Annotated in this window: 39 protein-coding genes (1 of these 39 cut by a window edge); 22 read left to right on the top strand and 17 right to left on the bottom strand. The window is 64.0% G+C overall.

From position 1 onward, the window contains the following. From ACXYMN_RS13700 to ACXYMN_RS13685, 4 genes are all read left to right on the top strand, one after another. A partial coding sequence (locus ACXYMN_RS13700; RefSeq protein WP_459014276.1) for an Ig-like domain-containing protein occupies positions 1 to 2,206 on the top strand: 2,206 nt, incomplete at its 5' end. A 61-nt stretch (positions 2,207 to 2,267) separates the two neighbouring features. Further along, positions 2,268 to 3,605, top strand: coding sequence for a TolC family protein (locus tag ACXYMN_RS13695; RefSeq protein WP_459014275.1), 1,338 nt, complete (start codon positions 2,268 to 2,270; stop codon positions 3,603 to 3,605). Further along, positions 3,602 to 5,812, top strand: a complete 2,211-nt coding sequence (locus ACXYMN_RS13690; protein WP_459014274.1) for an ATP-binding cassette domain-containing protein — start codon at positions 3,602 to 3,604, stop codon at positions 5,810 to 5,812. The genes ACXYMN_RS13695 and ACXYMN_RS13690 overlap by 4 nt, the downstream gene beginning before the upstream one ends. Then, a complete protein-coding gene (locus ACXYMN_RS13685; RefSeq protein ID WP_459014273.1) occupies positions 5,805 to 6,995 on the top strand; it encodes an HlyD family efflux transporter periplasmic adaptor subunit in 1,191 nt (396 codons plus the stop codon). The genes ACXYMN_RS13690 and ACXYMN_RS13685 overlap by 8 nt, the downstream gene beginning before the upstream one ends. Before the next feature lie 311 nt (positions 6,996 to 7,306). Here the strand turns inward: ACXYMN_RS13685 and ACXYMN_RS13680 are convergent, their stop codons facing one another. After that, positions 7,307 to 8,365: an ABC transporter ATP-binding protein gene (locus ACXYMN_RS13680; RefSeq protein WP_459014272.1), complete on the bottom strand. Its 1,059-nt coding sequence runs from the start codon at positions 8,363 to 8,365 to the stop codon at positions 7,307 to 7,309. 25 nt (positions 8,366 to 8,390) lie between these two features. Beyond that, positions 8,391 to 9,170 carry an IclR family transcriptional regulator gene (locus ACXYMN_RS13675; RefSeq protein WP_459014271.1) on the bottom strand — a complete coding sequence of 260 codons (780 nt, stop codon included), beginning with the start codon at positions 9,168 to 9,170 and terminating at the stop codon, positions 8,391 to 8,393. Positions 9,171 to 9,299: 129 nt separating this feature from the next. Here ACXYMN_RS13675 and ACXYMN_RS13670 point away from each other — a divergent pair, with 129 nt between their 5' ends. The 9 genes from ACXYMN_RS13670 to ACXYMN_RS13630 all read left to right on the top strand — a co-directional run bounded on the left by ACXYMN_RS13670 (position 9,300) and on the right by ACXYMN_RS13630 (position 20,674). Then, positions 9,300 to 10,559, top strand: coding sequence for an ABC transporter substrate-binding protein (locus ACXYMN_RS13670; protein ID WP_459014270.1), 1,260 nt, complete (start codon positions 9,300 to 9,302; stop codon positions 10,557 to 10,559). A 193-nt stretch (positions 10,560 to 10,752) separates the two neighbouring features. Further along, entirely contained in the window at positions 10,753 to 11,682 is a 930-nt protein-coding gene (locus ACXYMN_RS13665; protein ID WP_459014269.1) for a carbohydrate ABC transporter permease, read from the top strand. A gap of 1 nt (position 11,683) precedes the next feature. Further along, entirely contained in the window at positions 11,684 to 12,532 is an 849-nt protein-coding gene (locus ACXYMN_RS13660; RefSeq protein WP_459014268.1) for a carbohydrate ABC transporter permease, read from the top strand. Further along, positions 12,529 to 14,613: an alpha-galactosidase gene (locus ACXYMN_RS13655; RefSeq protein WP_459014267.1), complete on the top strand. Its 2,085-nt coding sequence runs from the start codon at positions 12,529 to 12,531 to the stop codon at positions 14,611 to 14,613. The genes ACXYMN_RS13660 and ACXYMN_RS13655 overlap by 4 nt, the downstream gene beginning before the upstream one ends. Continuing rightward, entirely contained in the window at positions 14,610 to 16,319 is a 1,710-nt protein-coding gene (locus ACXYMN_RS13650) for an IlvD/Edd family dehydratase (RefSeq protein ID WP_459014266.1), read from the top strand. Before ACXYMN_RS13655 ends, ACXYMN_RS13650 begins: the two co-directional genes overlap by 4 nt. After that, on the top strand, positions 16,319 to 17,089 hold the full coding sequence (locus tag ACXYMN_RS13645) for an SDR family NAD(P)-dependent oxidoreductase (RefSeq protein ID WP_459014265.1): 771 nt from the start codon (positions 16,319 to 16,321) through the stop codon (positions 17,087 to 17,089). The genes ACXYMN_RS13650 and ACXYMN_RS13645 overlap by 1 nt, the downstream gene beginning before the upstream one ends. A gap of 6 nt (positions 17,090 to 17,095) precedes the next feature. Then, on the top strand, positions 17,096 to 18,007 hold the full coding sequence (locus tag ACXYMN_RS13640; protein ID WP_459014264.1) for a 2-dehydro-3-deoxygalactonokinase: 912 nt from the start codon (positions 17,096 to 17,098) through the stop codon (positions 18,005 to 18,007). Further along, positions 18,004 to 18,612 carry a 2-dehydro-3-deoxy-6-phosphogalactonate aldolase gene (locus tag ACXYMN_RS13635; protein WP_459014263.1) on the top strand — a complete coding sequence of 203 codons (609 nt, stop codon included), beginning with the start codon at positions 18,004 to 18,006 and terminating at the stop codon, positions 18,610 to 18,612. The genes ACXYMN_RS13640 and ACXYMN_RS13635 overlap by 4 nt, the downstream gene beginning before the upstream one ends. A gap of 82 nt (positions 18,613 to 18,694) precedes the next feature. Beyond that, positions 18,695 to 20,674 carry a beta-galactosidase gene (locus ACXYMN_RS13630; RefSeq protein WP_459014262.1) on the top strand — a complete coding sequence of 660 codons (1,980 nt, stop codon included), beginning with the start codon at positions 18,695 to 18,697 and terminating at the stop codon, positions 20,672 to 20,674. 33 nt (positions 20,675 to 20,707) lie between these two features. On the opposite strand, the gene ACXYMN_RS13625 is transcribed toward ACXYMN_RS13630, so the two are convergent. The 7 genes from ACXYMN_RS13625 to ACXYMN_RS13595 form a co-directional block, all read right to left on the bottom strand. Continuing rightward, positions 20,708 to 21,988 carry a glycerate kinase type-2 family protein gene (locus ACXYMN_RS13625; protein WP_459014261.1) on the bottom strand — a complete coding sequence of 427 codons (1,281 nt, stop codon included), beginning with the start codon at positions 21,986 to 21,988 and terminating at the stop codon, positions 20,708 to 20,710. A gap of 3 nt (positions 21,989 to 21,991) precedes the next feature. Continuing rightward, a complete protein-coding gene (locus tag ACXYMN_RS13620) occupies positions 21,992 to 22,678 on the bottom strand; it encodes a D-lyxose/D-mannose family sugar isomerase (RefSeq protein ID WP_459014260.1) in 687 nt (228 codons plus the stop codon). Further along, a complete protein-coding gene (locus ACXYMN_RS13615) occupies positions 22,675 to 23,952 on the bottom strand; it encodes an amylo-alpha-1,6-glucosidase (protein WP_459014259.1) in 1,278 nt (425 codons plus the stop codon). Before ACXYMN_RS13615 ends, ACXYMN_RS13620 begins: the two co-directional genes overlap by 4 nt. Before the next feature lie 9 nt (positions 23,953 to 23,961). After that, positions 23,962 to 25,005, bottom strand: coding sequence for an ABC transporter ATP-binding protein (locus ACXYMN_RS13610; RefSeq protein ID WP_459014258.1), 1,044 nt, complete (start codon positions 25,003 to 25,005; stop codon positions 23,962 to 23,964). Between the two features lie 34 nt (positions 25,006 to 25,039). Beyond that, positions 25,040 to 25,915, bottom strand: coding sequence for a carbohydrate ABC transporter permease (locus ACXYMN_RS13605; RefSeq protein ID WP_459014257.1), 876 nt, complete (start codon positions 25,913 to 25,915; stop codon positions 25,040 to 25,042). Further along, positions 25,912 to 26,757 (bottom strand): carbohydrate ABC transporter permease, encoded by an 846-nt coding sequence (locus ACXYMN_RS13600; protein ID WP_459014256.1) that lies wholly within the window; start codon positions 26,755 to 26,757, stop codon positions 25,912 to 25,914. The genes ACXYMN_RS13605 and ACXYMN_RS13600 overlap by 4 nt, the downstream gene beginning before the upstream one ends. Before the next feature lie 120 nt (positions 26,758 to 26,877). Continuing rightward, a complete protein-coding gene (locus tag ACXYMN_RS13595; RefSeq protein WP_459014255.1) occupies positions 26,878 to 28,146 on the bottom strand; it encodes an ABC transporter substrate-binding protein in 1,269 nt (422 codons plus the stop codon). 309 nt (positions 28,147 to 28,455) lie between these two features. On the opposite strand from ACXYMN_RS13595, the gene ACXYMN_RS13590 reads away from it, so the two are divergent. Then, positions 28,456 to 29,469, top strand: coding sequence for a LacI family DNA-binding transcriptional regulator (locus ACXYMN_RS13590; protein WP_459014458.1), 1,014 nt, complete (start codon positions 28,456 to 28,458; stop codon positions 29,467 to 29,469). Between the two features lie 39 nt (positions 29,470 to 29,508). Here ACXYMN_RS13590 and ACXYMN_RS13585 read toward each other — a convergent pair whose 3' ends face one another. Continuing rightward, complete coding sequence (locus ACXYMN_RS13585) at positions 29,509 to 30,414, bottom strand: LysR family transcriptional regulator (protein WP_459014254.1); 906 nt, start codon at positions 30,412 to 30,414, stop codon at positions 29,509 to 29,511. A 106-nt stretch (positions 30,415 to 30,520) separates the two neighbouring features. On the opposite strand from ACXYMN_RS13585, the gene ACXYMN_RS13580 reads away from it, so the two are divergent. The 4 genes from ACXYMN_RS13580 to ACXYMN_RS13565 all read left to right on the top strand — a co-directional run bounded on the left by ACXYMN_RS13580 (position 30,521) and on the right by ACXYMN_RS13565 (position 33,966). Continuing rightward, positions 30,521 to 31,528 carry a zinc-binding alcohol dehydrogenase family protein gene (locus ACXYMN_RS13580; RefSeq protein WP_459014253.1) on the top strand — a complete coding sequence of 336 codons (1,008 nt, stop codon included), beginning with the start codon at positions 30,521 to 30,523 and terminating at the stop codon, positions 31,526 to 31,528. 261 nt (positions 31,529 to 31,789) lie between these two features. Further along, positions 31,790 to 32,755, top strand: coding sequence for an LLM class oxidoreductase (locus ACXYMN_RS13575; protein ID WP_459014252.1), 966 nt, complete (start codon positions 31,790 to 31,792; stop codon positions 32,753 to 32,755). 10 nt (positions 32,756 to 32,765) lie between these two features. Beyond that, complete coding sequence (locus ACXYMN_RS13570; protein ID WP_459014251.1) at positions 32,766 to 33,590, top strand: SDR family NAD(P)-dependent oxidoreductase; 825 nt, start codon at positions 32,766 to 32,768, stop codon at positions 33,588 to 33,590. Further along, entirely contained in the window at positions 33,583 to 33,966 is a 384-nt protein-coding gene (locus tag ACXYMN_RS13565; RefSeq protein WP_459014250.1) for a nuclear transport factor 2 family protein, read from the top strand. Before ACXYMN_RS13570 ends, ACXYMN_RS13565 begins: the two co-directional genes overlap by 8 nt. A gap of 45 nt (positions 33,967 to 34,011) precedes the next feature. On the opposite strand, the gene ACXYMN_RS13560 is transcribed toward ACXYMN_RS13565, so the two are convergent. Then, positions 34,012 to 34,905, bottom strand: a complete 894-nt coding sequence (locus ACXYMN_RS13560; RefSeq protein WP_459014249.1) for a LysR family transcriptional regulator — start codon at positions 34,903 to 34,905, stop codon at positions 34,012 to 34,014. 95 nt (positions 34,906 to 35,000) lie between these two features. On the opposite strand from ACXYMN_RS13560, the gene ACXYMN_RS13555 reads away from it, so the two are divergent. The 4 genes from ACXYMN_RS13555 (at position 35,001) to ACXYMN_RS13540 (ending at position 37,309) form a co-directional block, all read left to right on the top strand. Next, complete coding sequence (locus ACXYMN_RS13555) at positions 35,001 to 35,225, top strand: hypothetical protein (protein ID WP_459014248.1); 225 nt, start codon at positions 35,001 to 35,003, stop codon at positions 35,223 to 35,225. Positions 35,226 to 35,258: 33 nt separating this feature from the next. Beyond that, complete coding sequence (locus ACXYMN_RS13550) at positions 35,259 to 35,729, top strand: ester cyclase (RefSeq protein ID WP_459014247.1); 471 nt, start codon at positions 35,259 to 35,261, stop codon at positions 35,727 to 35,729. A gap of 69 nt (positions 35,730 to 35,798) precedes the next feature. Continuing rightward, positions 35,799 to 36,644, top strand: coding sequence for an SDR family oxidoreductase (locus tag ACXYMN_RS13545; protein ID WP_459014246.1), 846 nt, complete (start codon positions 35,799 to 35,801; stop codon positions 36,642 to 36,644). Positions 36,645 to 36,772: 128 nt separating this feature from the next. Then, positions 36,773 to 37,309, top strand: a complete 537-nt coding sequence (locus ACXYMN_RS13540; RefSeq protein WP_459014245.1) for a protein-methionine-sulfoxide reductase heme-binding subunit MsrQ — start codon at positions 36,773 to 36,775, stop codon at positions 37,307 to 37,309. Positions 37,310 to 37,639: 330 nt separating this feature from the next. Here ACXYMN_RS13540 and dtd read toward each other — a convergent pair whose 3' ends face one another. The 6 genes from dtd to ACXYMN_RS13510 all read right to left on the bottom strand — a co-directional run. Next, a complete protein-coding gene (gene dtd, locus ACXYMN_RS13535) occupies positions 37,640 to 38,083 on the bottom strand; it encodes a D-aminoacyl-tRNA deacylase (protein WP_459014244.1) in 444 nt (147 codons plus the stop codon). Then, entirely contained in the window at positions 38,080 to 38,982 is a 903-nt protein-coding gene (locus ACXYMN_RS13530) for a carbohydrate kinase family protein (protein ID WP_459014243.1), read from the bottom strand. The genes dtd and ACXYMN_RS13530 overlap by 4 nt, the downstream gene beginning before the upstream one ends. A 72-nt stretch (positions 38,983 to 39,054) precedes the next feature. Next, positions 39,055 to 40,095 carry a TFIIB-type zinc ribbon-containing protein gene (locus ACXYMN_RS13525; protein ID WP_459014242.1) on the bottom strand — a complete coding sequence of 347 codons (1,041 nt, stop codon included), beginning with the start codon at positions 40,093 to 40,095 and terminating at the stop codon, positions 39,055 to 39,057. A gap of 127 nt (positions 40,096 to 40,222) precedes the next feature. Next, a complete protein-coding gene (locus tag ACXYMN_RS13520; protein WP_459014241.1) occupies positions 40,223 to 40,810 on the bottom strand; it encodes a cytochrome b/b6 domain-containing protein in 588 nt (195 codons plus the stop codon). Between the two features lie 32 nt (positions 40,811 to 40,842). Beyond that, positions 40,843 to 41,973, bottom strand: coding sequence for an SPFH domain-containing protein (locus ACXYMN_RS13515; protein WP_459014240.1), 1,131 nt, complete (start codon positions 41,971 to 41,973; stop codon positions 40,843 to 40,845). A gap of 28 nt (positions 41,974 to 42,001) precedes the next feature. Continuing rightward, positions 42,002 to 42,220: the 3' portion of a DUF2927 domain-containing protein gene (locus tag ACXYMN_RS13510; protein WP_459014239.1), read on the bottom strand. 771 nt of this gene lie beyond the right edge of the window; only the last 219 of its 990 coding nucleotides appear in the window; its start codon lies off the right edge, out of view; its stop codon occupies positions 42,002 to 42,004.

Below are 42,220 nucleotides of genomic sequence, written 5' to 3'. Positions count from 1 at the left end.
CGTGACGCAATCGGCGACCGTCGCCGCGGATGGCAGCTGGACGGTGTCCTACGCCGCCGCCGACCTGCCGCAGGGCGAGACCACGCTGGACGTCACCGCAACCGCGACCGATGCGGCGGGCAATACCGAAACGCTGAGCGATACGGTGGCCTTCGATACCCTGGTGACGAACTTCTCCGATACCTCGCAGATCGGCGGAACAGACGGTGTCATCAACGGCGCGGAGGCCGCGAACGGGGTCACCCTGACCGGCACGTCCGAGCCGGGCTCGGCTGTCGAGGTGGCCATGGGCGGCAACACCCAGACCACAACCGCCGGACCCGATGGCGCATGGAGCGTGACCTACCCCGCGTCGGCCTTGCCGCAGGGCGAGTCCACGCTGCCGGTGACGGTCACCGCGACCGATGCGGCGGGCAACGTGGCGACGTCCACGGGCACGGTCGAGGTCGATACGCTTGTCACCGACTTCGCCATCACCACAAGGCCCGGCGGGGCCGACGGTGTCATCAACGCCGAGGAAGCCACCCAGGGTCTGGCCCTGACCGGGACAACCGAACCGGGTTCGACCGTTCTGGTCAGCTTTGCCGGGGCCACCGTGCCTGCGGTGGTCGCCCCGGACGGCGCCTGGACGGCAACCTTCCCGGCCTCTGCCATCCCGCAGGGCGAGGGCACCTACGAGATCTCGGCGACCGCGACAGACGCGGCCGGCAACACCGAAACCCTGACCCAACCGGTCGTGGTCGACACCGTTGCAGGACGGCTGACGATCAGCGCCGCACCGGTCGAGGGCGACGACGTGGTCAACGCCGCCGAGGCGTCCGACGGCGTCACACTGACCGGCACCTCCGACCCCAACCAGATGGTCACCGTGACCCTGGGCGGCGCCAGCCACAATGTGATGACCAATTCCAACGGGATCTGGAACGCGACCTTCGCCCCCGGTGAAATCCCGGCGGGCACCTACGAGGCCGACATCACCGCGACGATCACCGACGCGGCGGGCAACTCGCTGGTGCGCACCGACTCGGTGATGATCGACACCGAGGTCGACAACTTCGGCATCTCCACCCAGCCGATCGCGGGCGACGGCATCGTCAACGGCATGGAAGCCGCGAATGGCTTTGCGCTGACCGGCACAACGGAACCCGGCAGCAGCGTGACCGTGGTCGTCGAGGGCGTGACCCGACAGGCCTCGGTCGACCCGGACGGCAACTGGACGGTGGCCTTTGGGTCGAACGAACTGCCCGCCGGAACCTACAACGCCAGTGCCACGGTCTCGACCGTGGATCCCGCCGGCAACCAGATCCAGTCGACCACCAGCTTCCTCGTCGATACCGAGGTCGACCGCCTCAACTTCGGCACCAATCCGATCGCGGGCGACGGGGTGGTCAATGCCGCCGAAGCGGCTGCGGGCCTGACGCTCACCGGCGAGGTCGAGCCCGGCTCGACCCTGATCGTGACGCTGAACGGTGTGTCCCATACCGCGACCGTGGATCCTGCGGGCAACTGGTCGGTGACCATCGCCGAGGCCGACCTGCCATCCGGCGAACTGGACGCGACGATCACCCTTAACGCGACCGACGTGGCGGGCAACACCCGTACCGAATCCCAGGTGGTGCGGTTCGACACCGTGGCCTCGGATTCGCCGGAAGTGACCGACTACACCCGCAACCACACCGGTCTCACGGGCGTCTCGCTCGAGGCCACGGAGGACGCGGTCTATATCGGCCATCTCGACGGGCAGGGCGGGGTCGAAGACGTCACCTACTCGGCGTTCGATGTGCCGAACCGGGGCGAGACCACGTATTTCTTCGACGAGACGGTGCCCGACGGGTCGCACCTGGTGGTCACCGGTACGGATGCCGCGGGCAACACCGCCGGTACCTTCCACGTGGTCGACGACCCGAAGACCAACCAGGTCGGAATGACGGACAACCTCGCCCAGACCCTGTCGGTCTTCGAGATCGAAACCATCGATCTGCAATTTGCCGAGGACAGCCAACTGACCCTGACCGAGGCGCAGATCACCACGCTCTCGGCGGCTTCAGACACCGTCACCATCACCGGCGGCATCGACGATACGGTCACGATTACCGGCGCGCAGGCGGTGGGCCAGACGACGCAGGACGGGCAGGTCTTCAACGTCTTTGTCCTGGGCGACGCGACCGTGCAGATCGAGGACGACATCACCAACGTGGTGATCTGACCCCAAAGCTTCGGGCGGCGCGATGGTCGTGCCGCCCCGGGCCAACGAAAAGGGGCAGGGAATGAAACGGGCAGGGTTCACGACGATGGCACTAGGCGCGGGTCTTCTTGGCCTCGCGGGATGTTCAGGCACGCCGTTTCCGGACATGCCGGGCATGGACGATCTTTCGGGCATGACAGCGCGGTTTGCCACCTCGCCCGACGCGGCCGTCGCCGCGCAGGACGCGCAGGACGCACCCGATAGCTCGGATGCCACATCGGCGATCATCACCGAACTCGCCGCGCGTCGGTCGGTGCTGGTGCCGGGTTCGCCCTATGCGCAGGTGGCGCACAGCGTCATGGCGTCGGGCGCGCGGGTCGAGGCGGCAGAGCTGGAGGTGGCGCAGCTGCGCGCCAAGGCGGCCAGCCGCAACTGGCTGCCCACGATCGGGCCGACGGTGTCGCTGACGTCGCTGGGCGACACGGTGGCGGACATCGTGCTCAATCAGGTGCTGTTCGACAATGGCCGCAATCGCGCCGAGCGGGACCTGGCCCGCGCCGAGGTCGAACTGGCCGCGGTGCGCCTGTCCGACAGCACCAACGCCCGCGTCGCCGAGGCGCTGGCCCTGCATATCCGCACCATCGAGGGGCGCGAGACAGCCGCTCATTTCGGCGATGCCCACAAGGACATGGCCCGCTTTGAATGGATCATGAACGAACGCGTCAAGGGCGGCGTCTCGAACCGCTCGGACCTGGTCGTGCTGCGCCAGAAACTCGCCGATATCGCCGCTGACCGCGACCGCGCCGCAGAGGACGCAAGCCGTGCCGCTGCGGAACTTGCCCAGATGGCGGGCGGCGAGGTTGCCGCGACCGGCATCGGCACCCTGTCGGGCAGCATCGCAGAGGCCACGCCAATCGCCGTGTTGATGGCCAGGGCCGACCGCGACCGCGTCGTTGCCGAAGCCGCCATCGCCAAATCGGGATTTCTGCCGGGGCTCGGGCTCGAGGCCAGTGCGCGCACTGGGCAGGGCGGGCTGACCGCCGCCATTCCCAACGGTCTGGGCCTGGGCACGGGGGCCGCCATGAAGGCCGCGGACGCCACCAGGATCACCGCCGAGGAACGCATCCTCGCGGCCCGGGAAGACGTCGCCCGCGAAGAGGCCGGTCTGTTGCGCGAGATCGCGGCGCTCGAGCGACAAGTGGCGGAAGCGCGGGGGCTGGCCCGGCAGGCCAAGTCCAACCTCGATATCTTCCAGCGCCAATATGAAGGCGGTCAACGCCGCGTCATGGAAGTGGTCGGTGTCTACGAAACCTTCGCCGACGCCACCGCCCGCGCGCTGCGGCTGAAATACGACCACGCCCGCGCCGAGGTGGCCCTGGCCCGCCTGCGCGGCGTTCTGGCCGACGGAACCCGGATATGAGCGCGGCACCGGTCATCGCCTTTGCCGGTCGCGCCCGCGACGCCATCATGGCCGCCGTGCCCGAAGCGGCGGCGAACCTGCCGGTCCGGGTGGGCAACGCGTCGCCCAAGGCCAGCGCCCGCGCCGACCTGATCCGGCTCTATGCCCGCCAACGCGGCGTCGAGGCCGCGCGCGCCGATATCCTTGATGCGCTGATGCGCAGCGCAGGCCAGTCCGACCGGTTCGATGCCGACACGATGAAGTCAGGGCTGGAGGCCGCGGGCCTTCTGACCGAGACGCGCACGGGCCGCATCGACCCCGACGTCGTGCCAGCCATCGCGCTGATGACATCGGGGCAGGCGGTCATGGTTCTGGCGCTGTCGGACCAGGCGGTCACGCTCTACGAGGCCACCGCCCCGGATCGCCGCATCGACGTGCCGGTCGCGGACTTCGTGCCCTATTACGCGGGCCAATACCTGATCGGCGAGGCCCCGGTGGCAACCCTGTCGGGGCTGCACGCCACATCCGCGCGCCCGGGCCATTGGTTCTGGGGTGAGTTTGCCCGGTTCAAGCGCCCCTTCGCCGAGGTGGCGCTTGGTTCTCTGGTGGCGAACATGCTGGCGGTCGCGGTCGCGCTTTTTTCGCTTCAGGTCTATGACCGGGTGATCCCGCATCAATCCGTGGCCACGCTCTGGGTGCTGGCAGCGGGGGCCGGACTGGCGCTGATGCTGGAGGGGGCGCTGAAATCCGCCCGCGCGCAGCTTCTCGACGGGGCCGGACGGCAGATCGAGCTGGGCGTGCAGCAGACCCTGATGCAGCGGCTTCTTGGCATGCGGTCGGAAGTGGCGGTGCAGAGCCCGGCGCAGATGTTCTCGGCGATGCGCGAGTTCGGCTCGGTGCGCGAGTTCTTCACCGCATCGACCGTGGGCGCGCTGGCCGATATTCCGTTCCTGTTCCTGTTTCTGTTTCTCGTCGCCTCGATCGCGGGCAACGTTGTCTGGGTGCTGGTCGCGGGTGCGATCCTGATGGTGCTGCCGGGCGTGTTTCTGCAACGCCGGATGATGCGCCTGACCGAAGAAATGCAGGGCGCGGGCGTCAAGCAATCGCGGATGCTGCAGGAAGTGGTCAGCGAACTGGACACCATCAAGGGCGCCCGCGCCGAGCCCCGCTTTGCCCGCCTCTGGGAAGAGCTGGTGGCGGTGCAATCGCTGAAATCCTCGGAACAGCGGCGACTCTCGGCCAACCTGACCTTCTGGGCACAGGCGGTGCAGCAGGCGACCTATGTGCTGGCGGTGATCGCGGGCACCTATCTGGTCTTCGCGGGCGAGTTCACCGTCGGGGCGATCATCGCCACCGGCATCCTGACCTCGCGCACGCTGGCCCCCTTGACCCAGCTTTCGGGCATTCTGGCGCGCTGGTCCAACGTCAAGACCGCGCTCGGCATGCTCGACACTGTGGCCGACGCCCCGCAGGACCGCAGCGTTGGCCGCAAGTACCTGCGCCGCGAGGCATTGCAGGGCCGGTACGACCTGAAAGGCGTCGCCTACCGCTACGGCGAAGCCGCCCCCGCCCTGGACATCGCCGCGCTGACCCTGAACCCCGGGCAGACCGTGGCCGTGCTGGGTGCGAACGGATCGGGCAAGTCCACCTTCCTGCGCCTTCTGTCGAGCCTTTACGCGCCGCAGGAAGGCCGCATCATGCTGGACGGCGTCGAGATGGCGCAGATCGACCCCACCGACCTCAGGCGCGGCATCGGCTATCTCGGGCAGGACGTGCGCCTGTTCCAGGGCAGCCTGCGCGACAACCTGAACCTGACGCGGCTCGAGGCGGACGACGACCGGCTTTACCAGGCGCTCGATTTCGCCGGGCTGGGGCAATTCGTGAAGGCCCACCCCGAGGGGCTGGATCTGCGCATCGGCGACGGTGGCTCTGGCCTGTCGGTCGGGCAGCGGCAGTCGGTCGGCTGGGCGCGGCTGTGGTTGCAGGATCCCGATATCTGCCTGCTGGACGAACCGACGGCGGCGCTGGACCAGACGCTTGAATCGACGCTGATCTCGCGGCTGTCGGGCTGGCTCGAGGGGCGGACCGCCGTTATCGCCACCCACCGCGTGCCGATCCTGCAACTGGCCCCGCGGGTGATGATCCTGGCGCATGGGCGCGTCGCCGTCGACGGCCCGCGCGACGATGTGCTGGCGCATCTGACCCGCGCCGCGAAAGGGGATGGCTGACATGGCGATGACCAGCAGCGAAATCGGCCGCCAGTTGCAGACCCGCCAGCGCGGCCCGTCGATGATCATCTGGCTCTGCGCCACGACGGTCTGGGCGTTCATCCTCTGGGCGTCCTTCGCCTGGATCGACGAGATCGTGCGCGCCGACGGCGAGCTTGTATCCTCCTCACGTCCGCAGATCATCCAGAACCTCGAAGGCGGCATCCTTGCGGAACTGCTGGTGAAAGAGGGCGATCCGGTAAAGCGCGGCGACACGCTGGCGCGGCTGCATGGCACCGAATACCGCGCGTCGGTGGCGGATCTGGCCGATCAGACCACCGCGCTCGAGATCAAGCGCCTGCGCCTCGAGGCCGAGCTGTCCGGCGCGACCGAACTGGACCTGCCCGACCGCCTGGTGGCGGCAAATCCGGCGATGGCCACTTCCGAACGGCAGCTTCTGGCGGCACGCCAGGCGGATTATTCCAGCCGCAGGTCCGGGGCCAAGCGGGTGCTCGATCAGGCATCGGCGGAAAAGAAGCTGATGGAGGATCTCTATGCCAAGGACGTGGTGTCCCTGATCGAGGTGACGCGCGCCCGCAAGGCCCATGCCGATGCCCAGATCCAGCACGACGAGATCGTCACCCAGACCGCCCTGACCCGCGCCGAGGAACACTCGAAAACCCTGCGCGAACTGGCGACCCTGCGGCAGGGCATGAACGCCGCGCGCGACCAGCTGGACCGTACCGTGCTGCTCAGCCCGATGGACGGGGTGGTCAACAAGCTGTCGGTCACCACCATCGGCGGTGTGGTACGCCCGGGCGAGGAAATCCTGCAGATCATCCCGCGCGAAGGCGCGCTGTTCGTCGAGGCCCGCGTGGCCCCGGAAAACATCGCCAACATTCGCCCCGGCCAAACCGCGACGATCAAGCTGTCGGCCTACGACTACACGATCTGGGGGTCGCTTCAGGGCACGGTCGACGTGGTGTCAGCCGATACCTTCAAGGACGAACGCAAACCCGACGGCGACGCGCATTACAAGGTGACGGTGCGCATGGACCCAGCCGCGATGACCGAACGGCAGGCCAGAATCGCGCTGCGACCGGGCATGCAGGCGCAGGTCGAGTTGATGACCGGCGAAAAGACCGTGCTGCAATACCTGCTGAAACCGCTTTACAAGGCCAAAGAGGCGATGCGCGAGCCCTGAGGCCCGGGACCCGGCGACGTCGGTCGCGCGTCCTTTGCCACCGTCGGAAAGCAGCGCGGTGACATGTCTGGCCTTTTCGGGTTGATCGGCGCGCCGATGGTGAGGCTGAGGCCCCTCTTTCCCAACTTCCACGGCACACCCCGCGGTGATGAGCGGCAAGGTCCGAGTGGCAATGTCGTCACCAAACGCCACAGGTTGAGGTGGCGGGATACACAAGGCGGCCACGGCGCCCCCAAGACGCTTGACAAGCGTTGGACGCGCCGGAGCGACACGGGAATCTTCGCCCGGACGATCGACGGACTTTGGGTATCTTATCGAATGCGCGCTTCGGTCTTGCGATCGAACAGCATCGCGCGTTCGACCGGGAACTTGATGCCGACGCGAATGCCTTCCTCCGACCTCTCGTCGCCATGCTCTTCGACAATGATCTTTTCGCCGGTCGTCGAGACCAGATAGGCGTAGGACGTGCCGCCAAGCGCTTCGGTCAGGTCGACATCGTGGGTGTCGCCGGCGGGGTCGACCTCGATATGTTCGGGGCGAATGCCAAGCGTCACTTCCGTACCCTCTGCCGGAAGCGCAACCGGCACGGCGAAGCTGTCTTTCAGACCCGGGACATGAACGCGACCGTCCTTGATCACCCCGTCGAGGAAATTCATCGCGGGCGAACCGATGAAGCCTGCCACGAATTTGTTGTCCGGGTTGCGGTACAGGTCCAGCGGCGCGCCAACCTGTTCGATATGGCCTTTGCGCAGCACGACGATCTTGTCGGCCAGCGTCATGGCTTCGACCTGATCGTGGGTCACATAGATCATGGTGGCGCCGATTTCCTTGTGCAGCCGGGCAATTTCAACCCGCATTTCGACCCGCAGTTCGGCGTCAAGGTTCGACAACGGTTCGTCGAACAGGAACACCTCGGGGCCGCGAACAATGGCGCGGCCGATGGACACCCGCTGGCGCTGGCCACCCGACAGGGCGGCGGGCTTGCGCTTGAGGTATTCCTCGAGTTTCAGGATGCGGGTTGCCTCGGCAACCTTGGCCTCGATTTCAGCCTTGGGATGGCCGTTCATCTTCAGGCCAAAGCCCATGTTTTCCTTGACCGTCATGTGCGGGTAGAGCGCGTAGGTCTGGAAGACCATGGCAACGCCACGTTCTGCGGGGTCCATTCGGGTCACGTCTCGGGTACCGATCGTCATGGACCCTTCGGTTGTTTCCTCAAGACCGGCAACCATGCGCAACAAGGTGGATTTGCCGCAGCCCGATGGACCGACGAAAACACAGAATTCACCGTCCTCGATTTTCAGATCCACGCCGTGGATGACCTGAATATCACCATACCGTTTTACGACGTTCTGAAGCGTTACACCGGACATGCGTGGTTTCCTTTGCTTAAGGGGATTAGGACGGAAATTGCCAGGACGTGGCCTCGGCTCCGATTTTCGCGGTGGTTTTCAACAGCGGCTCGCGAAACGCATCGAGCGATTCCAGGCTGTGATGGGTGATGGATGTCGCGATGGATACCGCCCCGAGCACGCTGCCACTGTCCGACAGGATTGGCGCGGCGATGGAAATCATGCCCTGCTCGTGTTCTTCGCGGTCATACGCAATGCCCGCATCCCTGATCTGTTGCAGTTCCAAGACCAGTGTATCGGGCGATGCGTGGGTCGACGGGGTGTATTTGAAATAGGCCTGCTGCAGCAGCGCAAGTTCCAGCCGCTTGGGTCCAATGAACGCCAACATCGCCTTGCCGACACCCGTGCAATAGGCCGGCACCACCTTACCCGCCTTGGCGAGCGTCTCGGCGCGTCCGAAGGCCCTGATCTTGTCGATGAACAGGACCTGCCCATTGTCGATCTGGGCGAGGTGAACGGTCTCGCCGACCTCTGCCGACAGCGATTCGATGAAGGGTCTGGCGATCGGCGCCAGTGACGCGTTCTTCCAGGCGGAATGCGCCAGTCGAATCAGCCGGACTCCCAAGCTGTATGTCTGGTCATCCGGGCAGAAAGTCAGCATCTGTTCGTCCACCAGAGTTTTCATCAAACGATACAGCGTACCCTTGGGAAACTCCGATGATTCAAGAACTTCCGGGAACCGAACCGGCCTGCCGAACGACGCGACGAGTTCAAGCACGACCAGCGCTTTCTTGACCGTTCCGCTTCCCGCAGGCGCTGCAGTCATGATGACCTGACTCCCCCTGTGCCCGGTTCGTTCGGGCAATGTTATTGTTGACAAGACTAGGCCAATCATGGTCATGTTGCAATATGCAAACTTGCATTTCGCTATTTGAAACGTGTCAGGGAGGACACCATGCAGTCAAAATTCAAGGTATCGCTTGCGACGATATCCGCCGCCGCGCTGTTGGCCGGGGGCGCATCCGCGCAATCGCTGACAGGCGACCTGAACATCTTTCTGGACACGTCAAACCCGGCGCCGCGCGCCACGATGGAAGCGACGATCGCCGACTTCCAGGAATTGCACCCGGATCTGAACATCGAGACGACGATCATCGATCGCGACGCCTACAAGACCCAGATCCGCAACTTCCTGACGGCAAATTCGCCCGACGTTGCCACATGGTATGCCGCCAACCGGATGAAACCCTATGTCGAGGCGGGCCTGTTCGAGGACGTCAGCGACCTGTGGGCGGAACCCGAGATTGCCGAGAATCTGGCCAGCACAAAGGGTGCGATGACCATCGACGGCAAGCAATGGGGCGTTCCCTACACCTATTACCAATGGGGCATCTACTATCGCAAAGACATCTTTGACGAGTTGGGGCTGAGCGAGCCTGCGACCTGGGAAGAAGAAAAAGCCAATTGCGCCAAGATCGTTGAGTCCGGCCGGGCCTGCTATGCCATCGGCACCAAGTTTCTTTGGACGGCCGGCGGCTGGTTCGACTACCTGAACCTGCGCACCAACGGCTTCGATTTCCACATGCAGCTCGCCGCTGGCGAAGTCAGCTGGGAAGACGAGCGCGTGCGTCAGACGTTCGCCAATTGGCGCGAACTGATCGACATGGGGGCTTTCCTGGAAAACCACCAGTCCTACAGCTGGCAGGAAGCATTGCCGTTCATGGTCCAGGGGGATGCAACGGCCTATCTGATCGGCAACTTTGCCGTCGCACCGCTGCGCGAGGCGGGCCTGACCGACGACCAGTTGGACTTCTACCAGTTTCCGGTGATCAATCCCGATGTCCCGCTGGCCGAAGACGCGCCGACCGACACGTTCCACATCCCGTCGGGTGCCCAGAACAAGGACAACGCCCGCGCCTTCCTGCGCTACATGGTCTCCACCGACGTCCAGACCGCCATCAACGCGGGTGACGCTTTGGGGCAATTGCCGGTCAACGCGAAGTCCGCGGTCGACGATGACAAGTTCCTGAACAAGGGCTTTGCCATGTTGTCGTCCAACTCTCCGGGGGGTGTCGCGCAGTTCTTCGACCGCGACTTCCCGGCTGAAATGGCCAAGGTCGGCATGGAAGGTCTGCAGGAATTCATGGTCCGTCCCGACAATCTGGATGCGATCCTGAAGCGGTTGGAAAAATCCCGCGAACGTATCTACAAATAAGCGTTTCGGGGCGGGCCCCGTGTCCGCCCCAGCCCCCGATATCCGTCCTCAGACCAGACCAGACCGGCCCGCACTGCGCGCCAAACCGGGCATGCCAGTGCAACGGCTGTAAGACGCTGTGCCCGGGCGCGGCTTCGATACGCCGGGAAACACCCTGATCAAACGACCAGTGCGAACAGAATCGAGGTTCAAGATGACATCGCCCGCTCTCCCGCAAACCGAATATGAACCGCCCCGGCGGTCATGGTACAAACGCAACGAGATCGCGATCACGCCCTGGCTCTTCCTGATACCGGCCATTCTGTTTTTCATGGTCTACGTCATCATTCCGATCTTCCAGAGTTTCAGCGTGTCGACGGTGGCCTGGGATGGCCTCGGCGAAAAGGAATTTGTCGGGCTCGGGAATTATCGAGAGCTGTGGGATGACCCCGCGTTCTGGACGTCGCTGCGCAACAACCTGATCTGGCTGTTGCTGTATCTGCTGGCGATCCCGGCGGGCCTGTTCATCGCACTGTTCCTGAACCAGACCGTCACCGGCATCCGGATCTACAAATCGCTGTTCTTCTTTCCCTTCGTGATCAGCCAGGTCGTTGTCGGGCTGGTGTTCAGCTGGTTCTACGACCCGACATTTGGTTTGCTCAATGCAATCATCGGCGTTGTCGGCCTCGGGCCGATCAACGTGCTCGGCGATCCGACCTACGTGACCTATGGCATCATCGCTGCCGGGCTCTGGCCGCAGACCGCATACTGCATGATCCTCTATCTCACCGGCCTGAACGCGGTAGACCCCGAACAGGTCGAGGCCGCGCGCCTTGACGGTGCGAAGGGCTGGAAAATGCTGTGGTACGTGATTGTACCGCAACTCAAGCCCGCGACGTTCATCGCATTCGTCGTGACCATCGTCGGCGCGTTGCGTTCCTTCGACCTCATTTCGATCATGACCAACGGCGGGCCCTTCGGCGAAAGCCGGGTGCTGAGCTTTTACATGTTCGAGGTCGCGCTTTCCGAATACGGGTTCCGCATGGGCTATGGTGCCGCCATCGCCGTCGTGCTGTTCCTGATCATGCTCTGCTTCATCGCGTACTTCCTCTACTCGATGTACAAAGAAGAGAAGGGACACTGACATGTTTCCGAAACCAATCGAAAAATCTTCCCGGCGCGTGCAGATCGGCTATCAGGCCATGCTGCCGCTGGCCCTGATCTTCTGGCTGCTGCCGTTGATTGCCGTGGCGCTGTTTTCAGTCAAACCGGCGGTGGATTTCACCACCGGCGACTACTGGAACCTGCCTTCGGCCTTTGGCGGGATCGAGAACTACGGCAAGGTGTTCTTTGCATCCGACATGCCGCGCTATCTGATGAACTCGATCCTGATCACCGTGCCCACGGCGATCGGCGCGGTGGCGCTGTCCTGCATGGCCGGGTTTGCCTTGGGCATCTACAGGTTCAAGTCGAACCTCTGGCTGTTCTTCATGTTCGTCGCGGGCAATTTCGTGCCGTTCCAGATCCTGATGGTGCCGGTGCGCGATCTGACGCTCGACCTGGGGCTTTACAACACCAAGACCGGTCTGGTGCTGTTCCACATCGCCTTTCAGACCGGGTTCTGCACGCTCTTCATGCGCAATTTCATCAAGGGCCTGCCGTTCCCGCTGATCGAAGCGGCGCGGGTCGAGGGCGTCGCCGAGTGGAAGATATTCGTCTACGTCGTCCTGCCTTTGATGAAACCGGCGATTGCGGCGCTTTCGGTGCTGATCTTCACCTTCATCTGGAACGACTATTTCTGGGCCGTGGTGCTGACCCAGGGCGCTGAATCGCAACCCGTGACAGCCGGTATCACGTCGTTCAACGCGCAATATCGCGCGGCCTATCATCTGATGAGCGCCGGTGCGATTGTCGCGGCGCTGCCGCCGGTGGCGATGTTCTTCCTGATGCAAAAGCATTTCATCGCAGGTCTGACACTCGGAGCCGTGAAATGATCCAGTGCTGGCGACTGGATGACAGCCGTCAAACTCTGGTCCTCGGGTCGAACAGGGACCACCTCGCCGAGGTAGTCTACTGGGGCCCGAGGCTTCCGGATGACGAAGACCTTGTCACCTTGTATCAGGCTCATGCCATCGATGTGACTGGCGGGATGCTGGATGCGAACCCGGAATTGTCGCTTTGCCCCGAGGCAACGCGCACCTTTCCGGGCCAGCCGGGGCTGATCCTGCGGGCCAAGGACGGCACGCCGCTGCTGCCGAAATTCTGCTTTGCCGATGCAGAGGTCGACCAGGATTGTCTGACGCTGGTCTACAGGGACGCATCCAACGGGCTGACCTATTCCGCTCGCTTTGCCATCAATCCGCGGACCCATGTGATCGAGGCGCAGGCGGCGCTTGAATCCACGGCACCGGTCCATCTGCACTGGATGAGCGCGCCGGTGTTTCCCGGACCGCAGCAATCGGATGAGATGATCGACGTCTCCGGGCGCTGGTGCGGCGAGTTCCAACTGAACCGCACGCCCTGGTCCCCCGGCATGCGCTATCGCGAGAACCGCACAGGGCGCACGGGGCACGAACATTTCCCCGGTCTGATTGTCCCTTGTCGCGGTGCGACAAATGCCAATGGCCACGCCTATGCCTTTCACTATGGCTGGTCGGGCGGGCACCGGATGGTGGCCGAAGAGCTGCCCGATGGCCGCCGCCAGATCCAGTTCGGTCAGGCCGCGCGGATGGAAGCCGACCCCCAGACCCGGTTCGAGACCGCGCCGCTTTATGCGATGTTCTCGGATGATGGCATCAACGGCTGCGCCGTGGCGTTCCAGCGCCATTTGCGCGACGAGATCGTGCTATGGCCGCAACCGGACCGGCCGCGCCCGGTGCATTACAACTGTTGGGAAGCCGTCTATTTCAATCACAACCTGCCCGCGCTCAAGGATATCGCCGACCGCGCCGCCGCCCTCGGGGCCGAGCGTTTCGTGCTGGATGACGGCTGGTTCGGCAACCGCGACGACGACACCCAGGCGCTGTCGGACTGGCAGGTCGATCCGCGCAAATACCCCGAGGGTCTGGCCCCGCTGATCAGCCATATTCACGGGTTGGGCATGACCTTCGGCATCTGGTTCGAGCCCGAGATGATCAATCCCAATTCCGACGTCTTCCGCGCCAATCCGCATTGGGCGCTGGGGGGCGAGGATCAGATCCTCGGGCGTCAGCAGATGGCCCTGAACATGGCGCTTCCGGAGGTGCGGGATTTCCTGTTCGACCGGATCAGCAAGGTTCTGAGTGACAATGAAATCGAATACATCAAGTGGGACCACAACCGGGTCTTGCCGACACCGGATGCGGCGCAGACGCGGGGGTCCTATGCGCTGATCGACCGGTTGCGGGCGGCCTTTCCGGATGTGGAAATCGAAAGCTGTGCCTCGGGTGGCGCGCGGATCGACTTCGGCATCCTGTCGCGCACCCATCGGGTCTGGCTGAGCGACAGCAACGACGCGCTGGAACGGCTGAAGATGCAGCACAACGCGGCGGTTTTCCTGCCGATGGCGGTCACCGGCAGCCACGTCGGCCCGCGCAAATGCCATACGTCCGGGCGCACCCTCGACATCCGGTTCCGCGCCTGGGTTGCGGCCCAGCGGCACATGGGGTTCGAAATGGACCCGCGCGAGCTGACCGACGACGAAACCGACGTTCTGAAAGAGGTCACGGCCTGGTGGAAGACCAACCGCGACTGGATGTACCGCGCAGATATCCTGCGCCTCGACAGCCCCGATCCGGCGGTGATCGCGGAACAGCAGCTTGCCGAAGGCGGCGGAAATTTCGTGGTTTTCGCGGGCAAGGCCGCAACGTCCAGCCAGATCGCGCCGCGCCCCTTGACACTTACCCGGCTGACGCCCGATGCCAAGTACCGGGTGGAACTGATCAATCGCGGCGATGCCGGGCCGCTTTCGCGTGGCGATCAGGCGCTGAAATCCGAACCGCTGGTGTTCAGCGGCGGCTATCTGATGAATCACGGGCTCACCTTGCCGTGGTCCTTCCCGGAATCGATGTGGGTGATCGAAGGAACGTTGATATGACCAAGGAACGACGCAATCGCGGCTGGTACGGCATGCTCGACAAGGACGGGTTCATCCGCCGGTCGTGGATGAAGAACCAGGGCTTTCCGGATCACGCCTTCGACGGACGCCCGGTGATCGGCATCTGCAACACCTGGTCGGAACTGACGCCCTGCAATTCCGGCCTGCGCGAGCTGGCCGAAGGCGTCAAGCGCGGCGTCTGGGAAGCCGGCGGCTTTCCGGTGGAGTTCCCGGTGATGAGCCTGGGCGAAACCCAGATGAAACCGACCGCGATGCTGTTTCGCAACCTGTTGGCGATGGATGTCGAGGAATCGATCCGCGCCAACGGCATGGACGGCGTCGTTCTGCTGGGTGGGTGCGACAAGACCACGCCGGGCCAGTTGATGGGCGCGGCGTCTGTCGATCTTCCGACCATTGTGGTCAGCGCTGGCCCGATGCTGAACGGCAAGTGGAAAGGCCGCGATCTGGGGTCCGGCACCGACGTGCGCAAGTTCGCCATGGACGTCAAGGCGGGCGACATGACGCTCAAGGACTTCATGGCTACGGAATCCGGCATGAGCCGCTCGAAAGGCGTCTGCATGACCATGGGCACTGCATCGACGATGTCGTCGCTGACCGAGGCAATGGGCATGTCGCTGCCGATGAACGGCTCGCTTCCGGCTGTCGATGCGCGGCGCATGGCCTTGGCGCATATGACCGGCAGGCGCATTGTGGAAATGGTGGAAGAGGACGTGAAACTGTCCGATGTCCTGACCAAGGCAAGTTTCGAGAACGCCATTCTGGCCAATGCCGCGCTGGGGGGATCGACCAACGCGGTGGTGCATCTGCTGGCGCTGGCCGGTCGGGTGGGTGTCGATCTGACGATGGAAGACTTCGAGATCGGCGGCGAAATCCCGCTTTTGGTCAATTGCATGCCGTCGGGCAAATACCTGATGGAAGATTTCTGTTACGCGGGCGGCGTACCGGTGGTGCTCAAGGAACTGGCCCACAAGTTGCGCGCGGCCAATACCGTCATGGCCAAGGATATCGCGACCTACTACCACGAGGCCGAGTGTTATAATCGCGATGTCATCTATGCCTATGACACGCCGCTCAAACCGGCCGCGGGCCTGCGGGTTCTGCGCGGCAACCTTGCGCCCGATGGGGCTATCGTCAAACCCTCGGCCGCCTCGGATCACCTGCTCGAGCACGAGGCAGAGGCCTATGTCTTCGAGACCATCGAAGAGTTGAAGGCCAATATCGACCGCGATGACCTTCCGGTGGATGAAAACACCATTCTGGTGCTGAAAAACTGTGGCCCCAAGGGATATCCCGGCATGCCCGAGGTCGGCGACATGCCGGTGCCTGCCAAGCTGGTGAAAAAGGGCGTGCGCGACATCGTCCGCGTGTCCGATGCGCGGATGTCGGGCACCGCATTCGGCACGGTGATCCTGCATGTCGCACCCGAGGCATCGGCGGGCGGGCCGCTGGCGCTGGTCAAGACCGGCGACCGCATCCGCGTCTCCGCCAGCACCGGTGTTCTGGAACTTCTGGTGTCAGAGGCCGAACTGGCGGAGCGCCGCACGAAATGGGTCGCGCCCGAACCGCATTATACCCGCGGCTATGCCAAGATGTATGTCGACCATGTTCTGCAGGCCGACCGGGGTGCGGACCTGGATTTCCTCGTCGGCAAGGACACCCGTCCCGTGACACGAGAGAGTCACTGATGACCCGGACAGCAACATTTCACGACCTCGCCGGACAAAGCGTTTTCATCACCGGAGGCGGCGCTGGCATCGGGGCGTTCCTTACCGATGGCCTGATGGCACAGGGGGCAAGGGTGGCTTTTGTCCAACGCTCGGATGCAACCGGATTTGCCGACGAGATGGAGAAGAAGCACGCCGTGCGCCCGCTATTCATGCAATGCGACATCACCGATATTCCACTTTTGAAGCAATGCATTGCGCAGGCGGGCGCGGCCCATGGGCCGGTCACGGTTCTGGTCAACAACGCCGCCAATGACAAACGCCACACCACCGAAGAGGTGGACGAGGCGTTCTGGGACTGGAGCCAAGCGATCAACCTCAAAGCGTATTTCTTTGCCTGTCAGGCGGTGATCGCCGGGATGCGGGCGGCGGGCGGCGGGTCGATCATCAACTTCACCTCGATCAGCTACATGATGGGCAATGCAGGCTATCCCGCCTATACGACCGCGAATTCCGGCATCAACGGAATGACCCGGTCGCTCGCGCGGGAATTTGGCCCGGACCGGATCCGGGTCAACGCATTGGCACCGGGTTGGGTGCTGACCGACAAGCAGAAAGAGATGTGGGTCACGCCCGAGGCGCTGGAGGCACATCTCGAACGGCAATGCCTGAAGGACACGCTCGATCCGCAGGACATGGTCGATGCCGTGCTTTTTCTGGCGTCGAAGACCAGCAAGATGATGACCGGACAGGCGCTGGTGGTCGATGGTGGCGTGGTAGCAACGGGGTAATTCACATTGGCTGACACGGCAGTATGGATCGCGGTTGACTGGGGGACGTCGAATCTGCGCGCCTGGGTTTTCGGCGCGGACAACGCGGAAATCGCGCGGCTTTCGTCAGACCGGGGAATGGGGTCTTTGACCCCGGACGCGTTTGAACCGGCGTTGCTCGACCTGATCGCGCCGCATCTGGGTGACGCCCCGACGCCGGTGATCTGCTGCGGCATGGTCGGCGCGCGTCAGGGCTGGCAGGAGGCAGCTTACGTCACCGTTCCCTGCGCCCCGCCGGGCGTGGGCCAGGCGACCGGGATCGCGGCCAAGGATCCCCGGATTACGCCGGTCATCCTGCCCGGGATGAAGCAATCCGCGCCTGCGGATGTGATGCGCGGCGAGGAAACCCAGATCGCGGGATATATCGCGGAAAATCCCGATTTCGACGGCGTGCTTTGCCTGCCCGGCACCCATACCAAGTGGGCGCATGTCAGTGCAGGCGAGGTGGTGAGCTTTCGCACCTTCATGACCGGCGAGATGTTTGCGCTTCTGTCCGGCCATTCCGTTCTGCGCCATTCGGTACAGACCGGACATTGGGACGACGCGGCATTTGCCGCCGCCGTCGACGATACACTTGGCAGGCCACAGGACCTCACGTCGCGGCTCTTTGGTCTGCGCGCCGAAACGCTGGTCAACGACATGCCTGCCGCCACCGCGAAATCGCGGCTGTCCGGCATGTTGATCGGTCTCGAACTGGCGGGCGCACGGCCCTACTGGCTGGGCCAACGCATCGCCATTGTCGGCGATCCGAAATTGTCGGCGCTCTATCGAACCGCACTCGATCAACAGGGCGCGCCTGCGGAACTGGCCGATGGCGATGCGATGACGCTTGCCGGTCTCAAAGCTGCTTGTGCAGGTTGGAAGGAAACCACGAAATGACCCGTAATATCGTTGCGATCCTGCGTGGGATCACCCCACCCGAGGCGCTGGAAATCGCGGAAACCCTGATCGACTGTGGCATCACCAAGATCGAGGTGCCGCTGAATTCGCCCGACCCGTTCGACAGCATCACCCAGATGGCGCAGGCCTTCGGCAAGGATGCGCTGATCGGCGCGGGCACCGTTTTGACGCCCGAGAACGTGACCCGGCTCAGGGAGGCTGGCGGCCAACTTGTCGTTTCGCCCGATTGCAACCCCGACGTCATCAAGGCCACCAAGGCTGCCGGTATGCTGTCCTATCCCGGCGTGCTGACCCCGACCGAGTGTTTCACCGCGCTGCGCTGCGGTGCCGATGGCCTGAAATTCTTTCCCGGCACACTGGTTGGCCCCGAAGGCGTCAAGGCGATCCGCGCCGTCCTGCCCAATGGCACCGAGGTGCTGGCTGTGGGGGGGGCGGGACCGGAGAATTTCGCCGAATGGAAAGCCGCCGGGGCAGATGGTTTCGGCATCGGCAGCGCGCTTTACAAACCCGGTGTGTCAGCCGCCGAAATCCGCGATCGCGCCACGCATATGGTTGCGGTGTTCGATGCGGTCTTTGCCACCTGACAGGCGGACCGCTGCCGTCGTTCGCCCCCTTTCCCTTCCCTGCGTGACCTGAAGGTCAGGCTGAAATCCGCGTGAAAATCCGATGAAACGTACCTTGGGCACCTGCTATTATCCCGAGCAATGGCCCCGCGAAATCTGGCAGGAGGATGCCCGCCGCATGGCCGAGATCGGCCTGACCTGGGTGCGTATCGGCGAATTCGCGTGGTCGCGTCTCGAGCCGCACCCGGGCCGGTACGACTTCGACTGGCTCGACGACGCCATCGGAGTTCTTGGCGCGGCAGGACTGCGGGTTGTGCTGGGCACCCCCACCGCCACTCCGCCCCGGTGGATGATCGACCGTCATCCCGACATGCTGGCTGTCGATGCCAGTGGCCATCCGCGCAAATTCGGCTCGCGCAGGCACTATTGCTTCAGCCACCAAGGCTACAGGGCCGAATGCGCCACCATTGTGACGAAGCTCGCAAAGCGCTACGGGCAAAATCCCCATGTTGCCGCTTGGCAGACCGACAACGAATACGGCTGCCATGACACAACGATTTCCTACAGCGACGCCGCCCGCGCCGCGTTCCGGACATGGCTGCGCGCCCGTTATCCCGGGGCCGGATCCAGTGGCGGCAACGATGGCGACATCGCGGCGCTGAACGCCGCCTGGGGCAATGTGTTCTGGTCGATGGACTACGACAGCTTTGACCAGATCGACCTGCCCAACCTCACCGTGACCGAACCCAACCCGTCGCACGCGCTGGCGTTCCGGCGGTTCAGCTCGGATCAGGTGGCGGCCTTCAACCGCCTGCAGACCGACATCATCCGCACGCATTCCGACGCGCCGATCAGCCACAACTACATGGGCCGCATCACCGATTTCGACCATTTCAAGGTCGGTGCGGATCTGGATATCGCCACATGGGACAGCTATCCGCTGGGATTTCTCGAAGACCGCGTCGGTGCCGATGCCACGCGTCAATGCGCCTATGCGCGACAGGGCGATCCGGATTTTCAGGCGTTTCACCACGATCTTTATCGCGCTGTCGGCGGTTGCGCCAAAGGCGCGCAAGGCAAACCTGCCCGGTGGTGGGTGATGGAGCAGCAGCCCGGCCCGGTCAACTGGGCCCCCTACAACCCCGCCCCCTTGCCCGGAATGGTGCGCCTGTGGTCGTGGGAGGCGTTCGCCCACGGCGCCGAAGCCGTCTGTTTCTTCCGCTGGCGACAGGCGCCGTTTGCGCAGGAACAGATGCATGCCGGACTCTTGCGCCCAGACAGCGCGGACGCGCCGGGCCTGGCCGAGGCACGGCAGGTCTTTGCGGAAATCAGGGACGCGCCGGATGTCCAGCAAGCGCGCGCCCCGGTCGGCCTGATCTTCGACTACGATGCCGATTTTGCCTGGGCGACCCAACCGCATGGCAAGGGTCTGAGCTATTTCGCGCTGGTTTTCGACACCTATCGTGCCATGCGCGGCCTCGGTCTGTCCGTCGACATCCTGCCGCCGGATTGCGAGGACTTCACCGGCTACAAGGTGATCGCCGCGCCGGGATTGATGCATATGACCGAAAGGTTGAAGGCGGCGCTTGCTGGGGCCGAGGCGCAGGTCTTGCTCGGCCCGCGGAGCGGCGCGCGGGACGGTGACATGGCCATTCCGGTGCCGTTGCCGCCGGGGCTGCCGGGCCTGGATGTGACCGTTTCCCATGTCGAAAGCCTGCGTCCCGACATGCCGATCCCGCTCGACAATGGCGGTCATGTGCACCTGTATCGGGAGGTGCTGCAAGGCAGCGCGCAGGTGGCGGAACGTACGACGGACGGCTCGGTTGTGGCTGTAACTGACGGCCATCTGACATATCTCGGTGCGTGGCTCGATCCAGGCGCGCTGCGTCGGGTGATCCGCCAAGCCTGCGACATCGCGAAGATCGAGACTGTTGATCTGCCGGACGGACTGCGGATCCGCGACTGTGGCAACGAGCGTTTCTGGTTCAACTACGCTTCGGAACCGATGGTGTTTGAAGGCATGAGGCTTGAGCCGGCTGGCGTCTGCCGTCAATCAGCGATGCGCGGGAAACAGGCCGGATAGCCCTGGACAGGGTCGGTCACGCCTTTGCGGGGATCAGGTCTGCGGCGAAATCAGGATGGCGCGGAAGTCGTTGACATTGGTCAGGGTCGGGCCGGTGATGATCTGGTTGTCGACGCGCTCGAAAAAGCTGTGGGCGTCGTTGCGGGCCAGGGCCGAGACGGGATCCATGCCGCTTTGCCGTGCCCGCGCGAGGGTGGTGGGACCGGCATAGGCACCGGCGATCTCGGCGGCACCATCGACGCCATCGGTGTCGCAGGCCAGCACGTGGATGCCCGGCTGGCCGTCCAGCGCAAGGGCGGCGGACAGGACAAACTCCGCGTTTGGCCCTCCGACGCCGTCGCCCCGGCGCGTGACCGTGCATTCACCGCCCGACAGCAGCAGGATCGGGCGGGCAATGGCCGCGCGACCGGCCTGCAGAGCCAGCGCCTGCGCTGCCTGCGCCTGGCCGAGGTCGCGGGCTTCGCCTTCCAGCGCGTCACCCAGCATGCGCACGTCCATTCCGGCGGCGGTCGCGATGTCGGCGGCGGCGGCAAGCGAGTGCGAGGGCGCGGCGATGACCCGTGTTTCGGCCCGTGCGAGGCGCGGATCGTCCGGTGCCACGACCGACGATGCCCCGGCGATGGCGGCCTGTACCCGGGGAGAGACGGCAATGCCACGCCGGTCGAGGATCTCACGCGCCTGCTGCGGTGTGCTGGTTTCCCCGACCGTGGGGCCCGAGGCGATCTGGCCGGGGTCATCGCCCGGCACGTCGGAAATCAGAAGCGTCAGCACCCGCGCCGGATGGCAGGCCGCAGCAAGCTGGCCACCTTTCACGCGGCTCAGGTGCTTGCGGACGATGTTCATCTCGCCGATGGGCGCGCCGGATGCCAGAAGCGCGCGGTTGACCGCCATCTTGTCGTCAAGCGTCAGCCCGTCCGCGGGCGCGCAAAGCAGCGCCGAGCCGCCGCCCGAGATCAGCGCCAGCACCAGGTCGTCCGGTCCCAGTGCCGAAACCAGATCGAGCATGCGCCGCGTCGCCATCTCGCCCGCCGCGTCGGGCACCGGGTGCGCCGCCTCGACGATTTCGATGCCCTGGCAGGGGCGGGCATAGCCGTAGCGGGTGATGACCAGCCCGTCGCAGGGGCCATAGTGCGCCTCGACCGCCTCGGCCATGCGCGCGCTGGCCTTGCCCGCCCCGATAACGACCAATCGTCCATCGGGGCGTGGCGGCAGTTGCGCAGGTACAACCCGCATGGGGTCCGCAACTTCGACGGCGCGCAGGAACAGATCCGTCAGAAACCGGCGCGGTTCAATGATCAAATCGTCGTCAGCCATCGCTCAGCCCAGCCAGGTCCGGTAGTCGCTGACAAGAAGGTGCGTCGGATCGGTGTCTTCCTCGATGCGCGCGAAGCGCCCGATGGGGTCGCGGAAGATGTTATCGGTCTCGTCATCGTTCACGGTCGAAACCTCGCCGATCAGCACGTCGCCGCCATCGCCCCAGAAGGCGTGCCAGTCGCCGGGCATCAGGGTCACGCTCTCGCCGGGGGCCAGCCGCAGCTTTTCCCCGGGTCCGAAATCGCGGCGGATACCGTCGCAAAACACCGTGCCGCCGCGATCCTCGGCAAAGCCGCCCCTATCGTCGGACCCGAACAGTTCGACCACCAGCGTCGCCCCGCCGCGATTGATGATGTCCTCGGCCTTGATCACATGGGTGTGCATCGGGCTCAGCTGGTCCTGCCGCGAGATCAGCAGCTTTTCGGCATAACACATGCCGCCGCCGCGTTGCAGATCGGCCAGCCGTCCGTTGCGCAGGGTGAAGAGGAACAGGCCCATGGCGTCGAAATCGCCGGCGCCGTAGTCGGTGATGTCCCAGCCGCAACGGGCGCCGATCACATTCTGCGCGACGTCTTTCTGCGCCTTGAACTCGTCCGGTGTCCAATAGGCGAATGGCGGCAGAACCCATCCGTGCGACCGCATCATGTCGTCCGCCGCCGCGATGATGTCGTTGATACGTGAGCGTTTCATGCAATCCCCTCATGCGTGCTGAGAATCTCGATCACCATAGCTGCCGTCCAGGTGAACTGCCCTCCGCCGCAGGGTTCGGCGGTGATCGGATCGTAGTATTCCGCAAAGCCGCTTTTTTCAATCAGGCGCAGGCAGTCGGCCATGATGCGGTGCGCCATATCTGCCTGACCGGCTTGCTCAAGCCCGTCCGCGATCATGTAGTTCACGATCAGCCAGACCGGACCACGCCAGTATCGCAGGCTGTCGAAATCCGGTGCCGTCGGGTCGTGGCTGGGGACAAGGTAGGTACAGGATTCGGCCAAGGTCTCGATCCGCCGCGACAGAGCGGCCGCCCTGTCGGGCGGAATCGGGGCAAAAGTCGCCAGCAAGCCGCCGATCGACGGGCTGTCGATCAGGCTGCCGATGGTACGATCGAGGCATAGGTATTGCCCGCGCGCCTCGCTCCAAAGGGTTTCCATCGCGGCGGTGCCCGTGTCGGCCATGGCGCGGGACTGTGCGGCGATCTCGGGTTCGCCCAGTTGCTCGGCCAGCGCTGCCAGATCGGCACAGGACCGGATCAGGATCGCGTTGAAGCCGGGATCGACCACCTGAAACGGCGAGGCGTCGTGAAGCTGATCATTGTCCCAGCCCAGTTCGCGGAAGCGCTGCACCAGCCAGATATAGCGCTGGTACTGTTCGTCCGTCGGACGGTGCGCGGGATTGGCGTGGGTGGTGTCGCGCCGGGTAAAGGGCTGGACCCCCTCGGTCGGCACGCGTTCGAACGCCTTGTCCCAGTCCACCGAATTGTCGCGACCCGATTCCCACGGGTGGATGATGGCGACCAGTCCGGTGCCCTTCGGGTCGCGGCAGCGAAAGAACCATTGGTGCCAGGCATGGATGCGCGGCAGCAGCGCGTGCGCGCGTTCTCTGGCCAGCGCCTTGTCAGTCGCCCGGTCAAAGATCCGGCGTGCGGCAAATCCCGCGACAGGCGGCTGCGTGATGCCGGATGTCGGCACCTTGCGCCCTGTCTGCCAGACGTCCGGACCCGGAAAATACCCCTCATCCAACTGGTGAAAGATGATGTGCGGCACCATTCCGTCGTGCCACTGATGCTCGAAAAGCGTGGTGATTTCGGTCCAGGCGCGGGCCTCGTCGAAATGGGCAAATCCAAGAGCGCTGAGCGCGCTGTCCCAGTTCCATTGAAACGGATAGAGCCCATGTGTCGGCACGGTGTAGGTGCCTCGGTCATTGTCACGAAGCACCTGCTTCGCGGCGTCAATCAGGTCATGTGTCATCGGAATGCCTCAGGCGACGGCGAGCGTGGTTTCGGGATCGAACCAGCGCACGCGGTCCGGTTGCGGAGCAAGGGTGATCGTCTCGCCGGGGTGAACGGTCATGTCGCTGTCCAGCACCGCGCGGAACAGGGATCCGTCGATGTCGCAGGTGACCAGCAAGTGTGCACCCAGCGGCTCCACCACCTTGGCCGTCGCGCGCAGACCCTCGTTTGCGGGCTGCATATCCTCTGGCCGGATGGCGAATTGCAGATGCGGCCTGTCGGTGACGGGGCCGTCAAAGACCCGTCCCGCCACAGACCATTTGCCCGCACCGGCAGGCGTGGCCTTGAGGAAGTTCATCGGCGGGTTACCGATGAAGCTGGCCACGAACTCTGCCGCCGGGTTGCGGTAAACCTCGATCGGGGTTGCCGCCTGGACGATCTCGCCCTGGTGCATGACGCTGATGCGGTCGGCCATCGACATGGCTTCGACCTGATCATGGGTGACGTAGACGGCGGTGGTTTTCGATTCCGCCAGCACGCCCTTCAGCTCGGCCCGCATTTCCATCCGCAAAAGTGCATCGAGGTTCGACAGCGGTTCGTCCATCAGGATGACGTCCGGCTCCATCGCCAGCGCGCGCGCCACGGCGACACGCTGCCGTTGGCCGCCGGACAATTCGCCGGAATAGCGCTTGAGCAGCATCTCGATGTGCATCAGCCCCGCCACCCGTTCGACGCGGCGCGTGACCTCGTCATCAGGCAGCTTCTGCATCCTGAGGCCAAAGCCGATGTTCTCGAACACCGTCAGGTGCGGGAAGACGGCGTAGTTCTGGAACACCATCGCGATGCCGCGGTCCTTGGGAGCGAGGTGGTCGACACGGCGACCGCCGATCCACACTTCGCCTTCCGTCGCGGTTTCCAGCCCGCAGATGATGCGCAGTAGCGTGGTCTTCCCGCAGCCCGAGGCGCCGAGCAGCACCATGAATTCCTGGTCGGCAATGGTCAGATTGATGTCGTGAAGCGCGGTGTAGGCGCCGAAGGTCTTCTGGACGTTCTTGATCTGGATTTCAGCCATATCACTGGTTCCTTTTATCGGTTCGCTGGCCGGATTACCGGTTTGCGATGCCCCACATGGCGAAGAGGTACTTGCGCACGGCGAAGATGAAGATCAGCGCGGGCACGACGAGGATGAAGCCACCCGCGAACTTCAGGTGCAGCGGCGAGGTGTCGAGGCTTTGCAAGAGGAACGCGGTCAGCGTCCGGTTCTCGATGGTCAGCACCGCCGCCGCGAAAACCTCGTTCCACGAGATCACGAAGGCAAAGATCGCCGAAGCCGTGATGCCGGGCAGGATCAGCGGCAGCACCACCTTGGTGAAGGCGGTGAACCTTGTGCAACCCAGCGTCCAGGCGGCCTCTTCCAGCTCCAGCGGGATGCCCGAGAACAACGAGAAGGTGATCAGCACCGCGAACGGGATCGCGAGCGTGGTGTGCACCAGCGCAAGGCCGAACTGGGTGTCGTCAAGGCCGGTCTGGATGAACATCACCGCCAGAGGCAGCGCCAGAAGCGGCAGCGGGAAGGCCCGGGTCAGCAGGATCAGAAGCCGGAACAACTCCTTGCCGCGGAAGTCGAAGCGCGACAGGGCATATCCCGCCGGTGCGCCGATCAGGATCGACATCACCATCGTCATCGCCGCCACGATGATCGAGTTCTTCAGCGCGGACAGCATCCCCGCGAAACCCGCGAAGAACTGCAGTGAGCCGAAGTCGAACTCGGGGAAGAACGGCTTGGGAAAGCTGTTCACCGTTTCGGGCGACGACAGGGTGTTGACCATCAGAAAATAGATCGGCACCAGCACCCATGCACAGAGCAGGATGACGCCTGCGACATAGAGGAAACGGCCTGCGCTGCGGGTGTTCGCGGCTTGTGCGACCTCCGGATCCTTGTCCGGCTTGGGCACGGGGGCGGCCATGGATGCCTGGGTCATATCGTGGCTCCTTTCGGGACGCGCAGGGCGCGCAGGATGACAAGGGTCGCGGCGATGGAGATGGCGAGGATGATCAGCGCCATCGCGGCGGCAGCCCCGCTATTGAGCAGGTCGAACTGGTAGGCATAGGTCTCGCCCATCAGCACCGGGAAGAGCGTGCCACCGAGAGCGGCCACCACGGCGAAGACCTCGAAGGCCATGATCACGCGCAGGACCAATGCCGTTTGCAGCGAGGGCCGCAGCATCGGCAGGGTGATGCGCAGGAAACGCTTCCAGGGGCTTGCGCCGAAGACTTCGGCCGCCTCGTAATATTCCTTGGGGATCAACCCGATGCCCGCCACGAGAATGACCAGCATGATCGCTGTTGCGCGCCAGATCTCCGCCAGCGCAATCGCCAGGAAGACGAGGCCGGGGTTCTGGAAGGTCAGCAGGTTGACGGGTTTGTCGACCACGCCGACCGCGTTCATCATCGTATTGAGAAAGCCCGACTGCTCGAAGATCGCCAGCCAGATCAGGCCCGCCGCAAGGTCCGAGATGCCCAACGGAATGGTCCAGACATAGAGGATCAGGTCGCGGCCCTTTTCCATCTTGGTGACCATCGTGGCCATCAGCAGCGACAGCGCCAGTTGGATCGGAACCACAGCGACGGCGAGCAGCAGCGTGTTCTTCAGCGAGATCGGAAATTTCCAGTACGAGACGACCTCGCGGAAGTTGTCCATCGTGAAACCCGCGCCAGTGGTGAAGGCCTGCTTGGCGACCAGCACGAAGGGGTAGAGGAAGAACAGGCACAGAAACAGCGTCACCGGCAGGATCAGCACGTAAGGCAATAGTCGAGCGTTCATGGAATCGCTCCTTGTTCCGGCGCATGCTGCGCCTTGGTTGGCGGGGGGCAAGTCAGGGCTGTCCGGACCCGAAGGCCCGGACAGGGGAAAGGTGGGGCAGGAAGTCCCCACCCCGGGAGGTTACTCGACCGGGCAGGCGCCTTCGGACGGAGCATCCGGGGCCCAGCAGGGCGCACCGGTTTCGTTCATGATCGCCTCGAGGCGCTTCTTCTGGTCCTCCAGAACCGCTTCGATCGGCTGACCGGCCAGCACGATGCGCTCGAAGGTGTCGACGTAGATGCGGTTGAAGTCGCCGCCCTTTTCGCCCAGGCCCGCGGGCAGCAGGCCCGGGTTGGCATCGGCAGAGGCCGACATCTTGGCAACCGCATCGCCTGCCGCTCTGACCGACGGCGGCAGATCGTCAGGCAGGGTGACGTCGACCACCGGGAAGAAGTTGGTGGCTTTCAGCGTCGCGATCTGGGTTTCCGGCTTCATCAGGTGCGCCAGCAGTGCTTTCGACGCGTCCATGTCCGGCGCGGTGCGCGGGATGGCGACCCCGGCGAGAACCGGCATGAAGCCGCGGCCTTCGGGACCCGCGGGCGCGGGGAAGGCGACGAAGTCATCCGGGCGTTCGTTGAAGGCATTGGCCAGGCGCGAGGTGTGATCAAAGACGATCCAGGCGTCACCGGACAGCAGTTGCTCCTGCATGAACGAGAAGTTGGTCGAGGCCGGGTTGGTGTGCTCCCAAAGCTCGCGCATCTTTTCCCATGCGGTCACGGCCTTGTCGGACGCAAAGGTGCGGACCACGCCATCGGTGTAGGACGGATAGAGGTAGCCCTGGAAGAAGCGGTGCTTCAGGCCCTTGGGACCGGCGGGGAAGCCGAACTTGGGCTCGCCTGCCGCTTCATGCGCGTTGGCGGCCCATTCGATCAGCTGGTCATAGGTCAACGCGTCGATGTCTGCGCCCTCGGGCAGGTATTGCAGCGCATCCTTGTTGGCCGCCATGATGTAGCTGGCCTGCATCCAGGGCATGTACTGCATGCTGTCGGTGCCCAGCTTGGCAAGATCGTTGAACGTGCCCGAGGCTGACATCACGCCGGTATCGTCCAGATCGACAAGGTCATCGGGGTTCATCGCCGAGAAGTTGCCGTGCAGCGCGCCCAGAAGCCCGATGCTGCCGGACCCGGCCTGAAGCTCGGCGTCGAGGCGGGTGATGAAGGGGCCAAGCTCGTTCGACTGGTAGTCGACAGCGTCGTCGTGACCGGAGAGCACCTGGTCGCGCATCGCCTGTTGTTCTTCGACAGGATTGGCCTGGGTCGACCAGAACAGCACGTCGGCCTGCGCCGCGACGGCACTGCAGGAAATCGCGATACCGGACGCTGCGCCGGTGAATTTGGAAAATAGGGTCATGGTTCCTCCCGGAATGGAAATTCGAGGCCGGCCTCCCTGCCGACGCCCGTCTAAAGTCGACCAATCCCGCACCGCGTGCGCTCCGGCCTGCCGGGGCAAGGGGTCGGGTTGGCCCGGGGGCGCAACCGTCGAATCCCATACCCGATGACTTAGTGTGATATAACGATATACCTTCTGTCAACGAAATTTCTGCCATGAATCATACCGGTTTGGCGCAAATATCAACACGCCATCAACATACCCATTGTTTTCACAGCAAATATCGCGCAGATTTTGCCAAATGGTTATATCAAGCGACGCCCAGTGAAGATGTCAGGCAAGCCAACACTCAGTACCGTGGCCAAGGAGGCGGGTGTCTCCATACCGACCGTCAGTCAGGTGCTGCGCGGCACCGGGCGCATTTCCGAAAAGACCCGGCAAAAGGTGCTGCAGGCCGCCAAGACGCTGCGCTATGTTCCGGATGCCCGCGCGGCCGCGATGCGATCCGGTGAAAACCGGGAAATCGGCTTTGTCATCAACCAGTTGATCAACCCGTTCAACGCCGAGGTGGTCAGCGGCGTTGTCGATCAACTCGAAGCGGAAGGTTATCTGGTGTCCGTCGTGGACACGCGAGACGAGGCCACGCGCCAAAGCCGCCAGCTCGAAGCATTTATCCGCCACGGTCGCGGTGGGTTGCTTTGGGTTCCGGCGTTGGAGACGCCGGATGAAACCTTCGATCTGCTGGCCGCGCAGAAGATACCGACAGTCACGTTCCTGCGCCATGTCCGGCGCGATTTCGACCATGTCGGCATCCGCAACGCCGAAGCGACGGCGACCGCGACGGGGTATCTTGCCGATCTGGGACACCGGCGCATCGCCTACCTTGGCGGCACCGACATGACCCCTGTCCGCCGCGAACGGATCGAGGGGTATCAACAGGTTGTCGCATCGCGCGGGTTGGGACCAGAACTGGTCTGGACCTGCGAGGACAACAAACTGGCCGGGCTGGAGGCGATGCTGGCGCTCCATCGGGATCATCCGGATATCACAGCGGTGGTCTGCAACGGTGACATGGTTGCGCTTGGCGCAAGCCTTGCGTTGCTGCGCTCCGGGCTGACGCCGGGACATGACGTGTCGATCATCGGCTTTGACGATATTCAGGATGCCGCCGTCGCAACCCCGCCGCTGACGACGATGGCGGTCTCACCCCACAAGCTTGGCCGCAAGCTGGCGCGGGTTCTGCTGGACCGGATCGGCGACCCGGACATGCCTGTGACGGTGTCCGAGGTTTCGGCAGACCTGCTGGTGCGGCAAACCACGGGCGCGCCGCCGCGGCACGCATAAAGCGCAAGGGCGTCCCGCCGCAGCAAGATTTCGGAGGTGTCAGGCTTGCCACGCGGGCACATTGCCCAGCCGTTCTATCAGGAAATCGATAAAGACACGGGTCTTCGGGGTCAGCACGTTGGACCGTGGATAGACCAGCCAGAGGACCGAACTGTCGTTCAGCCGCCAGTCCGGCAGCACGCGCACAAGTCGACCGGCGGCGATCTCATGCGCAACGCTCCAGAGCGAATTGATCGACAGACCAGCGGCGGCAAGCGTCGCTTCGCGTTGGGCATCGCCGTCGTCTACAACGGTTCGGCAGTGCATTGCTTTGGGGTCCAGAACATAGGTGCGACCCGTCGTTTCGATCAATTCGCGCGGCGCAAGATCGACCCAGGCGATGAAGCTGTGATGGGCCAGTTCCGCAATCCCGCCGGGCGATCCGTGCTTCGCAAGATATTCCGGCGCGGCGCACAGGATGCGGGTGTCATCGGCAAGCTTGCGGCCCTTCAGGCTGCTATCCGCCAGCGGCGCGCTGCGCAGGGCCAGATCGAAACTGCCCGCGATCAGGTCGATCCTTGTGTCCGACAGGCGCAGGTCCAGTGTCAGGTCCGGGTAGGCCGCGTGAAATTCCGGCAGAAGGGGCATGATGTGCAACTGGGCAAAGCTGCTGGGCGCGGCAAAGCGCAGGGTCCCGGCGGCGCGGGCGCTGCCCCGGCCCAAGGCTGCCCGCGCCGCCTCGGACTGGGCCAGTATTTCGCGCGCGTAGGGCAGGAAATCCGCGCCATCGATCGACAGCGACACCTTGCGGGTGCTGCGATGCAGAAGCTGTGTGCCCAGTTGCTGTTCCAGCTTGGCCAACCGGGCGCTGGCCACCGCCGGGGCCAGACCCAATGCGCGGCCGGCGGCGCTGATGTTCAGTCGCTCTGCCGCCATGACAAACAGGCGCAAGCTGTCGGTGTCCACGTGATTGTATCCAAAATCCGAAAACTGAACTCATGAATGCGCTGTTTTATCAGCTGCAACAATAGATATGTTTCCTCCAACGCGGAACATCCACGATGGAGAATTGATGATGAAAGCGATTGGTTACGATGCGGTCGGCCCGGTGGATGCCGCCGATGCGCTCAGGCTTTTTGACGCACCAAGGCCGAAGATCGGGCCGCGGGACCTGCTGGTCGAGGTCAAGGGCGTGTCGCTCAACCCGGTGGATGTGAAGCTGCGCGAAAACCGCCCGCCTTTGAACGACATCGATATCCTCGGGTTCGACGCGGCGGGTATCGTGGTCGAAACCGGTGCGGATGTGGCCGGATACAAGGTCGGCGATGAGGTGTTCTACGCCGGCGATGTCACACGCCCCGGATCGAACGCCGAATTTCAGGCGGTGGACGAACGCATCGTCGGTCGCAAGCCGGCATCGCTTGATTTTGCCGAAGCCGCCGGGATGCCGCTGACCGCGATCACCGCATGGGAAATGCTGTTCGATGCCTTCCGCCTGACCGAAGGTGGCGAAGAGGGCAAGACGCTGCTGGTCATCGGTGGTGCGGGCGGGGTCGGTTCAATCCTGATCCAGTTGGCCAGGACGCTGACCAAGCTGACCGTGATCGCCACCGCATCGCGCCCCGAAACGCAGGACTGGGTGCGGAGTATGGGCGCGGATCATGTGGTCGATCACCGTGGTGATCTGGCCCGGCAGGTCAAGGATTTGGGGCTGGTGCCCGACTATGTGGCGGCGCTGACCGCGACGGATCAGCACTATCCGGCGATCATCGACCTGATTGCGCCGCGCGGACATATCGCGCTGATCGACGACCCCCAGGGTCTCGACATCAGCCCGGCCAAACCCAAGGCGCTGACGATCAGCTGGGAATTCATGTTCACCCGCGCGATGTTCAACACCGCAGATATCGAGGTGCAGCGCGATCTCTTGAACCGTGTGTCGCAGATGTTGGACGCCGGAAGCCTCATGTCGACCGTCACGGAACGGGTCGGCCAGATGAGCGTCGAGACGTTGCTGGCCGCCCATGCGCGCCAGGAAAGCGGACGGGTGATCGGCAAGCAGGTGCTGGGCGGCTTCTGATCCAGCGTGCCCGCCAGGAAGATACCCGGCGTGTGCTGTTTTCGGTGCTGCATGTCACGACTGACAGTCAGGACTGGATCCCGCGATATATGCCCGCGGCCAACGGGCGGGTTGCGTCACTTGACTGAAAAAATGGTGCCCGAACCAAAGGCCCGTTCAGTCACCGATACTTGATTGAAGGCTAGGATGACCTCGCCTGATCAGGTGCCGCCGCTCGGCTTCCTCCCGACCGGGCGGCGGTTTCAATAAACGGATTTGCCCATGCCCGACACCATCTTGCCTTCCTTTGCGCCCCTGAACCGGGGATACAATGCAACCTTTCGTCCTAACCGGTTGAGCGTCGGGCTGGTTGTCCCGATTGCGCGCTACGACACCAGCGCCGTTGCGGATATGGCGGGCCATCTGGCTCGGGTGCAGTTGGCAGATACCTTGGGTTTTGCCGCGGTCTGGCTGCGCGACGTGCCGTTCAACGTGCCGTCTTTCGGTGATGCGGGGCAACTTTTCGATCCGTTCACCTATCTTGGCTATTTGGCCGGTCAGACCTCGGACATCGCGCTTGGCGTGGCCAGCATCGTACTGCCGCTGCGCCACCCGGCGCATGTGGCCAAGGCGGCGGCCAGTGCCGATGTCCTGTCCGGCGGGCGACTGATCCTGGGGGTGGCGTCGGGCGACCGGCCCGAGGAATACCCGGCGATGAACAAGGGTTACGAGGATCGCGGCCAGCGCTTCCGCGACAGTTTCGACTATATCCGTGCGACATCCCAGGATTGGCCACGCCTGACCAATGCGGCCGGGCGACTTGACGGCAGCGTTGACATGTTGCCGAAACCCGTGTCGGGGCGGCTGCCGATGCTGATCACCGGCTCAAGCCGACAAGACCCGGACTGGATTGCGCGCAACGGCGATGGCTGGATGACCTATCCGCGCCCGGTCGAGGCGCAAGCCCGCGTCATCGACGATTGGCAAACCCGCGCCGTGGCGGAAAGCGGACGTGCCAAACCGGTACTGCAACCGCTTTACATCGATCTGTCGGATGACCCGGACGACGCGCCGCAGCCCATTCATCTGGGGTTCAGGTCGGGCATGCGCGCGCTTGTGACCTACCTTCAACACCTCGAAGCGATCGGCGTGAACCATGTCGCCCTGAACCTGCGTTTCAATCGCGCCGAGATCGGACCGACGCTTGACCGATTGGCAAACGATCTGTTGCCACATTTCACCGAATGAGGAATTTCCCATGTCCAGAACCATCCTGATCACCGGCGCAACCGACGGCATCGGCCTTGAGACCGCGCGCCGTCTGGCGGCAGACGGCCACCACCTGCTGATCCACGGTCGCAACGCCGACAAGCTTGCCGCGACTGCCGATGAATTGCGCGCGGTGGCCGGTGCCGGGCCTGTCGAGACATTCCAGGCGGATTTCTCGGACTTGGCTCAAGTCGCTCGTCTTGCCCAAGCCGTGCGTGACGCGCACCAAGGCATCGACGTGCTGATCAACAACGCGGGCGTCCTGAAGACCGATCACCCGACCACAGCGGACGGACAGGATCTGCGCTTTGTCGTGAACACCTTTGCCCCCGCCTTGTTGACCCGGTTGCTGCTGTCACTGATCCCCGGGGACGGCCGCATCGTGCATCTGTCCTCGGCGGCGCAGGCACCGGTCGACGTGGCGGCGATGAACGGCCACCAAAAACTGGATGCGATGGCGGCCTATGCGCAAAGCAAACTGGCCCTGACGATGTGGAGCGCCGCGCTGGCGTCGGAACTGGGGCAGGGTGGCCCGGTGACGGTTGCGGTCAACCCCGGCTCGCTTCTGGCGACAAACATGGTGCGCAAGGGCTTCGGCGTGCCGGGCAGCGATGTCGGCATCGGCGCCGAGATCCTGATCGGCGCGGCGCTGTCGGACAAATTCGCCGATGCATCGGGCAAATACTTCGACAATGATTCCGGTCGCTTTTCGCCGCCGCATGCCGATGCCGCGAATACGACAAAGGCTGCTCGGGTTGTCGCGGCAATTGAAAGCCGGATTGCAGCCCACCTGACGGAGGCGCCCCATGCCTGATCCGGAAGCCATGAAGCGCGACGTCACCGCATTCTACGAGCTGATGTTCAACGACGGTCGCCCAGCGGACGCGATCAAGCGCTACGCGGGCGACGACTATATCCAGCACAACCCGCATGTCGCCACCGGCAAGCAGGGCTTTATCGACTATTTCGACCGCATGGCCGCCGACTACCCGGGCAAGCGGGTCGTGGTGAAACGGGCGTTCGCCGACGGAAACCACGTGATCCTGCATTGCCACCAGATCTGGCCCGGCGGGCTCGAATATGCGGGGATCGACATTTTCCGATTGGATGATGCGGGCAAGATCGTCGAGCATTGGGACGTGCTTCAGGAACTGCCCGAGACAAGTGCCAACGGCAACGGCATGTTCTGAGATCGCGCCTGTGCCCCGCAGGTTCGTGGCGAACGCACGGGGCGCTCAGGCCGGTTGCCCGGTTTCCTTGTCGAGCAGGAATTCGATCAACCGGCGGGTCAGCGCCTTTTGTGGGCCGATATCCGGCCAGACGGCGTAGACGCCCAGCCTGGGCAGGCTCCACTTGGGCAGGACGCGCACCAGGCTGCCCGATGCGATCTCTTCGGCAACCTCGCCCATGGGCAGGTGTTTGACGCCAAGCCCTGCCAGAACCGCCGATTTCGCCGAGGCGATCGTATCCACCTCCAGCCGCACGTTTTCCGGTTGGAAGGTCACCGACCGGCCTGCGGACTGAAGCGTCATCACATCGGGTATCACCGAGATCGCGATGAAATCGCAGGCCGCCAGTTCTTCAAGCGTCCGCACAGGCTGTCGCGCCGCGAGATAGTCGGGCGACGCCACCAGAACCCGCTCGAAATCGGCGATGCGTCGCGACTTGAGACTGCTGTCGGACAGGGTCCCCAGCCGGATGGCGAGGTCGAAGCCCTCCTTGACGAGATCGGCGGGTGCATCGCTGCTGTGAAGCGAGATCGCAACCAGAGGGTGCCGACGCGCGAACTCCCACAGCGCTTGACGAAGCCGCATCTTCTCGCCCCAGGCAGGCATGGTGATGCGCAGTGCCCCGACCGGCTCGTCGCTGCCCGCGTTCAGGGCATCCAGCGCCTCTTCCCCGGCGGCGACCATGCGGCGTGCAGGGGGCAGGGCCGCGTGCCCTTCAGGGGTCAGCGACATGGACCGTGTCGAGCGGAAGAACAGCGTCACACCCAGCTTGCCCTCAAGCCGGGACAAATGGTGGCTGACAACCGAGGTCGACAACTTCAATCGGCGTCCAGCGGCACTCAGGCTCCCGGCATCGGCGATGGCGACAAAGACAGCAAGGCTGCGGTAATCGTCGATCATCTTTCTATTCCTTGGAAATATCCTTGCGTCAATCATGGGATAATCGAAATGCAGCGCACCGTCTATCTGTTGGTCCACGCAGACCGGAGACACCCATGCAAAGCAGCACCGCAACAGTCACCACCGAACGCGCCGACGCTTGTTTGCTGCAACTCTGCAAGCATTCCGGATCCCGCCTGAGCCCACAGCCGTTCGGCACCTGCGCCCTGCAATCCGGGGATGGCAATTTTGCCCGCTCTGTCTTCCGGGAGAGCCCGAAGCTCGGATGGCGACCGACCGCTGTCGAACGGACCGGTCCCCATTCCGACATGCCGCACTGACCCACAACCCCGAACCAGAAACCGGAGAGACCCATGACCATCAAGACCCTTGTCACAACGGCTGCTCTTGCGACGCTTGCAAGCGGCGCATTCGCAGATGACATATCCAGCGTCACAACCTTCTATGACCTGCTCAGCAATCCCGGATCCCAGGATCAGGTAGCTGCCTTTCAGGATGCAATTTCGGACGATTGGGAAAGCGTTGGCAACTATTCCGGCGCCAACAAATCGAGCGACGCGTTTCTTGGCCAGATGGGCGGCTTTGCCCAACTCATCCCCGATCTGGATTGGGACATACAGGCGATGCATCAGGACGGCACCTTCGTGACCGTCCGCAGCCGTGCCACCGGCACCCCCGTTGCCCCGCTGTTCGGCGTCGACGGGCAGGGCCGCAGCTTTGACATACTGACCATCGACATTCACGAATTGCAGGATGGCAAGATCGTCCGAACCTACCACGTGGAAGACTGGGCCGGCGCACTGCAACAGCTTGCCGGTAAGTAACCCCAGCGCCTGACCCCCGTGTCGGACTCTCGACGTACCGGCACGGGCCTTGTTGAAGGATATAGCACCATGACCATCGCCGTGAGCGCCGCCTCGGGCCAGCTGGGGGCAGAAATCGTCCGGTCGCTTGTCGCGCTGAAGCTGAACGAACCCGTCATCGGTCTTGCGCGCAGCCCGCACAAAGCGGCGGACATGGGCATCGAGGTGCGCCCCGGGGACTACGGTCGACCTGACCAGTTGAGATCATCCCTGACCGGTGTCGATACGCTGCTGCTGGTCTCTGGCATGGACGCCCCCGATGCACGCATTCAGCAGCACCGCAATGTCATCAAAGCCGCCAAGGACGCCGGTGTGACAAAGATCGTCTATACCAGCGTGCAGGGGGCCGAGCAGGGAACCAGCTTTTCCCCCGTCATCCAGAGCAACCGCCAGACCGAGGCTGATATCAGGGCAAGTGGACTGGACTGGGTGATCGGACGCAACGGCATCTATATCGAGCCGGATGTCGAATACATCGACAAATACCGCGCCGCCGGAGAGATCGCCAACTGCGCGGGCGACGGCAAATGCGGCTACACCACCCGTCCCGAACTGGCGCAGGCCTATGCTCAAATGCTGACCGGGGCGGAACATACCGGCCAGACCTACAACCTGCATGGCGCGCTGCTCACCCAGAGGGACCTGGCGGATCACCTGAACCGAGCCTTCGGCACTTGCCTGACCTATCGCGAAATGTCGGTCGAGGCCTACAGGGCCGACCGGATTGCCGAACTTGGCGACTTCATCGGCACGGTGATCGCGGGGATTTATCAGGGCATCCGCGACGGCGCGCATGACGTGCCGAGCGATTTCAAGGTCGCGGCGGGCCGTCCGCACCAGAGTTGGGATGCCTATTTCCAAACTTTGCGCCCGTGACCGCGACGGAAATGCCGCTCTGCAGCGTGAAAGGCCTGGAATCCCGGAGTATCAAAATGCCGACCATAAAATCATTTCTGAATCACCCCTACAGCTTTTGGGCACTGCTGACCCTTCCGGCGATCCCAATGCTCATCGGGCTGTCCTCCGGCGATCCCGAGGCGGTGCATGGCCTTCTGCACCCGACCGGCGAATTTGCCGCCCGTTTCATGATCATCGCGATGATGGTCACCCCGCTGATGATGCTGTTCAAAGGCTGGCGCGGCCCGCGCTGGCTTATGAAGCGGCGGCGCTATCTGGGAGTTGCAGCATTTGGCTATGCCGCGCTGCACACGGTGCTTTACCTGATCGACCAGGGCGCTGTTGCTCTGTCGGTGGGAGAGGTGTCAAAGCTCTACATCTGGACCGGATGGCTGGCCTTCCTGATCTTCGTGCCGCTGGCGGTGACATCGACCGATGGCTGGATCCGCAGGCTTGGCCCGCGATGGAAGCCCCTGCAACGGTTTGTCTATGGCGCGGCGGTTCTGACGCTGTTGCATTGGGCCGCGTTGAACGATTGGGGCGGCATCGGTGCCGCACTGGTGCACTTTGGTCCGCTGGTCCTGCTGGAAACCTACCGGCTTTGGTCGATCATCGACCGCCGTCGCGCGCGCGCCGTCGCCTGAGACAGCCGCGGCTTCGGGCGCCGTCAATCCACCTCGGCGGATCGAAATGACTGCGCCCCAGGTTTCCCTGAGCCCGGGAGTTTTCCCCACCGAGTTATCCACAGGGCTTTTGCGTTTTGTGGTTAACAGGGGTTGCAATCGTGCATCCATACCCGCCCGAGCGCACCCCACATCATGACTGCCCGACTCAAAATCCCCCAGATCGGGTAGCAAACAGCGGTGACACATGCGCGGTGTCGGATGCGTATACAATCGCCTGCCACCGGGTCACCCCTTTCGGGTAGCCCAACGCGACTTTTGTGCACATACGCGTTTGCTCGGGATTTCGCCCTAGTCGTCGGTGTCCAGCCAGATCGTCATCGGACCGTCATTCACCAGATGCAACTGCATCTCGGCGCCGAATCGCCCGGTGGCGACGCGAAGAGACTGATCCTGCAGCGCGCGCGCGAAACGCTCGTACAGCCTCTCGCCGTCGGCAGGGGACGCCGCGGCGGAGAATCCGGGGCGGTTGCCGCGGCGGGTGTCGGCGGCAAGGGTGAACTGGCTGATCACCAGGGCCGCGCCCCCGACATCGCGAATTGACAGGTTGGTCTTGCCGTCGCCATCCCGGAACAGGCGCAGCTTGGCGATCTTGGTGGCCAGTTTTTCGGCTGCCGCGTCCCCGTCGCCCTGCATCGCACAGACGAGGATCATCAGGCCGGGGCCAACCTCGCCGATGACAGCGCCTTCGATTTCGACCCGGGCGCTGGTGACGCGCTGGATCAGTGCTCTCACAATTCGTGATCCCAGGGCGGGTTCGCCCCGGCGCGCGACACGGTGACCGCCGCCGCCTTGGCACCAAGCGCGACGGCCTGTTCGACCGTGTCGAGTGAGGCAGCGCGGAAGTCGTCGCGCGCCAGGATCCCGGCACGTGACAGGCCCGCAAGAAAGCCCGCGTTGAACGTGTCGCCCGCCCCGACGGTGTCGACCACTTGCGCCCGTTCCGCCGGAACGCGCAGCGTGCCCTGCGTCGAGATCGCATCGACGCCCTCGGCGCCGCGCGTGACCAGAACCAGCGCCACGCCCTTGGCGTGCAGGCTTTCCGGTGTCTCGCCCAGCCAGTCCATGTCCTCGTCCGAGACCTTGACCACATCCGCAACCGCCAGCATCGCATCGAGCCGGGCGCGATAGGCGGGTTCGTCCTTGATGAAGCCGGGGCGCACGTTGGGGTCGATCATGATCAGACGCTTGCCGCCTTCGCGCGTGGCCAGTGCCGCATAGACGTCGGCGGCAGGTTCGCCCACAAGGCTGATGCCGCCGAAGAACACTGCCTCGATCTCGTCACCCAGCGATGGCAGGTCGGCATCCGACAGCAGCCGACCGGCGGTGTTCTCGTCGTAGAAGGCGTATTCCGCGTGCCCGTCGGTCAGGGTCACGAAGGCCAGCGTCGTGGGCCTGTCGCTCATCGCGGCGAAGGTCGCATCGACGCGGGAGTCTTCCAGTTGGCGAACCAGGATCGTGCCGAACAGATCGGTCGAAAGACCGCTGAAAAAGCCCACCGGCGCGCCAAGGCGTCCCAGCGCCACGGCTGTGTTGAACACCGCGCCGCCCGCGTAGGGGGCAAAGGCAGCCTCACCGGCGCTGGTATCGCGCGGTAGCATGTCGATCAGAGCTTCGCCGCAGCACAGGATCATGTCGTCACCTCTTTTTGACGCACCGGGTATGTTGGCGCTAACATGCCTTCGCATGCCGCCGGGAGCAAGTCATCACTGGTTCATCGCGACGACATAGCCGACCGCAGCCGCCACGATCGCGCCGATTATGACCGCGATGGCGATCTTCCACGGTGAATACGGGCGTTCGCCCTGAACCCGACCGGTCTGTCCGTTTACCACGAAACGATAGGATTTTCCCCGGAACTTGTAAGCCGCCATCCAGACCGGCAGCAGGATGTGCTTGAAAGTCACGGCGCTGACGTCGGTGTCAACCTGATGCACGCGCTGGCGGTCGCCGCCGATGTCGAATTTCACGTCGCGGTGGATCTGGCGGTCCATGATGGCGCGGGCCTCGACAAAGCCCTGATCCAGATCGACGGTGTAGACTTCGGCGCGAAATCCCGCGATGAACTCGGGGCGATACGGCTCGAGCGCGCTGAGATCCCAGGGCGGCAGGGCGTCGGTGTATTTCTTCGGCAACGAGGTCGCGGCCAGCACCAGCACATCGTCGAAGAACCGCGCGACCTGACCCGACGCGGGACGCCAGCGAATCTTCTGGACCCGCTGCGTCTGGCTCTTGCCGTTGCGCATGACGCGACGGGTTTCATAGTAGACGGTGCCGCGTTCGCCCCGGTAGCGCGATCGCGTATCCGCATCGAAGGTCCAGTAGGGCACGTAAATGCCCTGCAGTTTCCGCCCCTTTCGGGCGTAGTCCTTGACCCCGTTCGGGGCGAACCAAAGGCTGCCCAGCCATTCGGTCATCGCCTCGCGCGCCGCCGGTTCGTCCAGCGCGAACGGCAGAACGCCGCGCGGTTTGATATGGCGGTTCTCGCCGGTGTCCTTGACCACGGGCGTCGCGCAGAACGGGCAGACGGCGGCGTGGGCCTCGGGGTCGAATTCGACGGTCGCGCCGCAATTGGGGCATTGCGAGACGCGGGTGACCTCCATCTCCTGAATCGGCAGCAGGTTGTCGAGCGCCTGCCTGAAGTCCAGCTCGCGGATGCCGCCCTGCCATGGTCCGTCGCCGGCGATCTCTTCGGTGTTGCCGCAATGCCCGCAGACCAGCGCGCCCCGGTCCGGCGAGAATCGCATGTCAGAGCCGCATTGATCGCAGGGAAAACGGTGGTCTTCGGTTTCCATCGGGCCTCGCTCGGATGTCCTTGGCGACACTTTGCGCGGCTCCGCGTCCGGGTTCAACCGCAACGCGGGGCTTTCGACGTCAGAGGAACCGATGCAGGCGTTTCGGGGCCATGATCCGCAACGCATTGTCCCTGAGGAAGAGGTGCCGCCAGATGTGAAAAGCCGCGTGGATCATCGCAACGACCCCCAGCGCGTAGAACTGGTAGGTGTGCAGCCAGCCGATCACCCGGTTGGGCAACGGCATGTCGAGCGGCGGCGCGATGGGAAGGATGCCGCCCGCCTTCAGCAGGATGTGGCTGGTCAGGCCCAGCAGGAATCCCGACACCGCGACGAAGGCCATGCCGAGGACAAGCGTCTTGTGCAGCAGCTGATGAAACCGGCGCAGGCGCGGCGACAGTTTTGGCCCCGGTCGCCCCGCCAGACCCCGGCGCAAAAAATCCGCCGTCCAGATCACCGCCAGCGTGACGAACAGAAGTCCCAGCAACGAATGAAACTGAAACGCCAGCGGCCCCAGCGGCACCACGTCGCGCGGCTGCACCAGCATGAACCAGACGAAAAGCGGAATCATCGTGGCGTGCAGCGCCTTCAGCCATGTCCGCCGTGGGGGCAGGGCATCGGCAAGGCGGCTGCGCAGCGGTGCGGGGGGCGACGGATCGACGGTGCTCATGGTCTATATACGTCGCGCGCGCGCGACAGGTTTCAACCCATCGGCGGCGGCGGCGGCGGCATCACGGTGAAAAGCTGCGCCAACTCGGTCACATCCTCGGCCCGCAACCAGCCATCCTGACCCTGCGTCCAGACAAAGGTTTCACGGGTCAGCGCGCCGTCGCTGGCCATGCGGCCAAGGGCTGCGCGGCTGTAGGGGCCTTTCGTGGTCCCGTTCTCGGCGATGTGCCAGACATGCTCGACCGGGGGTGGTGGCGGGGCCATGGCCGCGCCCGCGACCGGGCCGGGCGCTGCGGCTGCGGCTGCGGCGGGGGCCGCGCCCCAGGGGCCGACCCGGCCCGCCATCTGCATGCCGAGACCCGCGCCCATGCCCATCCCCATGGCCGATCCGGCCGCCCCGCTTTCGGCCAGCGCCTCGGCGGCACGCCACTTCATGTGATCGTCGAGGTTGCCCGCGATCCCGCGCGAGGTGCGCGCATCCAGCGCCTTCTCGACCGCCGGTGGCAGGGAGATGTTCTCGATATACAGCTCGGGCATCGTCAACCCGTAGGTCGCCAGCGTCTTCGACACCTCGGCGGCGACCAGCTTGCCCAGATCGGCGGTGTTCGCCGCCATGTCGAGTACCGGTATCCCCGAAGAGGCCAGGGTGCGGCTTACCTCCTGCACGATGATGTTGCGGATCTGGTAACTGATCTCGTCGCTGGTGAATTCGCCGTCAGTGCCGACGATCTCGGTCAGGAACAGCCCCGGATCGGTGACCTTGATCGCGTAGGTGCCAAAGGCCCGCAGGCGCACCGGGCCAAACTCCGGATCGCGCAGCATGACGGGGTTCTTGGTGCCCCATTTGAGATCGGTGAACCGCGCCGTCGAGACATAGTAGATCTCGGACTTGAAGGGCGACTTGAAGCCATGATCCCAGTGCTGAAGCGAGGTCATGATCGGCATGTTATTGGTCTCTAGCATGTAGAGCCCGGGGGTGAAGACATCCGCCAGCTGGCCCTCGTGCACGAACACCGCCGCCTGTCCTTCGCGCACGGTCAGCTTGGCGCCGTACTTGATCTCGTGGCCTTCGCGCTGGAAACGCCAGACCATTGTGTCGCGGGTGTCGTCGGTCCAGTGGATGACGTCGATGAACTGGCCGGTGAGAAAGTCGAATATGGGCATCAGGGACACTCCGTGAAGGTCTGGCGGATCACGACGGGCCGACGCTGGCGATGGCTTCGCCGGTCAGCTCTGTCGCAAGGCGACGGATGATGGGACGGGCCGCAGCGGCGGTCATGCCGGGTGTCAGCGCCGGGTCATAGAGGATTTTCAGCAGCAACTCGTCCTGCCTGGTCAGCAGCGCGAACTCGTCGTCGTCGTTGAAGATCGACGGGCGTGCGTTGGGGCTGTCATTGGCAAGGCCGAGACC

Source organism: Roseivivax sp. CAU 1753 (genome assembly GCF_054482575.1).
The sequence above is the reverse complement of the archived record's forward strand: the minus strand, read 5'-3'. Positions and strand labels throughout refer to the sequence as shown.

Excerpts from the sequence above, each read along its gene's own strand:
- ACXYMN_RS13695 (WP_459014275.1), top strand. The coding sequence starts at position 2,268 with ATGAAACGGGCAGGGTTCACGACGATGGCACTAGGCGCGGGTCTTCTT.
- ACXYMN_RS13690 (WP_459014274.1), top strand. The coding sequence starts at position 3,602 with ATGAGCGCGGCACCGGTCATCGCCTTTGCCGGTCGCGCCCGCGACGCC.
- ACXYMN_RS13685 (WP_459014273.1), top strand. The coding sequence starts at position 5,805 with ATGGCTGACATGGCGATGACCAGCAGCGAAATCGGCCGCCAGTTGCAG.
- ACXYMN_RS13680 (WP_459014272.1), bottom strand. The coding sequence starts at position 8,365 with ATGTCCGGTGTAACGCTTCAGAACGTCGTAAAACGGTATGGTGATATT.
- ACXYMN_RS13675 (WP_459014271.1), bottom strand. The coding sequence starts at position 9,170 with ATGACTGCAGCGCCTGCGGGAAGCGGAACGGTCAAGAAAGCGCTGGTC.
- ACXYMN_RS13670 (WP_459014270.1), top strand. The coding sequence starts at position 9,300 with ATGCAGTCAAAATTCAAGGTATCGCTTGCGACGATATCCGCCGCCGCG.
- ACXYMN_RS13665 (WP_459014269.1), top strand. The coding sequence starts at position 10,753 with ATGACATCGCCCGCTCTCCCGCAAACCGAATATGAACCGCCCCGGCGG.
- ACXYMN_RS13660 (WP_459014268.1), top strand. The coding sequence starts at position 11,684 with ATGTTTCCGAAACCAATCGAAAAATCTTCCCGGCGCGTGCAGATCGGC.
- ACXYMN_RS13655 (WP_459014267.1), top strand. The coding sequence starts at position 12,529 with ATGATCCAGTGCTGGCGACTGGATGACAGCCGTCAAACTCTGGTCCTC.
- ACXYMN_RS13650 (WP_459014266.1), top strand. The coding sequence starts at position 14,610 with ATGACCAAGGAACGACGCAATCGCGGCTGGTACGGCATGCTCGACAAG.
- ACXYMN_RS13645 (WP_459014265.1), top strand. The coding sequence starts at position 16,319 with ATGACCCGGACAGCAACATTTCACGACCTCGCCGGACAAAGCGTTTTC.
- ACXYMN_RS13635 (WP_459014263.1), top strand. The coding sequence starts at position 18,004 with ATGACCCGTAATATCGTTGCGATCCTGCGTGGGATCACCCCACCCGAG.
- ACXYMN_RS13630 (WP_459014262.1), top strand. The coding sequence starts at position 18,695 with ATGAAACGTACCTTGGGCACCTGCTATTATCCCGAGCAATGGCCCCGC.
- ACXYMN_RS13625 (WP_459014261.1), bottom strand. The coding sequence starts at position 21,988 with ATGGCTGACGACGATTTGATCATTGAACCGCGCCGGTTTCTGACGGAT.
- ACXYMN_RS13620 (WP_459014260.1), bottom strand. The coding sequence starts at position 22,678 with ATGAAACGCTCACGTATCAACGACATCATCGCGGCGGCGGACGACATG.
- ACXYMN_RS13615 (WP_459014259.1), bottom strand. The coding sequence starts at position 23,952 with ATGACACATGACCTGATTGACGCCGCGAAGCAGGTGCTTCGTGACAAT.
- ACXYMN_RS13610 (WP_459014258.1), bottom strand. The coding sequence starts at position 25,005 with ATGGCTGAAATCCAGATCAAGAACGTCCAGAAGACCTTCGGCGCCTAC.
- ACXYMN_RS13605 (WP_459014257.1), bottom strand. The coding sequence starts at position 25,915 with ATGACCCAGGCATCCATGGCCGCCCCCGTGCCCAAGCCGGACAAGGAT.
- ACXYMN_RS13600 (WP_459014256.1), bottom strand. The coding sequence starts at position 26,757 with ATGAACGCTCGACTATTGCCTTACGTGCTGATCCTGCCGGTGACGCTG.
- ACXYMN_RS13595 (WP_459014255.1), bottom strand. The coding sequence starts at position 28,146 with ATGACCCTATTTTCCAAATTCACCGGCGCAGCGTCCGGTATCGCGATT.
- ACXYMN_RS13590 (WP_459014458.1), top strand. The coding sequence starts at position 28,456 with ATGTCAGGCAAGCCAACACTCAGTACCGTGGCCAAGGAGGCGGGTGTC.
- ACXYMN_RS13580 (WP_459014253.1), top strand. The coding sequence starts at position 30,521 with ATGATGAAAGCGATTGGTTACGATGCGGTCGGCCCGGTGGATGCCGCC.
- ACXYMN_RS13575 (WP_459014252.1), top strand. The coding sequence starts at position 31,790 with ATGCCCGACACCATCTTGCCTTCCTTTGCGCCCCTGAACCGGGGATAC.
- ACXYMN_RS13570 (WP_459014251.1), top strand. The coding sequence starts at position 32,766 with ATGTCCAGAACCATCCTGATCACCGGCGCAACCGACGGCATCGGCCTT.
- ACXYMN_RS13565 (WP_459014250.1), top strand. The coding sequence starts at position 33,583 with ATGCCTGATCCGGAAGCCATGAAGCGCGACGTCACCGCATTCTACGAG.
- ACXYMN_RS13560 (WP_459014249.1), bottom strand. The coding sequence starts at position 34,905 with ATGATCGACGATTACCGCAGCCTTGCTGTCTTTGTCGCCATCGCCGAT.
- ACXYMN_RS13555 (WP_459014248.1), top strand. The coding sequence starts at position 35,001 with ATGCAAAGCAGCACCGCAACAGTCACCACCGAACGCGCCGACGCTTGT.
- ACXYMN_RS13550 (WP_459014247.1), top strand. The coding sequence starts at position 35,259 with ATGACCATCAAGACCCTTGTCACAACGGCTGCTCTTGCGACGCTTGCA.
- ACXYMN_RS13545 (WP_459014246.1), top strand. The coding sequence starts at position 35,799 with ATGACCATCGCCGTGAGCGCCGCCTCGGGCCAGCTGGGGGCAGAAATC.
- ACXYMN_RS13540 (WP_459014245.1), top strand. The coding sequence starts at position 36,773 with ATGCTCATCGGGCTGTCCTCCGGCGATCCCGAGGCGGTGCATGGCCTT.
- ACXYMN_RS13530 (WP_459014243.1), bottom strand. The coding sequence starts at position 38,982 with ATGATCCTGTGCTGCGGCGAAGCTCTGATCGACATGCTACCGCGCGAT.
- ACXYMN_RS13525 (WP_459014242.1), bottom strand. The coding sequence starts at position 40,095 with ATGCGATTCTCGCCGGACCGGGGCGCGCTGGTCTGCGGGCATTGCGGC.
- ACXYMN_RS13520 (WP_459014241.1), bottom strand. The coding sequence starts at position 40,810 with ATGAGCACCGTCGATCCGTCGCCCCCCGCACCGCTGCGCAGCCGCCTT.
- ACXYMN_RS13515 (WP_459014240.1), bottom strand. The coding sequence starts at position 41,973 with ATGCCCATATTCGACTTTCTCACCGGCCAGTTCATCGACGTCATCCAC.